General features: G+C 57.9%; 57 protein-coding genes and 1 pseudogene (2 of these 58 only partly in view). 29 read left to right on the top strand and 29 right to left on the bottom strand.

Annotation, left to right across the window (positions count from 1 at the left end; all coding sequences use genetic code 11):
• Positions 1-598, top strand: partial view of an AMP-binding protein gene (locus JJO78_RS12850; protein ID WP_036209447.1) — the 3' portion only. 1085 nt of this gene lie to the left of the window's left edge; 598 of the gene's 1683 nt are visible here — the last part of the coding sequence; the start codon falls outside the window, past its left edge; its stop codon occupies positions 596-598.
• A gap of 93 nt (positions 599-691) precedes the next feature.
• On the opposite strand, the gene JJO78_RS12845 is transcribed toward JJO78_RS12850, so the two are convergent.
• Positions 692-889 carry a hypothetical protein gene (locus tag JJO78_RS12845; protein ID WP_036209452.1) on the bottom strand — a complete coding sequence of 66 codons (198 nt, stop codon included), beginning with the start codon at positions 887-889 and terminating at the stop codon, positions 692-694.
• Positions 890-1015: 126 nt separating this feature from the next.
• Here JJO78_RS12845 and JJO78_RS12840 point away from each other — a divergent pair, with 126 nt between their 5' ends.
• Complete coding sequence (locus tag JJO78_RS12840; RefSeq protein ID WP_036209455.1) at positions 1016-1909, top strand: LysR family transcriptional regulator; 894 nt, start codon at positions 1016-1018, stop codon at positions 1907-1909.
• Between the two features lie 20 nt (positions 1910-1929).
• On the opposite strand, the gene JJO78_RS12835 is transcribed toward JJO78_RS12840, so the two are convergent.
• The gene (locus JJO78_RS12835) at positions 1930-2583 is read right to left on the bottom strand and encodes a transglycosylase SLT domain-containing protein (RefSeq protein WP_193216599.1); all 654 of its coding nucleotides are present in this window, start codon (positions 2581-2583) and stop codon (positions 1930-1932) included.
• A gap of 204 nt (positions 2584-2787) precedes the next feature.
• On the opposite strand from JJO78_RS12835, the gene JJO78_RS12830 reads away from it, so the two are divergent.
• Positions 2788-3606 carry a DUF2059 domain-containing protein gene (locus JJO78_RS12830; RefSeq protein WP_085679651.1) on the top strand — a complete coding sequence of 273 codons (819 nt, stop codon included), beginning with the start codon at positions 2788-2790 and terminating at the stop codon, positions 3604-3606.
• A 74-nt stretch (positions 3607-3680) separates the two neighbouring features.
• On the top strand, positions 3681-4859 hold the full coding sequence (locus tag JJO78_RS12825; RefSeq protein ID WP_151982716.1) for a M24 family metallopeptidase: 1179 nt from the start codon (positions 3681-3683) through the stop codon (positions 4857-4859).
• Between the two features lie 13 nt (positions 4860-4872).
• Here the strand turns inward: JJO78_RS12825 and JJO78_RS12820 are convergent, their stop codons facing one another.
• The 3 genes and pseudogenes from JJO78_RS12820 to JJO78_RS12810 form a co-directional block, all read right to left on the bottom strand.
• Complete coding sequence (locus tag JJO78_RS12820) at positions 4873-5652, bottom strand: substrate-binding periplasmic protein (RefSeq protein WP_151982714.1); 780 nt, start codon at positions 5650-5652, stop codon at positions 4873-4875.
• A 92-nt stretch (positions 5653-5744) separates the two neighbouring features.
• The gene (locus tag JJO78_RS12815; protein ID WP_151982712.1) at positions 5745-6701 is read right to left on the bottom strand and encodes a succinyl-CoA synthetase subunit beta; all 957 of its coding nucleotides are present in this window, start codon (positions 6699-6701) and stop codon (positions 5745-5747) included.
• Positions 6701-6985: pseudogene (locus tag JJO78_RS12810) on the bottom strand (peptidylprolyl isomerase); the annotation flags it as partial. The gene JJO78_RS12815 and the pseudogene JJO78_RS12810, both read right to left, overlap by 1 nt.
• Before the next feature lie 186 nt (positions 6986-7171).
• Between JJO78_RS12810 and JJO78_RS12805 the strand changes: the two are divergent.
• Positions 7172-8758 carry an ABC-F family ATPase gene (locus tag JJO78_RS12805; protein WP_036209478.1) on the top strand — a complete coding sequence of 529 codons (1587 nt, stop codon included), beginning with the start codon at positions 7172-7174 and terminating at the stop codon, positions 8756-8758.
• Here the strand turns inward: JJO78_RS12805 and JJO78_RS12800 are convergent.
• Positions 8749-9654: a haloalkane dehalogenase gene (locus JJO78_RS12800; protein ID WP_075197035.1), complete on the bottom strand. Its 906-nt coding sequence runs from the start codon at positions 9652-9654 to the stop codon at positions 8749-8751. The two genes, JJO78_RS12805 and JJO78_RS12800, sit on opposite strands and share 10 nt — an antisense overlap.
• 165 nt (positions 9655-9819) lie before the next feature.
• On the opposite strand from JJO78_RS12800, the gene JJO78_RS12795 reads away from it, so the two are divergent.
• Entirely contained in the window at positions 9820-10368 is a 549-nt protein-coding gene (locus tag JJO78_RS12795; RefSeq protein ID WP_041336336.1) for a DUF1415 domain-containing protein, read from the top strand.
• A 130-nt stretch (positions 10369-10498) separates the two neighbouring features.
• A complete protein-coding gene (locus JJO78_RS12790) occupies positions 10499-11113 on the top strand; it encodes a LysE family translocator (protein ID WP_041332348.1) in 615 nt (204 codons plus the stop codon).
• A 61-nt stretch (positions 11114-11174) separates the two neighbouring features.
• Here the strand turns inward: JJO78_RS12790 and JJO78_RS12785 are convergent, their stop codons facing one another.
• Complete coding sequence (locus JJO78_RS12785; protein WP_075197036.1) at positions 11175-11603, bottom strand: organic hydroperoxide resistance protein; 429 nt, start codon at positions 11601-11603, stop codon at positions 11175-11177.
• 235 nt (positions 11604-11838) lie between these two features.
• Here JJO78_RS12785 and JJO78_RS12780 point away from each other — a divergent pair, with 235 nt between their 5' ends.
• Genes JJO78_RS12780 through JJO78_RS12770 form a run of 3 tightly spaced genes read left to right on the top strand, consistent with a single transcriptional unit; the run spans position 11839 to position 13810 of the window.
• Positions 11839-12693: an NAD-dependent protein deacetylase gene (locus tag JJO78_RS12780; RefSeq protein WP_193216598.1), complete on the top strand. Its 855-nt coding sequence runs from the start codon at positions 11839-11841 to the stop codon at positions 12691-12693.
• Positions 12694-12746: 53 nt separating this feature from the next.
• Positions 12747-13490 (top strand): AzlC family ABC transporter permease, encoded by a 744-nt coding sequence (locus JJO78_RS12775; protein WP_151982708.1) that lies wholly within the window; start codon positions 12747-12749, stop codon positions 13488-13490.
• Positions 13487-13810, top strand: coding sequence for an AzlD family protein (locus tag JJO78_RS12770; protein WP_036209492.1), 324 nt, complete (start codon positions 13487-13489; stop codon positions 13808-13810). The genes JJO78_RS12775 and JJO78_RS12770 overlap by 4 nt, the downstream gene beginning before the upstream one ends.
• Before the next feature lie 90 nt (positions 13811-13900).
• On the opposite strand, the gene JJO78_RS12765 is transcribed toward JJO78_RS12770, so the two are convergent.
• On the bottom strand, positions 13901-14758 hold the full coding sequence (locus tag JJO78_RS12765; protein ID WP_151982706.1) for a DUF3750 domain-containing protein: 858 nt from the start codon (positions 14756-14758) through the stop codon (positions 13901-13903).
• A 193-nt stretch (positions 14759-14951) separates the two neighbouring features.
• Between JJO78_RS12765 and JJO78_RS12760 the strand changes: the two genes are divergently transcribed.
• The 3 genes from JJO78_RS12760 to JJO78_RS12750 are packed head-to-tail and all read left to right on the top strand — an operon-like array spanning position 14952 to position 17114.
• Positions 14952-15167, top strand: a complete 216-nt coding sequence (locus JJO78_RS12760; protein WP_007154494.1) for a dodecin — start codon at positions 14952-14954, stop codon at positions 15165-15167.
• Between the two features lie 49 nt (positions 15168-15216).
• On the top strand, positions 15217-15765 hold the full coding sequence (locus tag JJO78_RS12755; protein WP_136633209.1) for an isochorismatase family protein: 549 nt from the start codon (positions 15217-15219) through the stop codon (positions 15763-15765).
• Positions 15759-17114, top strand: coding sequence for a nicotinate phosphoribosyltransferase (locus tag JJO78_RS12750; protein ID WP_226909944.1), 1356 nt, complete (start codon positions 15759-15761; stop codon positions 17112-17114). The genes JJO78_RS12755 and JJO78_RS12750 overlap by 7 nt, the downstream gene beginning before the upstream one ends.
• Before the next feature lie 38 nt (positions 17115-17152).
• Here the strand turns inward: JJO78_RS12750 and JJO78_RS12745 are convergent, their stop codons facing one another.
• The 3 genes from JJO78_RS12745 to JJO78_RS12735 are packed head-to-tail and all read right to left on the bottom strand — an operon-like array spanning position 17153 to position 19432.
• Positions 17153-17806, bottom strand: a complete 654-nt coding sequence (locus JJO78_RS12745; protein WP_036209499.1) for a hypothetical protein — start codon at positions 17804-17806, stop codon at positions 17153-17155.
• Positions 17807-17847: 41 nt separating this feature from the next.
• Complete coding sequence (locus JJO78_RS12740; protein ID WP_151982704.1) at positions 17848-19017, bottom strand: GNAT family N-acetyltransferase; 1170 nt, start codon at positions 19015-19017, stop codon at positions 17848-17850.
• Positions 19018-19072: 55 nt separating this feature from the next.
• Positions 19073-19432 (bottom strand): Spy/CpxP family protein refolding chaperone, encoded by a 360-nt coding sequence (locus tag JJO78_RS12735; protein WP_085679673.1) that lies wholly within the window; start codon positions 19430-19432, stop codon positions 19073-19075.
• A gap of 189 nt (positions 19433-19621) precedes the next feature.
• Between JJO78_RS12735 and JJO78_RS12730 the strand changes: the two genes are divergently transcribed.
• The 6 genes from JJO78_RS12730 to JJO78_RS12705 all read left to right on the top strand — a co-directional run bounded on the left by JJO78_RS12730 (position 19622) and on the right by JJO78_RS12705 (position 24599).
• Positions 19622-20308 carry a response regulator transcription factor gene (locus tag JJO78_RS12730; protein ID WP_036209506.1) on the top strand — a complete coding sequence of 229 codons (687 nt, stop codon included), beginning with the start codon at positions 19622-19624 and terminating at the stop codon, positions 20306-20308.
• Entirely contained in the window at positions 20305-21627 is a 1323-nt protein-coding gene (locus tag JJO78_RS12725; protein ID WP_151982702.1) for a sensor histidine kinase, read from the top strand. The genes JJO78_RS12730 and JJO78_RS12725 overlap by 4 nt, the downstream gene beginning before the upstream one ends.
• Positions 21628-21685: 58 nt before the next feature.
• A complete protein-coding gene (locus JJO78_RS12720) occupies positions 21686-22291 on the top strand; it encodes a YigZ family protein (RefSeq protein ID WP_075197046.1) in 606 nt (201 codons plus the stop codon).
• A 78-nt stretch (positions 22292-22369) separates the two neighbouring features.
• Complete coding sequence (locus tag JJO78_RS12715) at positions 22370-22894, top strand: DUF4136 domain-containing protein (RefSeq protein WP_075197047.1); 525 nt, start codon at positions 22370-22372, stop codon at positions 22892-22894.
• Positions 22895-22931: 37 nt separating this feature from the next.
• Positions 22932-23285 carry a translation initiation factor Sui1 gene (locus JJO78_RS12710; protein ID WP_151982700.1) on the top strand — a complete coding sequence of 118 codons (354 nt, stop codon included), beginning with the start codon at positions 22932-22934 and terminating at the stop codon, positions 23283-23285.
• A gap of 60 nt (positions 23286-23345) precedes the next feature.
• Positions 23346-24599, top strand: a complete 1254-nt coding sequence (locus JJO78_RS12705; RefSeq protein WP_151982698.1) for a D-amino acid dehydrogenase — start codon at positions 23346-23348, stop codon at positions 24597-24599.
• On the opposite strand, the gene JJO78_RS12700 is transcribed toward JJO78_RS12705, so the two are convergent.
• From JJO78_RS12700 to JJO78_RS12660, 9 genes are all read right to left on the bottom strand, one after another.
• Complete coding sequence (locus JJO78_RS12700) at positions 24596-26245, bottom strand: fatty acid--CoA ligase (protein ID WP_075197049.1); 1650 nt, start codon at positions 26243-26245, stop codon at positions 24596-24598. The two genes, JJO78_RS12705 and JJO78_RS12700, sit on opposite strands and share 4 nt — an antisense overlap.
• 185 nt (positions 26246-26430) lie before the next feature.
• Positions 26431-26712: a pyrimidine/purine nucleoside phosphorylase gene (gene ppnP / locus JJO78_RS12695; RefSeq protein ID WP_007154483.1), complete on the bottom strand. Its 282-nt coding sequence runs from the start codon at positions 26710-26712 to the stop codon at positions 26431-26433.
• A gap of 72 nt (positions 26713-26784) precedes the next feature.
• The gene (locus JJO78_RS12690; RefSeq protein WP_085679686.1) at positions 26785-27117 is read right to left on the bottom strand and encodes a Na+/H+ antiporter subunit G; all 333 of its coding nucleotides are present in this window, start codon (positions 27115-27117) and stop codon (positions 26785-26787) included.
• A 39-nt stretch (positions 27118-27156) separates the two neighbouring features.
• The gene (locus JJO78_RS12685; RefSeq protein WP_075197051.1) at positions 27157-27426 is read right to left on the bottom strand and encodes a K+/H+ antiporter subunit F; all 270 of its coding nucleotides are present in this window, start codon (positions 27424-27426) and stop codon (positions 27157-27159) included.
• A complete protein-coding gene (locus JJO78_RS12680; RefSeq protein WP_075197052.1) occupies positions 27423-27911 on the bottom strand; it encodes a Na+/H+ antiporter subunit E in 489 nt (162 codons plus the stop codon). Before JJO78_RS12680 ends, JJO78_RS12685 begins: the two co-directional genes overlap by 4 nt.
• Entirely contained in the window at positions 27911-29428 is a 1518-nt protein-coding gene (locus JJO78_RS12675; protein ID WP_075197053.1) for a monovalent cation/H+ antiporter subunit D, read from the bottom strand. The genes JJO78_RS12680 and JJO78_RS12675 overlap by 1 nt, the downstream gene beginning before the upstream one ends.
• Entirely contained in the window at positions 29425-29796 is a 372-nt protein-coding gene (locus tag JJO78_RS12670) for a Na+/H+ antiporter subunit C (protein ID WP_075197054.1), read from the bottom strand. The genes JJO78_RS12675 and JJO78_RS12670 overlap by 4 nt, the downstream gene beginning before the upstream one ends.
• Complete coding sequence (locus tag JJO78_RS12665; protein WP_085679695.1) at positions 29796-32603, bottom strand: monovalent cation/H+ antiporter subunit A; 2808 nt, start codon at positions 32601-32603, stop codon at positions 29796-29798. The genes JJO78_RS12670 and JJO78_RS12665 overlap by 1 nt, the downstream gene beginning before the upstream one ends.
• Before the next feature lie 309 nt (positions 32604-32912).
• Complete coding sequence (locus JJO78_RS12660; protein ID WP_075197056.1) at positions 32913-33725, bottom strand: crotonase/enoyl-CoA hydratase family protein; 813 nt, start codon at positions 33723-33725, stop codon at positions 32913-32915.
• A gap of 114 nt (positions 33726-33839) precedes the next feature.
• Here JJO78_RS12660 and JJO78_RS12655 point away from each other — a divergent pair, with 114 nt between their 5' ends.
• Positions 33840-35894, top strand: coding sequence for an NADPH-dependent 2,4-dienoyl-CoA reductase (locus JJO78_RS12655; RefSeq protein WP_041332370.1), 2055 nt, complete (start codon positions 33840-33842; stop codon positions 35892-35894).
• Positions 35895-35983: 89 nt separating this feature from the next.
• Here the strand turns inward: JJO78_RS12655 and JJO78_RS12650 are convergent, their stop codons facing one another.
• Positions 35984-36148, bottom strand: a complete 165-nt coding sequence (locus JJO78_RS12650) for a hypothetical protein (RefSeq protein ID WP_007154474.1) — start codon at positions 36146-36148, stop codon at positions 35984-35986.
• Between the two features lie 114 nt (positions 36149-36262).
• Positions 36263-37258, bottom strand: coding sequence for a GlxA family transcriptional regulator (locus JJO78_RS12645; protein ID WP_075197057.1), 996 nt, complete (start codon positions 37256-37258; stop codon positions 36263-36265).
• A 270-nt stretch (positions 37259-37528) separates the two neighbouring features.
• Between JJO78_RS12645 and JJO78_RS12640 the strand changes: the two genes are divergently transcribed.
• From JJO78_RS12640 to JJO78_RS12615, 6 genes are all read left to right on the top strand, one after another.
• On the top strand, positions 37529-39331 hold the full coding sequence (locus JJO78_RS12640) for an acyl-CoA dehydrogenase (RefSeq protein WP_036209548.1): 1803 nt from the start codon (positions 37529-37531) through the stop codon (positions 39329-39331).
• A gap of 111 nt (positions 39332-39442) precedes the next feature.
• Positions 39443-39703, top strand: a complete 261-nt coding sequence (locus JJO78_RS12635) for a hypothetical protein (RefSeq protein WP_041332374.1) — start codon at positions 39443-39445, stop codon at positions 39701-39703.
• Between the two features lie 134 nt (positions 39704-39837).
• Positions 39838-40140, top strand: a complete 303-nt coding sequence (locus JJO78_RS12630) for a hypothetical protein (RefSeq protein ID WP_007154470.1) — start codon at positions 39838-39840, stop codon at positions 40138-40140.
• A 152-nt stretch (positions 40141-40292) separates the two neighbouring features.
• A complete protein-coding gene (locus JJO78_RS12625; protein ID WP_075197058.1) occupies positions 40293-42323 on the top strand; it encodes a PhoX family protein in 2031 nt (676 codons plus the stop codon).
• Positions 42324-42557: 234 nt separating this feature from the next.
• Entirely contained in the window at positions 42558-44198 is a 1641-nt protein-coding gene (locus JJO78_RS12620; RefSeq protein ID WP_075197059.1) for a methyl-accepting chemotaxis protein, read from the top strand.
• Positions 44199-44263: 65 nt separating this feature from the next.
• The gene (locus JJO78_RS12615; RefSeq protein WP_075197060.1) at positions 44264-44635 is read left to right on the top strand and encodes a DUF4870 family protein; all 372 of its coding nucleotides are present in this window, start codon (positions 44264-44266) and stop codon (positions 44633-44635) included.
• Here JJO78_RS12615 and JJO78_RS12610 read toward each other — a convergent pair.
• The 5 genes from JJO78_RS12610 to JJO78_RS12590 all read right to left on the bottom strand — a co-directional run bounded on the left by JJO78_RS12610 (position 44629) and on the right by JJO78_RS12590 (position 50989).
• Positions 44629-45945: an MFS transporter gene (locus JJO78_RS12610; RefSeq protein WP_075197061.1), complete on the bottom strand. Its 1317-nt coding sequence runs from the start codon at positions 45943-45945 to the stop codon at positions 44629-44631. The genes JJO78_RS12615 and JJO78_RS12610 overlap by 7 nt on opposite strands.
• Positions 45946-46030: 85 nt before the next feature.
• Entirely contained in the window at positions 46031-47152 is a 1122-nt protein-coding gene (locus JJO78_RS12605; protein WP_075197062.1) for a DUF1513 domain-containing protein, read from the bottom strand.
• The gene (locus JJO78_RS12600) at positions 47152-48195 is read right to left on the bottom strand and encodes an imelysin family protein (RefSeq protein ID WP_075197063.1); all 1044 of its coding nucleotides are present in this window, start codon (positions 48193-48195) and stop codon (positions 47152-47154) included. Before JJO78_RS12600 ends, JJO78_RS12605 begins: the two co-directional genes overlap by 1 nt.
• 9 nt (positions 48196-48204) lie before the next feature.
• Entirely contained in the window at positions 48205-49623 is a 1419-nt protein-coding gene (locus JJO78_RS12595) for a di-heme oxidoreductase family protein (protein ID WP_075197064.1), read from the bottom strand.
• A gap of 55 nt (positions 49624-49678) precedes the next feature.
• Entirely contained in the window at positions 49679-50989 is a 1311-nt protein-coding gene (locus tag JJO78_RS12590; RefSeq protein WP_075197065.1) for an imelysin family protein, read from the bottom strand.
• A 187-nt stretch (positions 50990-51176) separates the two neighbouring features.
• On the opposite strand from JJO78_RS12590, the gene JJO78_RS12585 reads away from it, so the two are divergent.
• Complete coding sequence (locus JJO78_RS12585; RefSeq protein WP_127401737.1) at positions 51177-52019, top strand: 23S rRNA (adenine(2030)-N(6))-methyltransferase RlmJ; 843 nt, start codon at positions 51177-51179, stop codon at positions 52017-52019.
• 2 nt (positions 52020-52021) lie between these two features.
• On the opposite strand, the gene JJO78_RS12580 is transcribed toward JJO78_RS12585, so the two are convergent.
• Together JJO78_RS12580 and JJO78_RS12575 are read right to left on the bottom strand one after the other, a co-directional pair.
• Positions 52022-53113, bottom strand: coding sequence for a TRAP transporter substrate-binding protein (locus JJO78_RS12580; RefSeq protein WP_127401736.1), 1092 nt, complete (start codon positions 53111-53113; stop codon positions 52022-52024).
• A 141-nt stretch (positions 53114-53254) separates the two neighbouring features.
• Positions 53255-53653, bottom strand: a complete 399-nt coding sequence (locus JJO78_RS12575; protein WP_036209594.1) for a DUF4168 domain-containing protein — start codon at positions 53651-53653, stop codon at positions 53255-53257.
• 241 nt (positions 53654-53894) lie between these two features.
• Between JJO78_RS12575 and JJO78_RS12570 the strand changes: the two genes are divergently transcribed.
• Positions 53895-55397, top strand: a complete 1503-nt coding sequence (locus tag JJO78_RS12570; RefSeq protein ID WP_226909943.1) for an ATP-binding protein — start codon at positions 53895-53897, stop codon at positions 55395-55397.
• A protein-coding gene (locus tag JJO78_RS12565) for a sigma-54-dependent transcriptional regulator (RefSeq protein ID WP_075197068.1) crosses the window boundary here: on the top strand, positions 55387-55547 show its 5' end (the start). It continues 1225 nt past the right edge of the window; 161 of the gene's 1386 nt are visible here — the first part of the coding sequence; its start codon is at positions 55387-55389; its stop codon lies beyond the right edge, outside the window. Before JJO78_RS12570 ends, JJO78_RS12565 begins: the two co-directional genes overlap by 11 nt.

Raw genomic sequence — 55547 nt, 5'->3', positions numbered from 1 at the left:
GGGTGTCACCAATCCTGGTGCGGAGCATCGTCTGGCTGAGAATGGCGAAGTGCAGGTCAAGAGCCCCGGCCAGATGCTGGGCTACTATAAGAACGAAGAGAAAACCCGCGAGGACGTTACCGAGGATGGCTTCCTTAAAACCGGGGATATGGGAGAGATCGACAGCGAGGGGTATCTGCGCATCACTGGCCGCGTGAAGGATCTTTTCAAAACCTCCAAGGGCAAGTATGTGGTGCCAGTGCCCATCGAAAGCCGTTTTAATCATCCCAAGGCAGAGGTTGTGTGCGTGGCGGGAGCCAACCAACCTCAGCCCTGCCTGATGGTGCTGTTATCCGAAGAAGCACGGGAAGCGCTGGAAGCAGGAGGCAGTCGTGATGAGCTGGAGAGGGAGCTGGCTGCGGAGCTGGACGCCGTTAACAGTGGGTGCGAGGCTCATGAGAAGCTGGCGTTCGTGGTGGTGGTGAAAGAACCCTGGACCATGGAAAACGGTATGCTCACACCCACCATGAAGATCAAGCGAAATGTGATCGAGGACTTCTACAACCGCAAAATGGACGAGTGGTTTGGCAAGAAGCAAAAGGTGATCTGGGAGTTCTGATCCCCAAAACGAAAACACCGGTGAGCCTGGGTATCCAGGGCCACCGGTGTTTTCGAAATCTGTCTTCCCTTACTTTCCCATACAGGGACGGGCTTAGTGCTCGCCCTGCATCATCTGGGGCATCTCCGGCGACGCGGTTGCTGCCCTCTTTCTCCAGGAATTCATCTTCCGGCTGATAACCTGTACGGCTTGCTTTGCAGCTGCACGGGTATATTGGCGCCTGACCTCAGTACTGTTGTGGAGGATACTGGACGGCAGCGGGTGTACGGTTGCGATATGGTCTTGAGTCATAGCGCCTTCCTCCTTATCTGGTGGATTAAAATATTGGTTAGCTGACTATATAAAGAAGTTTACGGCTTCGTATTTGCAGTTTAAATACGTTAAACTCCGTACTCACGTTGCAAATATGCAGTATCTATGGATTGGGATTATCTTCGATATATACACGCCCTGGCAATAGGGGGAACCCTTGCCAAAGCCGGTGAGATACTGGGCGTTCACCAGACCACGGTGCTTCGTCGCCTGGATCAGATGGAAGAGCAGATGGGCGTTCAGTTCTTTGAGCGCAACCGGGATGGTCTGCAACTCACACCCGTGGGTGAAACCGCATTCCGCGAAGCCGAAAGGCTGGCCGCCGATATGGAAAATCTTGAACGGCAGTTGGTCGGGCAGGATTCAGCGCCCGTCGGTAAGGTCCGGTTGGCGGCCACCGACACCATGGTGAATGCCCTTATCAGTCCGATGATTGCAGAGCTCGTCCGGGAATACCCGGACATCGAACTGGAAGTGCTCACCGACAACGATGTGCTGAACCTGAGCCACCGCGAGGCAGACCTGACACTGCGGCCGGTAAACAAACCCCAGGCCACACTGGAAGGGGAGCGAATAGGCACGATCGAGTCGGCTATCTACGCTGCTACCAGCTACCGTAAGCGTCATACCGACCTGGACCTTGAGCATTCGCCGGAGCAGGCGCTCTGGATTCTGCCGGATGAGAGCTTTAGCCACCTGGCAACGGGGCGGTGGTATCGCAAGCACCTGAAGAATGCGTCGTCCATCATCCGTTGCAACAGTCTCCAGGCAATGCACGCCCTGGCGCGGGCCGGGGCAGGGCTGGCGGCGTTGCCCTGCTACCTGGGCGACAGTACCAAGGAGCTGACGCGCCTGTCGGAGCCACTTGAAGGCGAGGGCGTTGACCTGTGGCTGATGGTGAACCACGACACGCAACAGATGGCACGGGTACGGATTGTAATGGAGTTCCTGACCGCCAGGCTGACCCAACTGACACCCCAGGTGGAAGGCGAGAGCTGACGCCGAATCATTGTCTGGGCTTACCAGTCACCACAGAAGGGCCAGAACTGGTAGAAACGCCAGCACTGGAATTCTTCCTCGCAGGTCTGGAGCTGGCGGTCATAGCGGAAGGCCCGGTTCTGGACCCGAGTGGACAATGACCTTACCTCCGGCTTGGCGAGGTAGCTCTGTCGCTGGTAGCCGGTCCTGCCTTCGTGGTAGGCGAGGTAAAGTTTCTCGGGGCTGGTGAGAGGAATGCCCACTTCTCTGCGGGTCAGGTGGTTATACCAGCCCACGAAATCGAGTGCGTATTTCATGTTGGTTCGTACCACGGACAGACCGTCTCCGTTTGCGGCCAGGTACTCGGCCCACGCCGGGTCGAGCGCCTGGGCGTAGCCGTAGGCGGATGTTGGCCGGCGCCAGGGAATGAACCCCAGCAGGCGGGTCCGTGGTGGACGGGCATGACTGCGAAACGACGATTCGTAGTAAACAAAAGCCATCTGCGTTGCAATCGGGGTGCCCCAGCGCTCCCGTGAACGGCTGGCATAGTCGTACCATACCGGATGCTCACGGAAGATCTCACAGACGTCGTCCGGGTTTGCCGGTGGGTCTGGCTCCAGCAGGCTGAAACGCATGATGGCGACAATGGCGATTGCCAGCCCCAAGCCCAGTGTTGGCAGGCCATACCACCGCATTCGGGACTTCCAGATTTTCACCCGGTTGCTTTTAAGTCGTCCAGGTCGTCTGTTTTTCGGTCGATTACGGCGTTTCTTCATGGGCGGGACCGGGCCCTGTCACTCCACACTACAAAATGGTCATCTGTTACTGGCCGGCTTTGCTTGCAGCTCTCGCCAGCTCCATGGCATAACAGACCCTCGTTATCAGAGGATACTAGGTTCATGCGCACACTATCCCAAGTTAAACCGGCATTACTTTTTCTTTTGCTGGTCTGTGGTTCTGCCACCGCAAGCCCTTTGGCGGACTCGGTGCTCCGGGTGTCGCCCATTGATGAGGTTGTCGCCCAGTACCCGGCGATGATGAGCCAGGGCATCCGCCAGGGCCTGAAACAAAGCGGGCGGGTTGAGCCGTTTGTTGCCAACACCATCAGCAGTGTTGTGAGTAATGCGTTCAGTGTTGCCGAGATTCGCGCGCGGCTGGTCGAGGACCTGGACCAGGGGCTCAGCGAGGGGCAGTTGAACTCGGTACTGGCCTGGTATGAAACGCCGCTGGCGGAGAAAATTTCCAAGGCCGAGGTGGCCGCTTCCAACCCTGACACCTGGAAGCAGGTGGAAGCCAATGCCGCGTCGTTGCAGGAGGAATACAAGGGCAGCGAAAGGGCCAAACTGTTTACCCGCTTTGACCGGGCTGCCCGTGCAACGGAGAGTGCCGTGGATACCACCGTTGCTGTCCAGTTGGGTTTAGCCTCTGCCATGGCAGCGTTCAACGGTAGCAAAGGCCCAACCTTCGAACAGCTTCAGCAACAGATCGAGAACCAGCGTGGCATGCTGCGGGGCATGGTCGCCCAGCAGGTCTACGATGGCTACCTCTACACCTATCAGGATCTCAGCTCTTCCGAGTTGAAGAAGTACATTGAGTTCCTCGAAAGTGATGCCGGCTCGGCATTCACCCGCGTGGTTACCAACAGCGTTCAGCGCTCGATCACGGACCCTGTGGAGTCCATAGGGAACCAGTTGGGGCGCTTTTTTAATCGGCGGTGACACCGCGAAAGATTGAAAAGCCCCTGTTTTGGGTCCAGTCTCCAGTAGTCACTTTCCGTAACGGAGACGGCCCCATGGATTTCAATGCCTACCAGCAAACCCTGGCCACCGAACTCAGGGGCCGGGAATGTCCCTTCCCTGAGGCGGAGTACCAGCAGCGTCTCAAACACCTTCGAGCCAGGATGCTTGCGGACGGTCTCGGAGCTGTTCTGTTAACCGACCCGTCCGATCTGTTTTATCTGACCGGTTACAGTACCTTTGAAGTCTCAGTTCACGTCGCCCTGGTGGTCACCGCCGATACGCTTACCCTTCAAGTACCCTCCATCGAAACCGGTCCCGCCATGGTTACCACACGGGTCGATCACGTTATCGGTTACCGTTGGGAAGGCGTGGGCGATGTGTTGGATCCCCTGGCACACGCGCTGATAGGGCATGGCGGAAAGGTCGGCGTTGACTACTGGCATGGCTCGCTCCGCCAGGGGGTCCTGGAAGGGCTCAAACAGCGACTCCCGGACACACAGTTTGTGGATGCTTCAGGCCTGTTGAAAAGCATCCGAATTGTGAAATCAGCGGCCGAAATTGATTGCCTGCGGCACAGCGCCCGCATAACGGGGCAGGGCATCGAAGCCGCGGCAGCGGCCATCCGCCCCGGGATGACCGACAACGACATAGCGGCCATCGGCGCAGAAAGCCTTCTGGCGGGCGGAAGTGAGTTTATGAGTATGCAGCCTATCGTAACGGTGGGGCTGCGCAGCAGTGTCATCCATACCAATCACAAGCGGTGCAGGATCGAAGACGGTGATACGGTGTTCCTCGAGTTTGGTGCTGCCTGGCAACGTTACACGGCACCGATGATGCGTACGCTGGTGGCGGGTCATCCCTCGGCCAGGATGCGGGCCGTTTTTGACGGCTGCCGTCGCGTGGTGGATGTCCTCAAGGCGTCCATGGTGCCAGGCCGAACCTTCGATTCCGCCGCCAGGGCTGCGGAGCAGGTTATGGCTCCACTGGCCAGTGAGGTGTTTTTCTCCGGGGTGTTTGGCTACACGGTGGGGGCGCAGTTTCCTCCTTCATGGGTGGAGGGCTCCGGTTTTATAGCCCGGGGAGAGTCGACGGTGTTCCAGCCGGGAATGGTGTTCCACCTGCCCATATGCCTCAGGATTCCGGGGCAATGGGGCATGGGTTGCAGCGATACGGTACTGGTGGGCGAGCATGGTGGTGAACCGCTGACGGCCAATCCCTGGCGGCTCGACTGAGTTCAGCCGGCTGTTACCTCACTTTGTTCAGTGATGCCTGGGGCCTGGTTTCAAAGTAGGTGTCATAGCGGCCATTTTCACGGAATATCTGCAGGCGCTTGTTGAATGCCTCTAGCAGGGCTTGTGTCCCCGGTTCGTTGGCTGGAAACAGCAGGAAGCTTTGATTCTCCAGAATGGGCTCCGGGTGGTGGGTAATCCGGCGGGCTTCCTGTGGGTCTGTTTCCCGGCGAAGAATGTAGTAGCCGACGTTGATTTCTTCCGGGAAAGCATCAATCCGGCCAAACAGCAGGCGGCGGAAATTAAGTTCCGTGGAGGCGACCCATTCCACGTTCAGAATACCGTTCTCGATTGCACTATCAAACTCAGGGCCGTAGCTGTACCCGATGCTTCCTCCAAGCTTAAGGTTGGCAAGGTCCTGCATCTGGTTCCATTCAATGGGCGTGTCCTTGCGATAGAACAGCACGAAGCGTTCGTTCATCACCGGTTCACTGTAGATAAAATCTTTCTGTCGGTCGGCGGTGTGCATCCAGATTGCAGTGGCGTCGTGCTGGCCAATTGCGGCTTCCCGATAGGCGCGTTTCCAGGGCCGGAAGTGAAACTCCACTTTGTAACCTTCCGCAGCGAAGATGTCCCTGACCAGTCGTGCAACTGTGCCTTGACCAGGCTCGCTTTCCACGAAAAAAGGAGGCCAGTCGCCAACGCTAATGCTCAATGGTCGCTCACCATCATTCGCTAATGCCAGAGTTGACCACAACGCAACCAGCGCAACGAAATACGCTTTTAAAGCTTTCATGCAATCGCCTACGCAAAGATACTGCACAAATAGGCAAGGGGATACCTTACGGACGCTTCTCCTTTTGATAGTAGACCAGGGATGATGATCCGTCATTCCAGCCGAATGTCACGCAGATAGAGGGTTTTGGGTTCCGGCAACGCAACCGTGAACAGAATTAGCCGTCTGATGGCCTGCATATTCATTGATCGGCTTTCGGGGGCTGCCTTGATCCTGACGAGGTCCAGTTTGAATTGGTTGGGGCCGGGAGTCAGGGGAAGGCGGGTGTTGAAGCGGTCATTGTAGTTGTTGTCGCCCAGGTCATGCTCCATGTCGTTGATTCTCAAAATCATCGGCAATGGGTGGTCCTGAGGGTTGTACAAGTCGATGACGAGGCGGTCATAGTCGCGCCAGTCTTCGGGTAAATTGTGTAGGGAAACTCCGGAATAATGCGCTGTGGACAGGGATATCCTGAGTGCGCGCTTGTGGGCGTCTATGGCATGCTCGGTTACGGGCGCTATGACGCCATCCCAGAATGGTGAGGGATCTGGCTGGCGGAAGTCGTAGAGTGCCGGCAGCAGTTGGCTGACGTGGTACTGCTGAATGGCGACCCTTGCCGTGGCACCGATTTCGGCGGCCAGTAGCGCAGCCACAATGAGCCTCAGTGGCCAGACCACAGGCCGTGACTTCCGGGTGAGTGAGGCCCGTGGCCGCAACGCCAGGATGGTCCATACGCCCACCTGGTTGCGTAGGATATCCTGCCAGTCCATCTGGCGGCTGGTTCCGTGTTGTAGCAGTTCGATACCGGTGCCAAGCAGGAGTACGGCAAGTGTGCCGATGCCCCAGAGAGTCCAGCCCGTCCAGATCCGCCAGGGCTGAATGGCGAGGGTCAGCAGAGCAAAGAACAGAATATGCCCGAGATTCCAGGCTGATTTGAACAACGGCCCGTCGGACCAACCGGGGCCGCCGACAAAAAACAGAGGGGCAATCAGAATCATGCCCGCAAAAGCCAGATACCGGAGTATCTGGGCATTGCGGGCGGGCCGGTACGCTGGCAGGTTTAAAGCCATCAGCTCCGGCTGGTCACTTCCAGCAGGTGGTAGCCGAACTGGGTTTTCACCGGGCCGAGCACCTTGTTCACTTCACCACTGAAAACCACCTTGTCGAATTCCGGAACCATCTGGCCCGGGCCGAAAGCGCCCAAGTCGCCGCCGTTGCGGCCTGAGGGGCAGGATGAATGTTGCTTCGCCACTTCCGCGAAGTCCTGGCCGCCTTCAATGGCTTTCTTCAGTTCTTCACATTTTGCTTCGCTGTCTACAAGGATGTGACGCGCGGTTGCCTGTGTCATGGTGTGTTTCCTTTTTTCGAATGAGGATCATGTTGCGATCACCGAGGGTGAAATGCTGCCCGCACTGGGCCGTTGAGGCAAGCGCTTTTTATCCGTGTTTTTGCTGTCTCACGGTTTTGGCCACAAACCTGTACAATGCCGGCTTTTCCTTCGCCGGCCCGTGCCCGGTCTTCACTCTCAGCAGGTCTATTCTTGATATCCACCGCGAACATTACCATGCAGTTCGGGGCCAAACCCCTTTTCGAAAATGTGTCCGTCAAATTCGGCAATGGCAACCGCTACGGTCTGATCGGCGCCAATGGCTGCGGCAAGTCCACGTTCATGAAAATCCTTGGCGGCGACCTGGAACCGTCGGCCGGCCAGGTCATGGTGGACCAGAATCAGCGGCTGGGTAAGCTGCGCCAGGACCAGTTTGCCTACGAGGACTGCTCGGTGATTGATACGGTCATTATGGGCCACGAAGAGCTCTGGCGTGTAAAAGCCGAGCGTGATCGTATCTACTCGCTCGCTGAAATGAGCGAGGAAGACGGCATGGCCGTGGCGGACCTGGAAGTGCAGTTCGCCGAGATGGACGGCTATACCGCCGATGCCCGCGCTGGCGAACTGCTGCTGGGCCTGGATATTCCCCTGGAACAGCACAACGGCCCCATGAGCGCTGTTGCGCCGGGCTGGAAACTGCGTGTTCTGCTGGCCCAGGCGTTGTTCTCCGATCCTGATATCCTGTTGCTGGACGAGCCAACCAACCATCTGGACATCAATACCATACGTTGGCTGGAAAACATCCTGGTGGCTCGCAACAGCACCATGATCATTATTTCCCACGACCGCCACTTCCTGAACAGCGTATGCACCCACATGGCGGATCTGGATTATGGCGAGCTTCGGCTGTTCCCTGGCAATTACGACGAATACATGACCGCTGCCACCCAGGCCCGCGAGCGCATGCTGTCGGATAACGCCAAGAAGAAAGCACAGATTGCCGAGCTGCAGCAGTTTGTCAGTCGCTTTTCCGCCAACGCTTCCAAAGCCAAGCAGGCAACCTCCCGCGCCCGTCAGATCGACAAGATCCAGTTGGAGGAGGTCAAACCGTCCAGTCGGGTAAGCCCGTTCATCCGGTTTGAGCAAACCAAGAAGCTGCATCGACAGGCGGTAACGCTGAAGGAATTTACCAAGGGCTTCGATGGCAAGCCCCTGTTCGACAAAATGAACCTTCAGATCGAAGCGGGTGAGCGAGTGGCCATCATCGGGCCCAACGGCATTGGCAAAACCACTCTGATGCAGTGTATGGCCGGCGCCATGACGCCTGACAGCGGCGATGTTAAGTGGACCGACAGTGCCCAGGTCGGCTACTACGCCCAGGATCACGGCGCCGACTTTGATGAGGACATGGATCTGACCGAGTGGATGTCGCAATGGACCACCGGCGGAGAACAACTGGTTCGGGGAACCCTCGGCCGCATGTTGTTCTCAGGGGATGATATCGGTAAATCGGTGAAGGTCATTTCGGGCGGAGAGCAGGGCCGTATGCTGTTCGGTAAGCTGATCCTGGAAAAGCCCAACGTCATGCTGATGGACGAGCCCACCAACCACCTGGACATGGAATCCATCGAGGCCCTGAACCTGGCGCTGGAAAATTACCCGGGCACGCTGGTGTTTGTCAGCCATGACCGGGAGTTCGTGTCATCCCTTGCCACCCGAATTATTGAACTGAAGGCCGACGGCATAACCGACTTCAGCGGCAGTTACGATGACTACCTGCGAAGCCAGGGTTATGTCTGATCGCTTTCGTCCAGGCGAGCCAGCAGGGTATTGATCGCCCCCGCAAACTCAACCGGTGAGTCTTCCTGCAGGAAGTGTCCGCCGGTGAGAGTGGTGTGGGGCTGGCCCTTTGCGCCGGGAATTCTCTCCTGCATATAACGGTCGCCGCCCCGGGTGATCGGGTCGCCGTTGCTGAAAGTGGTCAGGAACGGCTTCTTCCACTGCTCCAGAACCTTCCAGGCTTCGCGATTGGCTTCACTGGCAGGGTTGTCTGGTGTCACCGGCACCAGTTTCGGAAAAGCGCGAGCACCGGCCTTGTACTTCTTGTTGGGGAATGGCGCATCGTAGGCACGACGCTCGTCGGGCCCCAGGGTGCGAAAGCTTCCGGTATTGATAATGCGGGCAATGGGAAACCAGGGGCTGTACAGCGCGAAGTTCTTCCACAACTGGAACGCTTTTGGCACGGGCTGGTCGCCGGTAGGCAGCATGCCATTACCCACAACGATGGCTCGGAACCGCTCCGGATTTTCCGCCGCCAGTCTCAGGCCGAGAAGAGATCCCCAGTCCTGGCATACGAGGGTGATGTTCTGCAGGTCAGTCTGTTCCAGAAACGCCTGCATCCAGTCCATATGGCTCTGGTAACTGTACGCGTTGATATCCGTGGGTTTGTCGGATTTGCCAAAACCGATCAGGTCTGGCGCGATCACCCGGTGCCCTGCCGCTGCACAGATGGGAATCATGTGGCGGTAGAGGTACGACCAGGAAGGTTCGCCGTGCATCATCAGCACCGGGCTGGCGTCCGAGGGGCCTTCATCGACGTAATGCATGCGCAGTCCGTCGACCTCCACGTAGTGAGGGGCGAAGGGATAATCCAACAGGCGTTCAAATCGTTTGTCAGGTGTTCGCAGCGCGTTCATCGTGTTCTCCGGCAGCCATCGGTCACGGAATTATTGTAAGCTTGCTTAACGTATCATGACTTGCGCTGGCTGTGTCGGTCCTTTCAGGTCCTTTTCAGTCTTGTTCGGCGCTCGGGCAGCATTTTCGCCATCCTTTCCCCGCTTTTAACGTATGGGAGTTTCAACTTGGAGTGTAATACCGTTCTGGCCGCCACGCGGCGGTGGGTGTCAGAGGTGGTCATTGGTCTCAACTTGTGCCCGTTTGCCCGTCGGGAGTTGGTGAATGAGCGCATTCGATTTGTGGCGACGGATGCCAACTCGGAGGAGGGGCTGTTAACTGCACTGCAGGAAGAAATGATGCATCTGGACCAACATCCGGAGGTTGAGACAACGCTGCTTGTGCATCCCGACGTGCTGACGGACTTTATGGACTACAACGATTTTCTCGACGCAGCCGACGGCCTTCTTGTGCATCTCGAGCTGGACGGGGAGTATCAGATTGCCAGTTTTCATCCCGACTATCAGTTTGGCGGCACCAGTGCGGCTGACGCCGAAAATTACACCAATCGCTCTCCTTACCCGATGCTGCACCTGCTGAGGGAACGCAGCCTTGAGCGCGCCATCGCCGGCTATCCCGGAACAGAATCGATACCGGAGCAGAACGTTGAGCTGATGAATCGATTGGGTGCAGACCACATGCGTAACCTGCTTATCCGGACTTTGTCCCCCGGATAAGAGCTCTGACGGGTAGTGAATCGCTCAACTGTTATGGTCAAAAAACCACACTTCTGAATCTGTTTCACTGGCGGCCCGCTTTGTAGGATTGACGAGTAACGAATCGGTAACAGGGAGCTCGGCAGGGAACATGGAAATCGTATTAAGCGTATTGCTCTTCGCGCTGGTGTCGACGGTAACGCCAGGCCCGAACAACATCATGATCATGACATCGGGCGTCAATTTCGGGGTGTGGCGAACGCTACCTCACTACCTGGGTATCTGCTTTGGTTTTCCCGCCATGGTGGTAGCGATCAGTCTGGGCCTGGGGAAAGTGTTTGAAGCATTTCCGCAGTTACACCTGGTGATCAAGGTTCTTGGCATAACCTATTTGCTGTATCTCGCCTGGAGAATCGCGACCACAGCCACAGAGATCGACGGTGAGAAAACCAGCAAGCCGTTGTCGTTCCTTCAGGCGGCGGCCTTCCAGTGGGTGAATCCCAAAGCCTGGGTCATGGCGGTTGGCGCTTTGGCGACGTTCACCACGGTCAGTAGTGGCGAGGTGCTGCAGCAGTCGTTCTGGATCGGGCTGACCTTTTTGCTGGTCAGCGTGCCCTGTGTCGGTAGCTGGATGCTTGGCGGGGCAGGATTGCGGAAATTGTTGCGCAAGCCGTTATATCGAAGGATGTTCAACTGGAGCATGGGTGCGCTGCTTGCACTGTCGGTAATTCCCATGCTCTCGGTGGAAACCGCAAAGCTGGTCTAGCCGGTTCCTGACAGCGGGCAGGTAGCCCGCTGTCAGATTTCGGTGATCGACCAGGTCGATATCAATCCACCCGGGTCAATGTCACATCGATGTTGCCACGGGTGGCGTTGGAGTAGGGGCACACCTGGTGAGCTGCATCGATCAGCTGCTTGGCCTGTTGATCGTCCATGCCCGGCAGAGAGATTTTCAGTTCCACCTCAATCCCGAAGCCTCCGGGAATCTGGCCAATGCCGACTACACCCTCAATAGACGCATCTTCTGGCATGGGAAGCTTGTCCCGGCCAGCGACGAATTTCATGGCGCCGATGAAGCACGCAGAATAACCGGCCGCGAACAACTGCTCCGGGTTGGAGCCTTTGCCGCCGGCACCACCCATTTCTTTCGGTGTTGTCAGCTCAACATCGAGGACGCCGTCCGAGGAGATGGCACGGCCGTCACGGCCGCCGGTAGCTTCTGCTGACGCGCGATAAACAACCTGTTCAATAGACATGTTTTCGACTCTCCTTCGTGCGCATTACAACGCATCGTGTGTTGATGACTTTATTTCGTTGTTAATGGTTGCACAAAATTAAATTTTGCACAATGCAAATAGAATATTGTGCCATCTTCAGAATCTTTTCCGGTTGTTACCATTGGCAGCGGTGGATTTGCTCCCTAAAGTAGAGGAGTTCCCAACGAGTGTGAGTGTGATGCCTGTCATTCAAAAACCTGTTAAAGGCGTAACAATGCCGGCCGCTGACCAGCCACTGGAGCTGCATTCTCCCCAGCAGGCGGGGGCCATGCTGGCGGAATTCATCCACCGGCATCCTGGCCTGATGATATTGACGGGAGCCGGCGTCAGTACCGATTCCGGCATTCCTGACTATCGGGATGGCGATGGCGCGTGGAAGCGCAAACAACCGGTCCAGCATCAGGACTTTATGACGAGCACGATGGTTCGCCAGCGTTATTGGGGACGAAGCCTCATTGGTTGGCCAATCATTCGCAACGCCAGGCCCAACATCGCGCATCATCGTGTTGCCGAGTTGGAGCTTCGCCGCCACAGCCGCCTGCTTGTCACCCAGAACGTGGATCGCCTGCATCAGCAGGCGGGTAGCCGTTCGGTAACCGATTTGCACGGCAGGGCAGACGAGGTTGTCTGCATGGATTGCGGATATCGCTGCAAGCGGGACGAGGTCCACGAGCGTTGCGCGGACATGAACCCGACTTTTGGGCACTATTCCGCCGGTGCCGCGCCGGATGGTGATGCCGATCTGGAAGTGGACTTCTCTGAGTTTCGCATCGCGGACTGTCCCTGTTGTGACGGCATTCTGAAACCGGATGTGGTGTTTTTCGGCGACTACGTGCCCAAAGACCGGGTGACGTCCACACTGGACACGCTCAAGACGTGTGATGGCCTGTTGGTGATCGGCTCTTCGCTGATGGTCTATTCCGGATTTCGATTTTGTCGCTATGCCAAGGAATGGGGTAAACCCATGGCGACACTGAACCTGGGGCGTACCCGTGCCGATTCACTGGTGGACCTGAAGCTTAACGCGGGCATCAGTGACACCCTGGCCTACACCCTCGGCCAGCTCTGACTCTTCGGCATCTACCTATACGCATCTGAAGCTGGTTTCATTAGCTTGCTTAGATGAACGATCATACATATTCCTACCAGCTTCAACCCGAAAAAGTCCGCGCGGAGTTTTTCCGGCTTCTTCCCATCTCGTTATTTGTGGTGGCCTTTGGTGCTGCCTTCGGATTGGCGGCCATCCAGAAAGGATTGGAACCACTGCAAGCGATACTCATGAGCACCACGGTATTTGCGGGCGCTTCCCAGTTTGCCGCTGTCGATATGTGGGGTAGCGAGGTGTCGCTGATTCCTTTGATGGCCGTCGTGTTCGCCATTAATTCCCGCCATCTGCTGATGGGGGCCTCCCTGTACCCCATGCTCAGGGATGTGTCCCCGGGTCGGCGCTATGGCTTACTGCTGCTCCTGACCGACGCCAACTGGGCCGTGTCCGCGCAGGAATACCAGAGTGGTAAACGGAACCTGGAGGTTATCCTCGGCGGTGGTCTTGTGCTGTGGGTGGCGTGGATTATCGGAACCTGGCTGGGGGTTTACTTCGGTGGCCTGCTGCAGAACCCCAAGTCCCTGGGCCTGGATATGGTGCTGGGTTGCTTCCTGCTGGCCATGGCACTCGGCGGCAACAAATCCCCCCGAACCCTGGTGGCCTGGACCGTCGCGGCAACCTCATCGCTGGCCGCGTGGAAATGGCTACCGCCCAATACCCACGTGGTTGTCGGTGCGTTGGCAGGTGGCGCTATTGGTTTTTTCTGGATGGAAAAGAAGACTGAAGCACCGGAATCTGTTGAAGAGGGACGTTCATCATGACGGTTGAAACCACGGTTGCTGGCACTCTGGCCCTGATCGCCATCATGACGCTTGTCACCCTGGCGACTCGCTTCGGCGGTGTGTTCCTGATGTCGTTCGTAACGATCAACCCGCGCATCGAAAGCTTCATCAACACCATGGCCAGTTCGGTGCTGATCGCGATCATCGTCCCCATGGCGGTAAGCGGCGATGCCGGCTCATTGGCAGCACTGGTTGTCACCGCTGTTATTATGCTGGCAACGAAGAAGCCTCTCCCCGCTATCGCAGCCGGTATCGCTGCAGCAGGGCTAGTCCGCTATGCAGGAATCACCGCGCTCTAGGGTTTTCCTCCGAATCAGGCCGAGGCAGGGCAGGTCTCCCAAAAATGTGCGGAGCCATGGATGGCGGAGCCCAAGCGTACATGGGTGTATTCAAAGCGTTTTTTGGGAGATCTGCCCTGCCTCGGCCGCCTCAGCGGCACCAGTTTGAGGCACAGCGTCGGTCTCAGGCTCAGAGTTCGAGCCAGACGGTTCATGCATCGGATTGGTGCTGCGGAACGCCAATTCGCCGACTCCGGGGAGTTTGATGCCAAGCGCCAACGGGTTGATGCCCATCGAGAGCCCCAGAATGTTCAATTCCAGTCCTTCCCGAACACCGGCCAGAATACCAAAATAACCACCGAGCGATAGTTGATAACCGCTGCCGCCAGGTACCTCGGACACAACGCCATTTCCCAGATAATCCTTGCCAATCGCGTGGTTGGGCAGGGCCACGTCCATTTCCGGAATCTGACGGATCACCCAGGCGACGAAGGTGTTGCTGTTGGGGCCGGGCCAGGCGGTGTATTCCGTTGGGTATGGGTAGCGGTCAATCACCTCATTCAGCTGATCAATAATCCGCTCGGCCTGCTCACCGCGGATATCCGCAATCAACGTCGGCGGCGCGCCATACCAGGCACGATCCGGGTCGTCTGGCCGGGACTGGACCACGTAGTGACGCCAGCCCGTGACTTCATGAACATAATAGCCATCGGCGCCCGCCTCTTTGGTGCTGATCCAGGTATGCAATGAAAAATACCCCCGCCAGTTATAGGCACGGGCCCCGTAGACCTGAACCACAGCCGCCTGCTCCTGCTCCGGGCGTGGGGCAATGCCCGCGCTGGAGCGGTCTGCCGTTCGCCAGCTCCCTGAGTCCTGGAGGCCGGCGCAGGCGGCCAGGAACAGCGGGCCGGCGAGCAGAAGTGACAGTGTCAGGGTGAAACCGATAAAACAGCGTTTGAAGGTTTTCATCTGAATCCGGAAACGTTGAATGACCCATGTTTTGCGATGGTACGACGAAAGAAACTCAGAGTTCATTCATGCCGTAAAGTTCCCGTCGCCCGTGCTCTTGGCCATTTGATGGTCACGGTTTACTGGTATACGCTGAAAATACAGGCATTCGAAGCACTTGCCTGACACTTACAGCCTTGGAACAGGAGGCGTCATGTCCGACCATCATGTTTACAAGAAGGTGGAAGTGGTTGGCTCTTCGAAGAAAAGTATCGAGGATGCCATTGAGAATGCGATTGCCGAATGCAGCAAGAATCTTCGCAACATCGAATGGTTCGAGGTGCAGGAGACGCGCGGCCATGTGGTCGACGGAAAAGTCGGACACTATCAGGTCGTGCTCAAGATAGGCTTCAAGATTGAGGGAAGCTGACATCCGGTGATCTGAGCAAATTTTTGGTAAAACCATGGGAGGTATTCTTATGGGCACTGGACCAAATGCTCTGTTACTGGTTGATGTTCAAAATGATTTCTGCGAAGGCGGCAGCCTGGCGGTGCCTGGCAGTGATGACATTTTTCCGGCGATCAACGGATGGATCGACAAGGCCCAGTCGTCTGGATGGCCGATTCTTGCCAGCCGGGATTGGCATCCGGTGGATCACATAAGTTTCAGTGATCGCGGTGGGCCCTGGCCCGTCCATTGCGTTCAGGACACCCCCGGGGCCGAGTTTCATCGAAACATGGCACTGCCTGACTCGGCCATCCGGGTGAGCAAGGGCACCGCATTCGATACCGATGCCTATTCCGCGTTCGACGCTACCCAGCTGGACAGCTACCTGCGCCGCCACGGCATTCATCGGCTGTTTGTAGCCGGGCTTGCACTGGACGTGTGTGTCCAGGCGACCGTGAGGGATGCGTTGAAGCTCGGCTTCGAGGTTGAGCTCATTACCGATGGAACACGGGCCGTTCAGGCTGATAACGCCCCAGCGGTTTTCAAACAACTGGAAGAGGAGGGCGCGGAACTGTGCTGAAACACCCCCCGGTTGTAAAAGGGACTGACCTGCCTCTGCTGGTGGATCTGTATGAGCTGGCTATGGCCCAGGCGTACTGGTCCGAAGGCATGAACGAGAACGGGGTTTTCAGTCTTTTCTTTCGCACACTTCCTGAGAACCGTAATTTCGTTCTTGCCTGTGGCCAGCAGCACGTGGCCCATATTATTGAATCTCTCGCCTTTACCGACGAACACATAAAGCGCCTGGAATCCCTGGGCAGGTTCCAACCCCGGTTTCTGGACTGGCTGCGGGAATTCCGCTTCAGTGGTTCTGTACATGCGATTGCGGAAGGAACGCCGGTATTCCCTCAGGAACCCTTGCTGGAAGTGGAGGGGCCTGTTGCCGAGGTTCAGTTGCTGGAAAGCCTGGTGATGAACTACGTGCATCTGGAGTCTGTGCTGGCCTCCAAGGCGGTCCGCCTGATATTTGCGGCGCAAGGCCGGCCGGTCGTCGACTTCGGGATGCGCCGCACCCATGGTATGGACGCGGCACACCGAGGTGTGCGCGCGTACCGATTCGCCGGCCTGGCCGGAACCAGCAATGTCCTGGCAGGCCTGGATTTCAACATGCCGGTATACGGCACCATGGCACACAGCTTCGTTCAAGCCTGTACAAGTGAGATGGAGGCGTTCAGAACCTATGCCCGGCTCTACCCGGGCACAACACTGCTGGTTGATACCTATGACACCCGCTCGGCGGTGGCGAGGATCATCGATTGGCTGCAAGAAGAACCGGAGGTGCGCATTGGTGGTATCCGCCTGGATTCCGGCGACCTTGCCTCGGAGGCTGCTGAATGTCGGCGTATGCTGGATGAGGCGGGCCTTGGCGATGTAAAAATCATGGCGAGCGGCGGTCTGGATGAATACAAGATCGCGACACTTGTCTCCGACAACGCCCCCATCGACGGCTTCGGTGTTGGCACTGCCATCGGGGCCTCGAACGACGAGCCGGCATTGGAGCTTGCCTTCAAGCTTACGGAGTACGCGGACCTGCCAAGAATGAAAAACTCCCCTGGCAAGCAGTCGTTCCCAGGCCGCAAGCAGGTCTACCGTCGCCTTGACCCGAACGGCCGCCTCGCGCAGGACGTCGTTGCCGGCCGGGACGAAGTGTTTGATGGCGAGCCGCTGTTGAAGCCGGTCATGAAGCGAGGCCTGATCATCGAAGGCGCCATTCCGACACTGGATAGTCAGGTGGACAATGCGAAGCGGGCGTTGGATGCCCTGCCGAGCCAGTTTCGCTCGCTGAAGCCTGCACATGAAAATCCGGTTGTGATCAGCGACTTTCTCAGGGCATTGCAGCGGGACACGCTGGCAAAGGTTCGGGGCTGACTGAAAGGCAGAGGTGCGAGATTCCGCGTGGCCCGGGATTACCGAAGCATGCGCCGTCTGATGGCGCCAACCAACTGGTTCAGCAGTTCGCGGGATTGGCCCTCGTAAAGCGTGTGAAACTTTTCTTTCTGCACCTCTCGTTCATGGCTGGTGTTCGACGACAGGGAATCCTTGCGCAGATCCATGAAGTGGCAGGCGGCCAGATGGGCTTTTATATGGTTGTCAATCAGTTGCGTAATGAGCCCATCGACGTCGTCATGGCAAAAGGGGCGTACGCGATTGAGGGTACTGCGTGCGTCCAGTGCCGCCTTGCGGGCTTCCAGGCGTAATTCGCCGGCCGGTTCATCAGACTCCACAGAACGCAGGAACATGCCCAGCTTGTCGTGCAATAGCCAGACCAGAGGCCAGATGGCCTCGTAAGCGGCCTTTTCAGCAGAGAACTGCTCACTGGCAATCGGGTTTCTTCCGGCTTCCGTGGAGTCGGGGCCATTGAACTGGGACACGCGTATTTCGTCCATGTCGTGCCACAGGCTTTCGACGCGCTGCTTCACGGTGTCACTCTGTTCAGCCGCCGCCCGCCTGGCGGCGGAGGCCGAAAACAGGGCGACAATTGCCACAACGAGTGCGGCAATTGCGATGAAGAACGTCAGCTGTGTTGTCGCGAGAAAGTCGAAAAGGTAGTCCATGTCCATGGCTGCCCGCTCCGGTAAGTGTCTGCACGACCCCTGGCTTGCTACTGGTTCTGCTCGGTCTGTCTGAATGGCAGCGCCTGCAGGGCATCTTCAGTATAGGCCATGACATGCTCCGCTTCTTCGCTGGTAAACCTTTCGATGGCGTCGCGAAAACCGGGGTGCATAACGCCATGCCAGGAATGGGTGATCACCGGCTCAAACCCCCGAACCAGTTTGTGCTCCCCCTGCGCGCCAGCATCGAAGCGTGCCAACTCCAGCTGTATGGCCAGTTCAATGCCTTGATAGTAGCAGGTTTCAAAATGCAGGTGGTCGAATTCCTCCAGGCAACCCCAGTAGCGCCCGTAGAGCGTATCCTCGCCCGTCAGGAATAGCGCACCGGCGATCATCTCACCCTCTTTTACCGCCATGACAAGGTGAAGATGCTCCGCTTGGCGGTCTTTCAGCAGGCGGAAAAAGGCCTTGTTCAGGTATGGCCGCTGGCCCCGTTTCAGGTAGGTGGCCTGGTAAAATACATGGAAGGCCGCGAGCACGTTATCCGGGATATCGTCTCCCGAAAAATGTCGGAATGAAATGCCCTGATCCGCAACCTGTCTTCTTTCCTTGCGGATTGATTTGCGCTTGCGCGACGTCAGCCGGGCGAGGAAATCCTCAAAGGTGTTGTACTCGTGGTTGTGCCAGTGGAACTGGCAGCCGATCCTGTGCAGTTGATCGTTCCTGTCCAGCAGTGCCTGGTCCTGGCGATCCGGGAATAGCAGGTGCCAGGAGTGGGCCCCCAGGCGTGTGGTGATGGCATCCAGCGCATCGTGGATTCGTGCGGGCGTCATCCACTGGTGAAGGGTTTCCGAAAACAACAGCCGTGGCCCCTGGCAGGGTGTGAACGGTATGGCAATCAGCAGCTTGGGATAGTAATCCATGCCATAGCGCTGATAGGCATCGGCCCAGGCCCAGTCGAAGACGTATTCTCCCATGGAGTGAGCTTTCAGGTAGGCCGGAGCCACTCCGGCAAGCCGATTGTCCAGGTAGAACGCCAGATGGGCCGGTTGCCAGCCTGTCGCGGTGTTTGTGCAGCCAGACTCTTCCAGTGCAAGCAGAAACTCGTGTTGAAGAAAGGGGTTATAACGGCCGACAAACCCGTTCCAGTCTTGCGGATGGATGTCATCAATCGACTGGACGGGGCGGATTGTCAGTTCTGCGGTACCGGGTTCTGGCATGGTAGGGGCTTCTCCGTGGTTTACCCAGTACCATACGTCAGAACCCGGCCTGTGATCACTGCTCGGAAGTGCTGTTTTCCATGTCTTTGCAGCGCTTTTCCATTTTCTTTTGCCGTTTTTCCATCTTGGCGCTGTGTTTCTCTCGCCTTTCCTCGTGGATCTCGTCCCAGATCTCGCGTTGCTCGTCGGTCAGTTTCAGGCGATCCGCCATGTCGTTGCGGTGCTCTGCCCATTTTGCCTGGCGCTTTTCGTCATTGAACCAGCCTTTGCCCTCGCGCATGTTCTCGCACATCTCGGCTTTGTCGTGTTTGCCGCGGTGGTGTTCGCCGTGGTCCGAGGCCATCGCCATTGGGCTGGTCAAAAGAGTTGCTGCGATCAACGCGCTGGCAATGCGTCCGGAAGTGATGTGTTTCATTGGGTGTTCTCCTGTGTTGTAAATAAGCCTGCTCCAGCAGGCCCGGTCTGAACTCACAGGGACTATGCTAGCGGAGGACGGTGTCAGGCGGCGTCAGCGAACTGTAAAGGTTATGCAAAGGAAAATGATGCAAATCAGTGGGCTTGTGGGAGCGTGTTAGACTGCATTCAGTCACAACGGAGGATTGCCATGCAGAACCGGGTGCTGTTGGTTGAAGACGACGAGGAGTTGCGGGAACTGCTGTCCCGCTATCTGACCAATCAGGGCTTCACCGTAAGAGAAGCCGCAAACGGTCAGGATGGATTGTCACTGGCGCTGGGGCAACACTGCGACCTGGTGGTGCTCGATATCATGTTGCCGGATATCAGCGGCCTGGAAGTGCTGCGTCAGTTAAGGGCAAAAACCCATCTTCCCGTTGTACTGCTGACGGCCCGTGGCGATGAGACGGATCGAATCGTGGGTTTTGAGGTTGGCGCGGATGATTACATACCCAAACCCTGCAACCCCCGGGAACTGATCGCTCGGCTACAGGCGCTGCTTCGCCGTGTTGCCTGGGATCAGGAAGTGGGAACGGATGAATCAAGGGCATACGGCGACTTGCGGGTCGAGCCGGTTCATCGTCGAATCTACCACAACAACGTGGCACTGGATCTGACCGCTACGGAATACGAAGTGTTGCAGGTACTGCTGGCCCACGCAGGCAGTGTGGTTCGCAAGACGGATCTTATGCAGTGGGCTCTGGGCCGTCGGCTGGAAGCCTATGATCGTACCCTGGATATGCACATCAGCAACCTCCGGAAAAAATTGGGCAACGACGACCCGCCCCGAATCGAAACTGTACGCGGGCTGGGCTATAGCTATCGGGTGCCGGCATGACCCGGCGGCTCAGGTTTCCTCTGTTCTGGCGGATATTCCTGTCGATCTGGCTGGCTATGGCGGTCACAGTGCTGATGAGTAATGTGGCAACCCGTGCCCTGATGGAACGGGAGCGAATGGCCATCGAACGACAGGTCGGTCTGCGGGAGCTGGCGCTGGAGGCTCTGGTGGTCAGGGAGAACGAGGGCCGCGGAGCGGCCTGGCGCTTCCTTAAGGAGCAGGGGCGGAGCCTGGACCTTCACCTGTCGCTGATAGACGCAGATCGCAACGACGGAGACCTGCCTTCATCCATCCGCGAGCGGATGAAGTCGGGGGGGTGGCACCGGCAGAAACCGGCAGTTATTGAGGTCGGTGCGGACCATCGCCTGGTGGCCTGGCCCCGCCTGGATGGCGAGGGCTGGCTTGATCCCAAGTTGTTCCGTCTCCTGGAACTGGGGCTGGCGTTCGTTATCATCACGCTTGCCTGTTGGTGGATTGCGCGTCTGGTTTCCCGCCCCCTTAAACATATGGAATCCACCGCTCGTGCCATTGCTGGAGGGGACAATGCGCTTCGGGTCAGTGATCGCATCGCGAGTCGACGGGACGAGGTGGGTGCTTTGGCGACAGCCTTCAATGCCATGACCCAGCAACTGTGCAGTTTGCTCGATCGCCAGACACACCTGTTGCGTGATATATCTCACGACCTCCGAACCCCCCTGACGCGGCAACGGATTGCCATTGAGCTGGCCAGTGACGGTAGCGTGGATGCGGATCTGCTGGCCTCGATCCTGCGGCAGAACGAACGTCTGGAAGCGATGACCTCCCAGATCCTGACGCTCTACCGGGTCTCGGAGCAAGGAGGCGATATCGAGCGGGAAGCCGTGCAGCCAGTCGTGGTGATCAATGACGTTCTAAGGGATGCGGCGGACTACGCCGAGCACCGGGGAGTGGATTGCCAGCTTATGGTGGATGAGGGCTGCCGCAACACGTCGTTGTTAGGGGATCGCGGGCTCATCCAGCGTGCGCTGGACAATGTCCTTCAGAATGCCCTGGATCATACGCCGCCGGGAAAGAATGTGCATGTCGCGCTGCGCTGTGATCAACGGCACTTGTTGGTGGAAATACGGGATGAAGGCCCAGGTGTGCCTGAAGACGTTCTGCCCCATCTCTTTGAGCCCTTCTACAGGGCTGACAAGTCCCGCGGGGGCAAGGGGTGGGGGCTTGGTCTGGCTATTGCGAGGGACATTGTTGCCATCCATGACGGCCGGATAGAAGCGCTCAATGGCGAGCCGGGCGGTTTGATGGTGGTGTTGAGATTTCCGCTCTTTACCTCTGGGTGAAGAGGATAGAAAGGCTTGCTGTTGGCCTCATGATGGCTGTGTGTCAGGAACTGGTTTTATGTCCAAGGATTACCCGATACCCGCTGGCTTTCTTGAGCGGGAGACAGAGATCAAAAAGAGTCGGTTTATTGCCCGGGTTGCGCCGGTGTCGTCCCGGGATGAGGTCAAGGCCTGGCTTGAACAGGCCCGGAACGACCACCCTGATGCCCGCCATATCTGCTGGGCTTATCAGATAGGCCGGCCCGGCGCGGCCGCTGAAGCCGCCATGAACGACGATGGCGAACCATCAGGAACGGCCGGTAAGCCCATTCTCAGTGTCATTCAGCACAAGGACCTGGGAGACGTGCTGGTGATGGTGATACGGTATTTTGGAGGTATCAAACTCGGCGCTGGCGGCCTCGTCAGGGCCTACGCAGGAGCAACAGAAGCTGTCCTTTCGGGGGTTGAAAGGGTGATTCAGCAACCCATGTCACAAGTAACGGTGACGATGACCTTCGCAGATGAGCAGCCACTCAGGCATTGGTGTGACCAAAACGGTGCCGAGATTGGCAACGTTGGGTACAGCGCCGGTGTAACGGCTGACGTGAGCCTGGTGGAAGAGCGGAATCAGGAATTTACGGCGTTTTGCGAGAGCCGGGGTATGGGTTACCGTTTTGACAGCTAAGGAACCATTTGCGAAACGCTTCGTGTCGACTGTGCGTATACTTTAATAAATGAAGTATGGAAAGAGGCAACCAAGATTATGAAAGCTATCGTTGTGTCCCTGTTTTTGATGGCCCTGACGGGCTGCGCCAGCAACGTAGTCACCGATTACGATTCCAACGCGGTCTTCGGTAACTACAGTTCCTGGGCATTTGCACCGAAGGGCGAGGACCAGTCTTTCACCTCGCTTGATGGTGGTCGGATAGAGAGTGCGGTTGAGCGAGAGCTGAACCGAAAGGCCATGCGTAAAGTGGGCGAAAGCGAGGCGGATCTGCTTGTCACCTGGCAGGTGGTTGAGGAGGAGCGTCTCGAGCGCAGCGGTGTTGGGCTCGGTTTCGGTTTCGGCAGTGGTAACTTTGGCTGGGGGCTGTCGTCGGCTCCACCAGTGCGTGAAATCCAGGAAGGCAAGCTGGTGGTGGAGCTGGTAGACACGGAGACTGATCGTGTCGTCTGGCGCGCAGCAAGCCGGCGCTATCTGAATGAGAACCAGGCAACCGAGTCGCGGCGGGAGCTGATCGACGAGATTGTCGCGGACATGTTCGAAAAATACCCTCCCGGGGCGTGAGTGTCTCAACAGGGCTCTTAAACAACATGAGGACGTTATGAGGAATCGTTCTGGGGGACTGGTGTTCTCCACGGAACAGGGGCGTATGTGCCCGGACTGTCGCCACCCCGTTGATGAATGTGTTTGCGGGGCACCGGCTCGCCCCTCCGGTGATGGCGTTGTGCGCGTCAGTCGGGAAACCAAGGGGCGCAAAGGAAAGGGCGTTACCTTGATTACCGGTATTCCGATGGACGACAAGGAACTGAAAGCGTTCGCGAAGGTGTTGAAAGCCCGATGCGGAACCGGCGGCACGGTGAAAGAAGGCACCGTGGAGATCCAGGGTGATCAGCGAGACCTGCTGGTGCCCCTTTTGAAGGAAAAAGGTTGGACGGTGAAACGGTCCGGTGGCTGACATTGTATACTCATGTGTATACTATGTAGCGTTCTGAACTTGTTCAACCGGAGAAAATGGATGCACGTACTGGTGCTGGGTGCAGGTGTTGTTGGTGTTACAAGCGCATGGTTCCTGAGGCAGCAGGGATATGACGTGACGGTAGTGGACCGGCAAAATCAGGCAGGCACCGAAACCAGTTATGCCAACGGCGGCCAGATATCGGTATCCCACGCCGAGCCCTGGGCCAATCCTTCTGCCCCCTTGAAGCTACTTAAATGGCTGGTCCGGTCCGATGCACCGCTGCTTTTTCGTCCCCGCCTGGACCCGGTCCAGTGGCGCTGGGCGATGGCTTTCCTGAAGCAGTGCACGGCTTCCCGGGCGGCTTACAACCTTCGGCAGATCGTGAATCTGGGGATCTACAGCCGCGCTCATTTACAAGCGTTGCGCCAGGACATCGGCATTGAATACGACCACCTCGAGAGAGGCATCCTGCATTTCTACACCAATCCTGAAGAATTCGAATCGGCCCTGAGGCCGGCCCGCATGATGCGAGAACTGGGGTGTGATCGTCAGGTGATTGACACCAACAGGGCCGTCGAACTGGAACCTGCCCTGGCTCCAGTTAAAGAACGGATTGCCGGCGCCACGTACACCGCGGAAGATGAATCCGGTGATGCCCGTCGATTCACTCAGTCCCTGGCGAAAAAGGCTGAGGAAGCCGGTGTGGAGTTCCTCTACAACAGCGAGATCCTGGGGTTCGAGAACACCCAGGATCGTGTTCTCGGAGTCAATGTTATACGTGAAGGTCGCCACCAGATCCTTCGTGCCGAGAACTACGTGCTGTGCCTGGGTAGCTTCAGCGCTATTCTTGCTCGAAAACTGGGCCTGACTCTGAACATTTACCCAGCGAAAGGCTACTCCATTACGGTGCCGGTGAAGAGTGAGGCCGCTGCCTTCAACGTCAGCCTTACCGACGATGAATACAAGCTGGTGTACTCAAGACTGGGCGACCGCATACGGGTCGCAGGCACCGCGGAACTGAGCGGCTACAACCGGGCGCTGAACCTGACCCGCTGCCGAACGATCGTCCGGCGCACCGCAGAGTTGATGCCCGATGCGGGGCATTGGGAAAGGGCCGAGTTCTGGGCCGGATTGCGCCCGGCGACCCCCTCCAATGTGCCCTACATCGGAAAGAGCCACTTCGGCAACCTCTACCTGAACACCGGCCACGGCACGTTGGGGTGGACACATTCCTGTGGTTCCGGGGCCGCTTTGGCGGACATTGTGGCTGGTCGCACCCCCGATGTGGATTTTGCGTTTACCGGGCTTTAGTGTTCCTGCAACTGATCCCGAATCAGTTTCTTGTTGATCTTGCCAACGCTGGTTTTCGGTATGTCGTCGACGAAATCAATCTGGTTCGGAATGGCCCACTTATTGATCTCACCGGAATCCACGAACTGCTTCAGGTGGTTTTGGATATCGTCCAATGACGCTTCCTCTCCCGGCTTCAGGGTAACCAGTGCGTGGGGCCGTTCGCCCCATTTCTCGTCGGGCACACCCACCACCGCTGCACCGGCGACGGCTGGATGCTGACTGATCAGGTTTTCCAGATCCAGGGAGGACAGCCATTCACCGCCGGTTTTGATGACATCTTTGATGCGGTCCTTGATCAACAGTGTGTTGTCTGTTTCCAGGCTTGCCACATCCCCCGTGTGCAGCCAGCCACCTTGCCAGAGCTCCTCGCCTTTCTCCGGCTCCTTGAAGTAACTCTGGGTCAGCCACGGTGCCCGGGCAACCACTTCGCCCTTGGCCTCGCCGTCGTGGGGGACCGGTTCGCCCTCCGGATTCACGATTTCCAGTTCCACCATGGGCACGGCAATACCGGTCTTGATGCGCTTGGAGGTCTGCTGCTCCAGGGGCAGTTCCAGATCCTCTGCTGTCAGGTGAGTGGTGCTGAGAAGCGGGCAGGTTTCCGACATGCCGTACCCCGTGTACATGGATACGCCCAGCTTCGCCCCGGCGTCACATAGGCCGCGCGTAAGGGCGCTGCCACCGATCAGTACGTGCCAGTTGCTGAGGTCGGCCGTCTTGATGGATTCGGTTGCCATCATCATCTGCATGACCGTCGGCACACAGTGGGAGAAGGTCACCTTGTGCTCCTTGAGGAGGTCTACCAGCAGTTCCGGTTCATAGCGTCCGGGGTAGACCTGTTTTATGCCCAACATGGTGGCCGCGTAGGGCACGCCCCAGGCGTGTACATGGAACATGGGGGTCACGGGCATGTAAACGGACGAGGACCTCAGTAGCGGCATCTCATCATACGCAGACAAAGAGCCGGTCATGGCCAGCGTATGGAGAACGAGCTGGCGGTGACTGAAGAAAACACCCTTTGGATTCCCGGTGGTGCCGGTGGTGTAGAAGGTGGTGGCAATGCTGTTTTCGTCGAAGTCCGGGAAGTCGAACGTTGTACCGGCCTTGGCAAGCAGTTGTTCGTATTCGCCGAGTGATGGCAGTGATGTGGTTTTCGCTTGTGCCTCGTCACTCAGTTGGATGTAGTGTTTGACTGTTTTAATCTCGTCCTTCACACCTTCCAGGATGGGCAGGAAGTCATCGTGGACCATCACCAGGTCGTCTTCTGCATGGTTCATGGTGTAGACGATCTGCTCGGGCGACAGGCGTACGTTCACCGTATGCAGCACGGCGCCAATCATCGGGATGGCAAAGAAGCATTCCAGGTACCGGGGCGTATCCCAGTCCATCACAGCAACGGTATCGCCCGGTTTGACACCCGCGTCGGTGAGGGCGTTGGCCAGTCGGTTGATACGTTCAACCAGGTCGGTATAGGTGTACTTGCTGCGGTTGGCGTAGACGATTTCCTGGTCGGGAGAGTACCGGGGGCCGGAAAGAAGCAGTTGTTTGATCAGCAGTGGGTATTGGTGAGCGTTGTCTGCCGGCTTCAGGATGCGGGTCTGTGCCATGGTTCGGTGCCTCTCTCAATTGTTTAATTTATAACGAGAAGAGGGGTAAATCTGACACAGTTTCTGGCTTACGGAAACCTTTAGGCGATAAAAAAGCGCAGATCCGGTGCAGCGGGATTTAAATGGCCCGCTGGTCCCGGTCTGCGCTCTCGATGGGGTGTTCGCGAGAGGTTATTCGCGAGAAACTATTCGTAAGTGCAGAGGTAGGCCGTGTCGATGTCAGTCCGGGCCTTGAAGCTGGCCTGTCCCGCCACTTCAAAAAACTCGCCGGAACCGTAGGTCATCCATTCTTCCATGCCAGGCAGGAGAACGGTCAATACGCCACTGATCACCGTCATGGTTTCTTTCTTGCTGGTACCAAACTCATACTCGCCCGGGCTGATCACCCCCACGGTAGCTGGAAGACTGGAGGTCTGGAAGGCGATGGATTTGGCCTTGCCGTCGAAATACTCGTTAACTTTCAGCATGGGATACGCTCCTCAAAATTGTGGGAGCCTACTATACGGGAATTTTGTGCAACTCCAATGACAAATTTGCCGTTACTGGTCCCAGGTATTTCCACGCGTGTTGTCGGTTGTGGATACGCCGATATGCATCGCCGCCTTTGCCAGTATGTTGGCGCTCACTGGAGCGGTCAGGAAAAGAAACACGGTGATGAGCACTTCGGCAATGCCTATACCTTCTCCTTTGCTGCTGAAGTAGATGACTGAGCCCAACACAATGGCGCCTACGCCCACGGTGGTGGCCTTCGTTGGGCCATGCAGGCGTGTGTAGAAGTCAGGTAGTCGAGCCAGGCCAATGGCGCCGACCAGGGTGAAAAAACCACCGACGAGCAGTAACAGTGCAATGGCGTATTCGGCAATGGGACTCATAACGGGGAACCTCTGGTCACAGGATGCTTGCCTTGTAGGTTATTCAATCACGCTGCCGCGCTTCAGGTATTTGGCCATCGCCACGGTACCGACGAAGCCCATCACGGCGATCAGCAATGCGGCTTCAAGATACAGGCGTGTACCCAGCGTTATTCCGAGCAGGACAATCAGCGCGATAGCATTGATGTACAGGGTGTCCAGCGCCAGTACCCGATCCGGTGCATCTGGCCCTTTGATCAGTCGATAGACATTCAGTACCGCCGCCAGGACAACCATGGCAATGGTGACGTACAGCGCGATGGTAATCATTGAAACATCTCCTTCAGGCGTGCCTCGTAGCGGGTGCGGATCGCGTTGATCACCTCGTCGTCGCTCTCGGCGTCAAGAGCATGGATTAGCAGCAACGTTCTGTCGTCACTGACATCGGCGCTGACGGTTCCCGGTGTCAGGGAAATGGTGCTGGCCAGCATGGAAATGGCCAGGGGGTGCGTCAACTCCAGGGGATAGGAGACCAGTATCGGTTTGGGTTCGCGGCCGCTGAGTATCAGGCGGGCGACGGAAACGCTGGACACCAGGATATCGTAGAGGACAAGGACCAGATACGGCGGCAGCTTCCAGGGACGCGCGAAGAAGGGAGGGTCCGGCCAGAAGCCGCGGGTCAATTGTGGAATCATCCAGGCCAGGACCAGCCCCATGACAACACTGGCGCCAGAAACGCCGTCACTCAGGAACTGCCAGACGGTAAACAGGATGAGGCTGAGGTATGGCTGTGGAAAGCTCAGGCGGTCAAGCATTACTTTTCCTCCCCAACCATGGGTTTGCTCAGGATTTCTGTGTAGGCACTGGTGTCATGGAGCTGTGCCGCCGTATCTTCGGCGTAGCGGCTGATTGGCCCTGCCAGGATGACCATCACGATACTCAGAGAAATCAACGCGCTGGCCGATACAGACAGGGATGGTGTCAGCTTTTGAGGTTCTTCAATATGACCTTCCACGTTGCGCCAGAACACGATACTGCCTGCGCGGCTGTAGGCGATCAGCGTGAAAAAGCTGCCAATCAGCAACACGCTCCAAAGCCAGGCAACATCCGACTCGGTCACTGCCGACTTGAGAATCAGCAACTTGGCAAAAAATCCACTGAGGGGCGGCAGGCCCACGGCAGCCACCGCCCCCATCAGGAATAGCACACTCAGGAAGGTGCGGTTGGCGATCCGTGGCGCAGTGACAATTTTGTCCTGGGCGCTGCCACGTTGGCCATCAACGAGATCGGCCACCAGGAACAGGCCACCGGCCACCCAGGTGGTGTTGAGGAGGTAGAACAATGCAGCGGATGTGCCGGCCACCGTGCCAAACGAAATGGCGGCAAGCAGCGTCCCGACAGAGATAATCACCTGCCAGGCAATCAGTTTCCTCAGGCTCGCGGCACCCAGGGCCCCGATGACGCCCATGGTCAGAGTGATCAGCGCCAATGGGAAGAGCCAGTCCATACCCAGGCCCGACAGCTCACCTGCCTGGTTGCCAAAGATCAGGGTGAAGACGCGGATAATGGCGTAGATACCCACCTTGGTCATGACCGCAAACAAGGCTGCGACTGGCGCTGTGGCGTTGGAATAGGCGCCGGGTAACCAGAAGCAGAGCGGCAGGATGGCGGCTTTCAGGCCAAAAACCACCAGCAACATCATGCCGCCGGCTTTCACCAGGGGAAGGTTCTCTTCGGCCACCTGCGGAATCTTGACCGCCAGGTCTGCCATGTTGAGCGTTCCCGTTACGCTGTAAATCATGCCGACGGCGATCAGGAAGACGGCAGAGCCCGCGAGATTCAGAACCACGTAATGCAGGCCAGGAACGGTTCGGCTGGTGCCTTCGCCATGCATCAGTAAGCCATAGGAGGCAATCAGCAGAACCTCGAACGCAACGAAGAGATTGAACAGATCACCCGTGAGGAAGGCGATGTTCAGGCCAAGTAGCTGAAAAAGGAACAGCCCGTGGAACTGACGGCTGCTCTCGTCGGTACCACCGATGGCATAAATGTGACAAAACAGCGCCAGCACCGCGGTCATGACGAGCATCAGAGCCGCGAGCCGGTCCAGCACCAAAACGATACCGAATGGTGGTTGCCAGTTACCAAAGGCATAGAGGCGATAACTACCGTCGTCGGCGAGAACAAGAAGGACGATCGCAGCAACGAGCATCAGCACTGTGGTGGCAATGGCGAGCGTCCGCCTCAAGGCGATGGGCGCGTATCCCATAAAAGCCTGCAATATGCCGCCGATCAGCGGAATCAGTATGGGAGCAGTCAGCCAGTGGTTCATGTGTTGGCGCCCTCCTGCTCCTGCTTTTGCACAGTGCTGTCCTGTTCTGGAACGCGGCCGTTGACATGGTCGTCGTTGTTGTCGGCAAGACTGCGCAACGACAGCACAACGACGAAGGCGGTCATGGCGAAACCGATCACAATGGCGGTCAGCACCAGTGCCTGGGGCAGGGGGTCGGAATAGGTTTCCGCGCTGCCGATGATGGGCTGGCCACCGGTCGCCAGCCGTCCTGACGAGAACAGGAACAGGTTAACGCCATAAGACAACATGGTCAGGCCCACCACAACGGGAAAGGTGCGGGCTCTGAGCATCAGGTAAACCCCGGAGGCAGTCAAAGCCCCGATGACCACCGCGAATGCAAGCTCCATTATGAGCCCTCCTTATAGTTGGTACTCTTGATGGCCGAATGGGGCGACAGGCGACCAACGCTGGTCAGTGCCAGCAGTGTAGCGCCGATGACGGTCAGATAGACGCCGAGATCGAAGATTAGCGCCGAGGCGACCTCGAACTTTCCAACCACAGGCCAGTAAACGTAGTCGAACGTGGATGTGAGGAACGGATAGCCGAATGCGAAACTGCCAGCCCCGGCGATCAGTGCAAACAGCAGCCCCAGGCCGATGACGTTGTGGTAGCGGATTGAAATACGGCCCTGGGTCCAGGACATCCCGCTGGCAATGTATTGCAGGATCAACGCCACCGCAGTGATCAATCCGGCGATGAAGCCGCCACCCGGCATGTTGTGGCCGCGCAGGAATATATAGGCGGAGATCATCAGGGCCAATGGCAGCATCGGCCTGGCAATCTGCTGCAGCATCATCGGGTACGCATCCCGCGTCCAGGGATGGCCCTGGCCGTCACCCGGAGGCGGGGTCAGGTCGACATTGCGCAGCATCGCGTAAATGCCCAGTGCCGCAATGCCCAGAACCGTGATCTCACCGAGCGTATCGAAGCCACGGAAGTCCACAAGAATGACGTTGACCACGTTGGTGCCACCGCCGCCGGGTTTGCTGTTCTCGAGGAAAAACTCCGAAATGGACGTAAACGGCTGTGTCAGCATGGCCAGAGTAATAAGTGTCATACCGATACCAGCCGCGCCAGCGATCAGAATATCCCTGATGCGGCGGCCTTTCGGCGTCTCGATTGGCGTCCAGGACGGCATGTAGTACAGCGCCAGCATCAGCAGGACAATCGTTACCACTTCAACCGACAACTGCGTCATCGCCAGATCCGGAGCTGAGAAGCGGGCAAAGCCGAGGGCAACAAGAAGCCCGACGACGCTGAGCAAAACCAGCGCAAAGAACCGGTCACGATGCACTGCCGCCGTACCCAGGGCCGCAACCACCAGGATGGCAACACCGATAAGCGTGGGCCAGTCCACCGGGCTGAGCCCATTGCTGCCAATGGCAATCCCCAGGTCCCAGAGCGGGAGCACGGCAACAGCAATCACACTGACGATCAGCAACATGGCGTAGCGCTGCAGTGAGCCGTTCTCGATGTAGGCGGTAACGGTATGGGCAGTGTCCGAAATTCGGCTAACGATGGCCTCGAAGACCGCTTTTTCATCAATTTCCTTGAAACGGGCGTGGAAATCGAAAAACCGCTGGCGCTGGGTATACATCAACAGGCCCCCGAAGAAGGCCACAAAACTCATCAGCAACGGCAGGTTAAAGCCGTGAACAACCGTCAGGTGATACTCGGGAACGTCGCCACCCAGAGTGGCAGACGCTGCAGCATAGAGCAGTGGGCCGACGGAGAACGCCGGGAACATGCCAACCATCAGGCAGGCGAAGACCAGGATCTCGACCGGTATCTTCATGTACCTTGGCGGCTCATGGGGCGGAAAGATAGGCAGGTTGACGGGCCGACCGTTGAAAAACACGTCGTGGATGAACCGCGCCGAGTAGGCAACGGCAAATATGCCGGCCAGCGTTGCAATAAGCGGAGGCAGATAGGCCCACAGGCCGGGAAGATTCAGTTCCAGGGCTTCGGCGAAGAACATCTCCTTGCTCAGGAAACCATTGAGCAGCGGCACACCCGCCATCGACGCTGCTGCCACCATGGCCAGCGTGGCGGTATGAGGCATGTAGCGCCAGAGGCCATTGATCCTGCGCATGTCCCGGGTGCCGGTCTCATGGTCAATAATGCCGGCGGCCATAAACAGGGACGCCTTGAATATTGCGTGGTTGATCACGTGAAAGACCGCGGCGACGGCAGCCAGCTGGGTCCCCATACCGAACAGCAGGGTGATCAGGCCAAGATGACTGACCGTTGAATGAGCCAGGAGGCCTTTCAGATCATGCTTGAACATGGCGACATAGGCGCCAATCAGCAGCGTGGCCATGCCGGTAAAGCTCACCATGTAGAACCACTGTTCGGTGCCGGCGAGGGCCGGGTAAAGCCGGGCCATCAGGAAAATGCCGGCTTTCACCATGGTGGCTGAATGCAGATAGGCCGAAACAGGTGTCGGCGCCTGCATGGCGTGGGGTAGCCAGAAGTGGAACGGGAACTGTGCGGACTTGGTGAACGCGCCCAGCAGTACCAGCGTCAGTGCCACCGGGTACATGCTGTGGTTCTTGATCAGATCCCCGGCGGCGAGAACGTCCTCCAGCTCATAGCTGCCCACGATGTTGCCAATCAGCAGAATGCCTGCCAGCAGTGCCAGGCCGCCACCGCCAGTGACGGCCAGCGCCATCCTTGCCCCGCGGCGGGCGTCCTTCTTGTGAGTCCAGAAGCTGATCAACAGGAACGATGTCAGGCTGGTCAACTCCCAGAAAACCATCATCAGCAACAGGTTGCTCGACAACACGATGCCAAGCATGGAGCCTTTGAAGCACAGCAGAAGCGCGTAGAACTTACCGACGTTCTCGTGGGGCTTCAGGTAGTAGCGGGCGTACAGGATGATCAATAGCCCGATAATCAGGATCAGCAGGGTAAAAAGCAGCGATAGGCCGTCCAGGCGAAAGCTGAAAGACAGCCCGATGGCTGGCAGCCACTCGGTGGTGTGCTGCACGATGCCGCCGTCGGCCAGGATTGCCCAATGGGGGTATAGTGCCGCCAATCCAATGATGGCAGGGACACAGGAAATGACAGCAATTGCCGTGCGTCCGCCCTGGGCGAACAGCGGAGCCGCCAGGGCTCCCAGAAACGGCAGTAAAACGACCAGCGGTAGCGACATCGCAACCTCTTGTTGGCTTTCTTCTTTATGGATGGAGAAGCAAATGTTGCCTGAGTTTAGCCCCCGGTGTCCGTGCTTGCACGGGCAACCATATGAATGGTGGCCAGGATATCAGCAGTGATGGGGTGGATCCGGGAAGTAGGGCAAGCTGCCGCGATGCTTCTTTGCATCAGCAGCGACCGGTGAAAAGCCGGGATGTGTATTAGCCAGGGACCTTGCGGTCGTCATGGTTGCTCCGATAATCAGTTACCCTGGCTGATGATACGTGGCCGTCTACGCAGGTCAAGTACGCTGACCATTTATCCGCGTTCAGAAATCACGGCGGTCCTGGTAGGGTTTGTCGGGAGAGCCGGAATTCCGGGCAACGGCAATGCGCTGGTTAGCCCGCCCGAGTACCTTCTTCTGCAGCTTTGTTTCCCAGTCCAGTGCGGTTCTGTCGGTGGCGTTCCAGCTGCGGTTGAACAACAGCTTGCTGGCGGCGACGGCGTCTGGCGAGCGCTCGGCCAGCTCGCGGGCGAAGTTCATTGCTTCTGCCATGGGATCGTCGCTAACGCGGCTGACCAGGCCCATGGCTTTTGCTTCCGTGCCGTCGAATCGTCGCGCGGTCATGGTCAGTTCCTTGGCCAGATCAATGGGCACCAGTTCCCGCAGGGTCACCGTCAGGCTCATGTCTGGGATCAGCCCCCACTTGCTCTCCATGATGGAGAATTCGCAGTCGCTGGTGGAAAACCGAAAGTCGGCACCCAGCGCAATCTGGAAACCACCACCGAAACAGTAGCCATGGGTAACCGCAATTACCGGTGCCGGCACATCCCGCCATAAATAACCGACATTCTGGGCAAGGTTGCTGATCCTGCGGCCAGGTTTGACCAGCAGCTTGAGGAAATTCACCGGATTCTTCGACACGGTCTTCACATCCAGCCCGGAGCAGAAAGCGTCTCCGGCACCGTTCAGTATGATGGCGCGCACACTGCGGTCTTTCTTCAGGGTTTTGGCCGCCCTGGTGATCGCCTCGAACATGGGCATGTCCAGACCGTTGTATTTATCCGGCCGGTTCAGGGTCACGATGGCGATACCGTCCTCAATCGTGATCAGTACCCGTTCAGAATCGCGTGTGCTCATAGTGTGGGTTCCATGTCATACGTTAGTCGTAGGCCGCTATGCTACCATGTTGCCTCCTGATGAAAACGTCCGCATGAGACGAGACGACCAGACGACCAATCAAAGAGAAACAACATGACCGCAGCCTACCCGAACCTGCTGAAACCCCTCGACCTGGGTTTCACCGAGTTGAAAAACCGCGTGCTTATGGGCTCCATGCATACTGGCCTGGAAGACCGGTTCTGGAACATCCACAAGCTTGCCCGTTATTTTGCCGAGCGTGCGGAAGGCGGAGTGGGGTTGATGGTTACCGGGGGCTTTTCACCCAACTTTGTCGGCCAGCTTTCGCCCCTGGCGTCCACCATGAACCATCGTGGCACCGCCATGCTTCACCGTCATGTCACCAGTGAAGTTCATGACGCTGGCGGCAAGATCTGCCTGCAACTGCTTCATGCCGGTCGCTATGGCTACCAGCCGTTCAGCGTATCCGCCTCGGCCACCAAGGCGCCGATTACGCCGTTCAAAGCTCGCGCGCTCTCCACCAAGGGGGTCGATAAGCAGATTGATGACTTCGTCAGCGCCGCGAAACTGGCGAAACTGGCCCGTTATGACGGCGTTGAGGTTATGGGGTCGGAAGGGTATTTCATTAACCAGTTCCTGTGTGAGAGAACCAATAAGCGTACTGACAAATGGGGCGGACCGTTCGAGAACCGCATGCAGTTGCCGGTGGAGATCGTTCGCCGCATGCGGGAAGCGGTCGGCCCCGAGTTCATTATCATTTACCGCCTGTCGATGCTGGACCTTGTAGAAGGCGGGCAGACCTGGGACCAGGTGGTGCAATTGGGCAAGGCCATCGAAAAAGCCGGTGCCACCATTATCAATACCGGTATCGGCTGGCACGAAGCCCGAGTGCCAACGATCGTGACGTCGGTGCCACGGGGCGGTTTTGCGGATGTGACCGCCAAGTTTTACGGCGAAGTGGACATTCCCGTGTGCACCACCAACCGCATCAACACCCCGGAGAAAGGCGAGGAAATCCTCGCGGCGGGCAAGGCCGATATGGTGTCCATGGCGCGACCGTTGCTGGCGGATTCGGAATTTGTGCGCAAGGCCGAGCAGAACCGTAGCGACGAAATTAACACCTGTATTGCCTGCAACCAGGCCTGTCTGGATCACGTGTTCCAGCTCAAACGGGCGTCCTGCCTGGTGAACCCGCGCGCCTGTCACGAAACCGAACTGGTCCTGACGGTGGCTCCGGTCAGCCGCCGCGTGGCGGTGGTCGGAGCCGGTCCTGCCGGTTTGGCCGCCGCGACCACTGCCGCCAAGCGGGGTCACAAAGTGACGCTGTTTGAAGCGGATGACAAAGTTGGAGGCCAGTTCAACTACGCCAAGCGCATCCCCGGGAAGGAAGAGTTCTATGAAACGCTGCGTTACTACCAGCGCCAGATCGAAATCCTGGGTATTGAACTGAAGCTCAATACCCGCGTGGATGCCGATGTATTGGGAGAGCAGGGCTTTGACGACGTGATCATCGCCACGGGTGTGAAACCGCGTACGCCAAGAATTGATGGCATCGACCACCCGAAGGTGCTCGGTTACCTCGATGTTCTGCGCCACAACAAGCCCGTAGGCCAGTCAGTAGCGGTGATAGGTGCCGGTGGTATCGGCTTCGATGTCAGCGAGTTCCTCACTCACGAATTCGGTCATCACCCCGAGGGAGAGCAGGTCAGCATGGCAGACTGGCAGGCTGAGTGGGGCGTTGATCCGCAATTCGACGGGCCGGGCGGCCTGGCTGAGCGCAAGCCGACATCGTCACCCCGCAAGATCTACCTGATGCAGCGGAAAACCAGCAAAGTCGGCGGTGGTCTGGGCAAGACCTCTGGCTGGGTACATCGCAACAGCCTCAAGCACCGTGACGTTGAGATGCTGAGAGGGTGTAGTTACGAGAAAATTGATGATGACGGTCTGCATATCACGCTGTCCGACAAGGACGGTAAGGTCACCGAGAGCAAGGTTCTGGCGGTAGACAACGTCATCATATGCGCAGGTCAGGAGCCTTTCCGGGCGTTGTTTGATGATTTGGTCAATCGGGGTATTCAGACCCACCTGATAGGTGGTGCGGACGTGGCCGAAGAGCTGGACGCCAAGCGTGCTATTCGGCAGGGGACGGAAGTGGCTGCCCGGATCTGACCGGGTGGACAATTTTGGTCATAAAGTGATCATCTTGATCATTTGTGACCCGTTTGGGCGTCAGTCATCGTTACGGTGACTGACCCGGGTTACCGAATGGCTTTCAGAGCCTCGCTGATGGCGTCTGCCTCGGCGGACAAAACCCGATAGCGAAGGCTATCGGCCTGCTGGCTGGCCTGAAGTAGCTGTTTCTGCTTCATGTCGTAAAGGCGACTGAGCAGTGCGCATTGCTGGTTTTTTTGCGGTGCGTTCATGGTATTACCCTCCACAGGGAGTAGCCTGTGTCAGTTATTTTTACGTTTTGCCTCGGCTTTTGGCCTTGTATTGAAAACTAAGCATAACCCGGGCCAAAAGCGCTCAGGCTCGGGTTACCTTCCGAATCTCGCCCGATAAATGCCGGGCGCCAGGCCGGTATGCTTCCTGAACAGACGGCTGAACGAACTGACATCTTCATAACCGACCAGCCGCGTGACTTCTTCAACCGCCACCCGCGAATTCTCCAGATGCTGCCGGGCCGCCTCTATTCTCAGAATCTGCAGGTAACTGGTGGGGGTGTCCCCGGTTGCCGCTTTGAACCGACGAATCAGCGAACGCTCCGTTAGATCGGCGAATGCGGCAAGGGCTTGCAGCGTCACCGGCCGGGTGTAGTTCACATCCAGCCAGTCCTGCAGTTTCAGAATCGCGGCATCGGAATGATAGCGCCGGGCCTGTAGCGCTCCATAAGGCGCCTGGCTGGTCCGCCCCGCATCAATAACAAACGCCTTCGCCAGTTCACGCGCCACCTTCGCCCCGGCGTAGCGTTCCACCAGATACACCCCCAGATCCCACCACGCCATACCACCGCCGGCACAGGCAATGTGCCCATCCACTGTAATCAGCTTTTCCGGCTTTAGGTCTACCCCGGGAAAGCGTTTTCTGAACTGGTTGCTGAACCCCCAGTGCGTCGTTGCCTGCCGCCCGTCCAGCAACCCGGCCTCCGCCAGCAGAAACGCCCCCGTGCAGTTACTGGCCAAGCGGACCTGTCCGGTTGGCGCCTCCCGAAAGCCGCCGAGCCAGTCAACCAACCCGGGATTGGCCTTCAGAACCTGCGCAATCGGCGCGCCAATCGTGGGAACAATGACCAGGTCTGCCTGCGAATTACCGGTGGGAATGTCCCGCCAGTCCCCATCGGCCATCAACGTTATCCCATTGATACACCGACAGGGCCGACCACCCTCGGTCAGCAATTGAGTGGTGAACTGCTGCTCCGGAGGCGTATCGTTGATGCGTGCCCAGGTTACCCCCGCCAGTCGAAACAGGTCGATAACCCCCGTAATCGCACTGGCAAGCGCCCCATCAAACCCAATAACAGAAACCGTTCGCATGCCACCTCCAAATCAGGGCGCCAGCCGGGAAGACCCTCCCGGGACTGTCGGCAGCAAGGATGCTGCCGTCAAGCGTACACGGACGTATTCACAGCGTGTCCCGGGAGGGTCTTCCCGGTTGGTGCCCGTCTGCCGAGCACCACAAGCCGCGCATTCACAAAAGGAGACCTAGAATAAAAATGGCAATTTTAACCATGATTATGTCATTAACGCCGGTTTCAACAAAAACAACCGTATGAGAGGCTATACGCCATAAACAGGAGACCCGAAATGACCGACACCCTGATTGACCGCCGCGACCTGGCGTTCCAACTCTACGAAGTACTCGACACCGAAAGCCTCAGCGAACGCGAGCGCTTTAGCGAACACAGCCGCGACACCTTCGACGCCGTCATCGAAACCGCCGACAAAATCGCCCGTGACAAATTCGCTACCCACAACAGCGCCGCCGACAAAGACGAGCCAAAATTCGTCGACGGCCAGGTGGAAATGCTGCCTCAGGTCAAAGAAGCCTTTGACGCCTACGCCGATGCCGGCTTCATTGCCGGGCGCTACGACTACGAACTGGGTGGCATGCAGCTCCCCGAATCCGTCATGGCAGCGTGTAACGGCTTCTTTACCGCCGCTAACCCGGGCACTGCGGGTTACCCGTTCCTCACCACCGCTGCCGCCAACCTGATCCGCGTGTTCGGCAACGACCAGCAGAAAAGCACCTTCCTGCCACACATGCTCAGCGGCCGCTTCACCGGCACAATGGCTCTGACCGAGCCCCACGCCGGCTCGTCACTGGCTGATATCCGCACCTCGGCCACGCCGACTGACGACGGTCATTACCTGATCAAAGGCGCCAAGATCTACATCTCCGGCGGCGAACAGTCCCTCACCGAAAACATCGTTCACATGGTGCTGGCGAAGGTCAAAGGCGCCCCGGCAGGCGTAAAAGGCATCTCCCTGTTTATCGTGCCGAAATTCATCGTGGATGAAGAAGGCAACGCGACTGAACGTAACGGCGTGAACCTGGCCGGCCTGATTCACAAGCTGGGCTACCGCGGGACCACGTCAACGGCGCTCAGTTTTGGTGACGACGCACCCTGCCATGGCTATCTGGTGGGCGAGCCCCACCAGGGCCTGAAGTACATGTTCCAGATGATGAACGAAGCCCGTGTGGGCGTCGGCTTCGGCGCCGCCGTGATTGGTTATCGTGGCTACATGCACAGTCTGGAATACGCCAAGGACCGCCTGCAGGGCCGCAAGCCGTCAGAAAAGAACCCGGAGGCACCCCAGGTTCCCATCATTGAGCATGCCGATGTGCGACGCATGCTGCTGGCCCAGAAAGCCTACAGTGAAGGTGGCCTGGCGCTGTGCCTATACGGCGCACGCCTGATGGACGACCAGCACACCCATCCGGACGAGCAGAAGCGGATGGAAGCCGGCAAGTTGCTGGATCTGCTAACGCCAGTCATCAAGGCCTGGCCATCCGAGTTCGGCCCGAAGGCCAACGACCTGGCTATCCAGGTCTATGGCGGTGCCGGTTACACCCGGGAATACCCGGTGGAGCAGTGCTGGCGGGATAATCGCCTGAACCCGATTCACGAAGGCACCAACGGCATCCAGGCACTGGACCTGCTGGGGCGCAAGATCTGGCAGGATCAGAGCCACGGCCTGCAGTTGCTGATGCAGGAAATGCAGGTGGACCTGGAAGCCGCCACCACCGATCGGTGCCAGCAATGGGCGCTGTCCCTCAGTGAAACCCTGCAGCAAGCAGTGAAAGTGACCCAGAGTCTGGGTAAATCCCTGATGTCGGAGGATCCCGACCGGGTGTTGGCCAACGCGTCCTGCTACCTGCACCTGTTCGGACATATCATCGTATCCTGGATGTGGCTGCGTCAGGCCAACGCCGCCGCCAAGGCCCTCGGTTCTGCCAACAGCGACGAAGAAAGGAACTTCTACCAGGGCAAGCTTCAGGCCGCCCAGTACTTCTTCCATTGGGAGTTGCCCACTGTGGCACAGGATCTGGTGCTGCTCCGCAACCAGGACGACACCTGCATGAACATGAAGTCGGAGTGGTTCTGAAACTGGCGGACTGACACAATCTAAACCAGACTGTAGGCTGGCCCCGGAACGCAGGTTTCAGCGTACCGGGGCGCTTTCCTATCCTGCTGCATCCACAGGGAAGAAGCTGCCATGACGTCGGGACACGCCTCCAATGCCTATCGCCCGGTACGCTGTGAAATTCACAGTTTGCTCCGGGAGTATCTGACCTCTTCAAAACTGGCCGAGATTGTCTATCGCGACGATGCCGGTCAGATCTGTACGACCCACGATGTCATCCGCGATCTCTTCAGTCGCGCTGGCCAGGAGTTTGTTTTTCTTGGGCGGGGGCACATGGTTCGCCTTGATCACGTGCTGACACTGGACGGTAAGGTCGTAGCCGGAGCCAATTAATGGCTACAGGTTATTGCTTTCGCTAACTTATTGTCGCTGCTAACAAAAACGTAATTCCCAAGTAATTGTGCCCGCTCCGTCACGGCCGTAGACTTGTCGCTGTTGTTTTCACACGCCAAAGAAAGGACACAGTTATGAACAAGCTGACACTGAGCGCACTGGCACTGCTGATGACGCTGGGCCTTGCGGCCTGCAGCCAGGATGACAACGAAGGCGTCGATCTCGAGGAAGCCGGCGACAACGTTGAGGAAATGGCGGATGACGCTGGCGATGCGGTCGAAGAGACCTACGAAGATGCCACCGGCCAGAATGACAGCGCCTGGGACGAAACCAAGGACGCTGCTGGAGATGCCGCCGAAGAAACTGGCGAAGCAATGGAAGAGACCGGTGAGGAAATGGGCGAAGCCGCTGAGGAAGCCGGCGACTCCATGCAATAAGATTGCGTCTGTGGCCTGCCCTTTATGGGCAGGCTTTTTTGGTTGTAAGAAATTGTTAAAGAAACTGTCTTTTTACTGTCTGAAATCTGTCACCTAACCCACCGACACTGTTCTCTCGAAAACCAATAACCCACCCGAGAGAGAGCAGGACCATGGCAAAGCATGACCTGGATCCCAACTACCTGGATCCCAATTACGAGCCCGTCGTCAACCATTCAAGCAACACGCCCTTTCATCAGGTCCTCGCGGCCCGTATGCAGCGCCGTACCGTTATGAAAGGTTCCGTTGGCGCCGCGTTGGCCAGCGTTATGGGGTTGGGCCTGGCTGGCTGTGGCAGTGATGACGACGATGACAACGGTTCCTCCACAGGGGGAAGTTCCGCCAATACGGATCTTGGTTTCAAGGCGGTTGCCGTATCCAGCGACAATGAAGTCGTTGTTCCCGAGGGATACTCATCCGTGGCTTTTCTTCCCTGGGGCACCCCGATCACCGGATCCTATCCCGAGTATAAAGCCGATGGCACCAATACCGGTGCCGATCAGGAACAGCAGGTTGGAATGCACCACGATGGTCTCCATTTCTTCCCGATTGACCAGAAGGCCGGTGGCAACAGCTCAACGGAAGGCCTGTTGGTGATGAACCATGAGTACATCGAGCAGGACTTCATTCATGCCAATGGCCCGACCAATGCTGCTGATAACGGTGGCGTGCGACCCGCCGATGAGGTTCGCAAGGAAATTGCCGCTCACGGTGTGTCTGTCGTTCACATCAAGCGTGACACCAACGGTACCTGGGACGTCGTCTTCGGCAGCCCATTCAATCGTCGCATTACCGGCAACACCGAGATGGACATTCGTGGCCCGGTACGTGGTTACAGCAAGCTGGTCACAACCTACAGTCCCGACGCGACCGAAACTCGCGGTACCCTGAACAACTGTGCGATGGGCCCAACGCCCTGGGGCACCTACCTGGCCGCGGAAGAGAATTGGCACGGTTACTTTGCCAATAGCGATGCGACCCAGCCTCGCGAGCAGACCAGACATGGTGTTGGCAGCTCCAGCCGATACGACTGGGAGTTGGCAGACAGTGCGGCCGACCAATATGTGCGATTCAATGTGAGCACGACCGGAGCGGCGGCTACAGATGATTATCGCAACGAAGCCAACACCTACGGCTTCATGGTTGAAATTGATCCGTTTACGCCGGAAAGCAAACCCCAGAAACGCACTGCGTTGGGACGCTTTGGTCACGAGGGCGTCATCTTTGCGCCGGCGAAGGAAGGTGAGCCGGTGGTGTGTTACTCCGGTGACGATTCCCGTTTCGAGTACATCTACAAGTTTGTGTCGTCTCAGCCCTACTACGCCGCGACGGCCGGTGGCTACCTGTTGGATGAGGGTACCCTGTACGTTGCCCGCTTCAACGAGGATGGCTCTGGTGACTGGCTGGCGCTGGATCTGGACGACGCGGATTTCGCCAGCAAGGTTGCTGCGGCTGAAGGCGGCATGGTCGGCGATATCCAGTTCGACGGTTTTGAGAACCAGGCTGATGTTCTGCTGAATACCCGCCTCGCAGCCGATATTGCCGGCGCTACGACGATGGACCGCCCGGAGTGGGGTGCCGTTGATCCCAACTCTGGCGAGGTCTATTTCACCCTGACAAACAACTCGAACCGGGGCCAGCCAGGGTTCGACGACGTCAACGCCGCCAACCCGAACTCTCCCAATGCCACCGGCCACATCATTCGCTGGACTGAAGAAGGTAGCGATCACACGGCTACCAGCTTTGACTGGGACATCTTTGTCTTCGCCGGCGAGCAGGGTACGGAAACTGTTGTCGATGGTGAGGCCGTCGTCTCCCTGAACGATGATAATATTTTCAACAGCCCGGATGGCCTCTGGTTTGACTACAATGGCCGGCTGTGGATCCAGACCGATGGTTCTGATGCTGACCCGTACTTCAACAACATGATGCTGGCCGCCAATCCGGAGACACGCGAAATCAAGCGCTTCTTCGTCGGGCCCCAAGGTTGTGAAGTAACTGGCGTTGTCAGCACACCGGACGTTAAGACCATGTTCGTGAACATCCAGCACCCGGATGGTAACTGGCCGAACGCGGCCGAGTCCCGTCCCCGCGACGCCACTGTTATCGTAACCAAGGACGATGGCGGTGTGATCGGCGCCTGATCGCCTGATAGAGGCGCCACGGGCGCACACCGACAAGAGCCAGCCGTAACGCCGGATTCTTCCAACAGGACGTCTCCGGCGTTACGGCTTTTTTGTTTCAGTTTTTCATCGATCTGCCGTAAAACCAGTATTGGTCAACTAAAGTAGCAGTTATAAGTAAAGGTCAATTCTTTACTCTCAAGAGTAATCGTCAAAAAAGATGCATTCACTAATAATGAAAATAAAGAGGTGGATATGGGTTTGCTCAGTCGGCCTGTTCTGGTTGTGGGGGTGTCAGTCGCCGTTGTCGTCGCCTTTGGGGCTTTCCTGGTGGCGCCGTTGATAGGGTTGGATAGCGCGTCGCTGGTGGCGGGCGTGGTTATTGGCCTGGTCGTCGCCACCGCGTATCTGGTGTTACGCGTTCTGGAACCGGTTGAACGTTCCATCAAGCAGCTCAACGCCGGTAAGCTGCCAGCGGATAGTCCGCTGGGCAAACAGTGTGCAAGCCTCCTTGCGGACGCCAAAGCAGGGCGGGCACTGGTGGAAACCCTGTCCGGCAGTGCCGATAAAAGTGCCATTTCTGCGGCCCAGGTGTCCCACGCGGCCGACCAACTAAAAAACCGCCTGGATCGACAGGTCAGTGAAACTGCACAGATGGCGGAGTACGCGGGTCAGATTACCGAGAGTGTGCGTGAATCCGCCCAGCAGGCCACCGATGCTGCGACCATGGCTCTGCAGAACCGTCAGGTGAGCGTTGAGGGCCGTGATGCGCTGACCACTGCCATCAATAGCGTGCGAGCCGTGCACGAGCAGTCCAGCGAGAACCTCAGATTAATTCAGGAACTGAACGAGAAATCCAACAAGATCCAGGGTGTCACCACCACCATTCAGGGCATCGCGGAACAAACCAACCTGCTGGCCTTGAACGCGGCAATTGAAGCCGCTCGTGCCGGCGACCAGGGGCGGGGCTTTGCGGTGGTTGCCGACGAGGTCAGGCAATTGGCCGGGCGAACCGCGCAGGCAACCGGTGAGGTGGCCGAAACGCTGCAGGAAATACGTTCCGATACCTCCCTGATTGTTTCGCGGATCGAGGACCTGGCCAAGAGCGTTGAATCCGGCTTGGAGTCAGTTGAAAGCGTTGGCGAGCGCCTTGATCAGATTCGTGATCAGTCTGACCGTGTGCAGCAGCAGGTGGCGCGCATTGCCGAGATTGACCAGAACAACGAGCAGAGCCTGCAGCAGGTATCGTCGGCCATTGAAACGGTTCGGGATCAGATTACCGAGAGCGATACCAGCGTTGCGTCGCTTGCCCAGCAGGCAGCGACACTGATGGAACTGGCGGAAGAGGCCAACGCGGCATTTGCGTTGAACAGCGATGAAAGCTATCACCGCTTCTTCTACGACCAGGCCCGGCAGGGTGCGGACCGGATTGGAAAGCTCTTTGAAAAAGCGGTTCGCGATGGGCAACTGGCAGAAAGCGCCCTGTTTGATAAGCAAAGAACCCCCATTCCCAAGACCGATCCACAGAAGTATTCCAGCAGCTTTGATCGGTTCACCGATCAGCAACTGCCCACCGTTCAGGAAGCGGTGAAAGGGGCCCACCCGTCGATGGTCTTCGCGATTGCCGCCGCGCCGGATGGCTATGTGCCGACCCACAACCGTGATTTCGCCCATGCGCCAACGGGCGACCCGAAAGTGGATCTGGTAAAGAGTCGCAGCAAACGGCTGTTTAACGACCGCACCGGTGCTCGGTGTGGCAGCCATACCCAGAATATGCTGCTACAGACCTACCGCCGGGATACTGGCGAGGTTATGCATGACCTGTCAGTGCCGATCTACGTGAATGGCAAGCACTGGGGTGGCTTCCGCCTGGGTTACAAACCGGACAACCGCTAAGTTCCAGCGGTTTCCGGCTCCTGTTGCTGTGATACACTGCGGGTGTGGAGCCAGAGGAGAGTGACTTGTCCGAGCACGAATACATCCCCGCCAATGCAGACCCCATAGCACGACGTGAAGAGCCAGGCCGCAACCTGGCGGTGCTGGTTTATATCCTGCAGGCGCTGTCGTTCTTTGTCGGTGGCATTACCGGCCTGGTGGGTGTGATCATCAATTACGTCAAGCTCGATGACGTAAAGAGCACCTGGATAGAGCCTCATTTCCGTTGGCAGATACGAACCTTCTGGATCGGGCTGTTATGGACGGTGATTGGCATCGTGACGACGCCACTGATCATTGGCTGGTTTGTGTTACTGGGCATCTCCATCTGGATCATCTACCGCATTGTGAAAGGCGCCCTGGCGTTGAACGACGGGAAGCCACCGGAACCTCACTGATCCTCGGTCACTTCCCTTAACCGGGTGGCGCTGATGGCGCCGGCCAGCCCCATGGCGCCCAGCGTCAGTATCACCGCCACGTCGGATATCATCGATACCAGCGCTGTCAGCCCGCCCGTTGCCAGTAACAGCACCCCAATAACGGTATTGCTCACGGAGGTATAGTCGGTGCGTTTGTTGCCGCCTGCCATATCGACCAGATACGTTTTACGTCCCAGTCGAACCCCCGCATGCGCAATGCTCAGCACGAAGAACCCGGCGGGATAGAACCAGATGCTGGAGGTTGCTTCGCCGGCAAACAAAGCGGTCAGGCCCACCGTCAGGCAAGCGCCACTGGCGACAATGGCACCGCGAATCATTACCCGCCGGCTGGACTCGTCCGCCATCCAACCCCACACGCTGGCGCTGATGGAACTGGCGAGGCTGCTCGCCAGCAGAAAGACGCCCAGAAGCCACCCGGTATCAGAGTTTTTCTGGGCGAGCACGACAAAGTAAGGCGACGCCAGCGCTGAGCACAACAGCAGGGCGCGGGTAATCACGAAGTGCCGGAAGGGCACGTCATCCCTGAGAAGGGACAGGCTTTTGAACGCGTCCCCAAGCGCATTGCCGCCACCGCCGGTTTCGCCCTCGTATTCATCAACAGAGGCGAATAGAAAGCCGGCAATAACCCAGAGGCAGGCAGCCAACAGGAGCAGGAGGGTGTAGAAAAGTACGCCAGGGTCACCCCGGTTCCAGAACAGCAAGGCGGTGAGGATGACTGTTGCGGTCCCACCGATGGTGGAGGCCAGGCCAGACAGCCGCCCTCGGCGTTTCTTCGGGATGCATTTCCCCTGCACGTCCTTCATGGACACCGAGCAGAACCCCCGGGCCAGGGAAAACAGCACCAATGCGCCCACCACGCCGGCGCCCGCGGCGTAGCCCTCCAGGAACCAGACGCTCGCCGCCATGCCCAGAACACTGGCCGCCTGGCCAAAGCTTCCCAGGGTCCAGAACCATTTGCGTACAGGCTTGCGCCGGACCCAGGCACCGATCACCATTTGCGGAATCATTGAGCCGGACTCCCGGATCGGAACCAGCCAGGCCACCAGGGCAGGCGCTCCGATAGCGCTCAAAAGCCAGGCCAGCACGGTCTTGGGGCTGATCAGCAAGTCACCAAGTTTGGTCAGCACATTGCTGCCGAGGATCAGGAAGAAGTTGCGTGGCACCTCCCGGCAGGCTTCATCGGGGATGTCCGTGCAGACCCGGGCGTCTTCTTCGTTGGCAATCAGGCTGTAAACCTGGTCGAGGGTGTCCTTGTTTCTGGCGGGCAAGTTGCCGTCCTCCTGAACAAATGGCTCATAAGGATACCAGCTAAGGCGAGTTGCCTTAAGGCAGGAGGGCCGCGTTGCGGGTGATTCAGACCAGGTGGTGGTCCCACTGGACCGGCAGATCGGCGATTTGCCGTGACTGATTGTCCTGCCCCAGGCGCACCAGTTTTCCGCGTCCGGAGGAGATCAGGAAATCGCCTCCTGCCAAAGCCTGGACGCCAGCGCAGTCGGGTATGGACGCCCTGGCCAGCAGTTCGCCAGTGATGCCATTGAACACCACGGCGGTGCCGCCCACTGGCGACGCGGCAGCGACAAGGTCGTTCTCGGGATGGGCAACAACGCTGGCGATGTAGTTGGCCAGTGCTGCCTGGGTATCCTCTTCGAATCGGATTTCCTGAAGCTCACCGCCTTCCAGCCGCGCGATGAGGGCGGGGGACTCGTGAAGGGGCCCCTGGTACTGGTAGGCAACGTACACCCGGCCGTTCGAACCGGTACTGACATGACGGGCGCTTTGCTGGTGATGGGCAGGGTTGAACCGCCCAATAATCCGACCGCTGCGGCGGTTCATCAGGATCAGCGCGGGTTCCATGGTGTCGAGGTTCAGCTTGAGGCGATCGTAGTCCGGGTGGGTCAGTATGCCGCCCAGGCCAATCACCAGGGTTTCCCCATCTGGATGCAGTGTCAGCTCATGGGGGCCAATGCCCTGAAGCTCAAAGGTATCGACCCGCTGATAATTCTGCTCCGCGTCATAGACGGCAATAATGCCTTGCCCCGGCTCGTAGCGGCTGGCGGTGACATAGAGCCAGCGGCCGTCGGGGGAGAACACTCCGTGACCGACAAAGTGTTCCCCGGAAGCGGCTTTGACGCGATGTGTCCTGTTGCCGCTGTGGGCGTCGAACCCGTAAAACGCCCAGCCGGGCCGGCGTTCGAAGAAGATGACCTGAGAGCCATCCGGGCGTGCACATCCGCTGTGGCAACGGGTGTCGACCGGTGACTCCCATATGAGGTGACCTTTGCGGTTGATGGCACTAATGCCGAACTTACCCCCGGGCAGTCCCACGGCGCCGACGTACTGATCTGGCGCGTAATCCGCTTTTCGAGGCAGCAGACTGCAGCCGGACAGGGTGGCTGCCAGTCCTCCGGCCATCCCCGCTTTCAGTAGTTGTCTGCGGTTGATAAGTGCACCTCCGGGTTGCCTGTTGCTGCTCATCAGTCGCCGTCGCTGGAATTGAAGCCGCGAATGACGCCGAGTTCAACCGCTGCCTGGTCATTGATCAGAGTGGTTAACTGGGAAACGTCAACGTAGAAGCCCTGGAGCAGGGAAAAGGCATCGTCATTGGAAAGCAGCTCAGTCATGGGGCGATGGAGTTCCGGGAAGTGCTCCAGAACGTCCTTGAACTGGTTTTCAATTCGTGGACCCAGTTGCGGTTGTTCGCTTTCCTTTAGCAGCTGTGTCAGGCCCGGCAGGAAAGACTGCTCCAGGCCATGGATGGTTGCTTCCATGGTCTTCAGGCTACGGCCGCTACGCCAGGCATCGGCGGCGTAGACAGAACGTTTGCCATTCCCACGGAGCCCCATTGGCTGGGCAAGCCGGCGATCCTCCAGAATCTCCAGGGCCGCCATGCCGGCCCGGATGGTGGTGTCGCGGTATTGTTCCGTGGCCAGGTAATCCTTGCGGAACGTCTGCCATTGATCACGGAGTTGCTGGCTATTGGTTTCGATGTGGCCGGCAACCGCTCTCAGCAGGCCGCAGGTCTTTTCCGCGGGTAGGGCATTGTCGCTGGCGTTCAATGGTTCGTCGTACAACAGGTACTCCAGCATGGGAAAACCCTGTACGGCCACGCCGGACTCGGCGATGACCTCACCCGATATCGGGTCTTCCGAGTTCAGCAGGTAGCTGGCTTTGCGGGCAATGAGGTTTTTCGGGTCGGGCCAGAACTGGAACTGCCAGGCAAGGTTGTCGTTCTCCACCGGGCCAAAATCCACAAAACGGACAAGCTGCCACGCCAGGAAGGTGTCCAGCCAGGCTTGCTCAAGGGTATCGCGTGCCGCCTGTTCCGGCGCGCTGCAGTAGTCGACAGCCGCAACGGACAAGTCGCCCGCTTCGGCCGCCAGAGACTGGTAACCTGCGAGAATTCCCTGGTGCCATTGTTGTGTCGCGTTGCTGTTCGTTTCAGTCTGGCTGGCAGCCATCCCAGCAATTGGAACCAGTATCAGCGCGGCAATACCCACGGCTTTCGTTAATGGTCGCATGGCGTGTCCTCAGAGAGAGTTCAGGAAATCCAGGAGTGCCTCCCGGTCTTCGACGGGCATCTGACGGTAACGTTCAGCTGCCGGCCCGGCCTCGCCCCCGTGCCAGAGCACGGCTTCTTCGAGTGTTCGCGCCCGCCCGTCGTGGAGGAACCCGGACTGCGGATTGACCCGTTGAGCCAGGCCGATTCCCCAGAGCGGGGGTGTCCGCCATTCGTTGCCGTTGGCCAGGAATTCATCCCGACCATCGGCAAGCGCCGGACCCATGTCATGCAGGAGCAGATCGGTATAGGGCCATATGGTCTGGTTGCTGAGGTCCGGGCGGTCCGGGGCGATGCCGGTAGTGTGCCTTGGTGTATGACAGCCGGCGCAGCCGGTTTCATTGAACAGTTCCGCACCTTGTTGAACGGACACATTGTCCAGGTCACGGCGTGCCGGTACTGCCAGGCTTTTGGCATAGAAGGTCACGAAGTTGCTCACCTTGTCGCTCACTTCGGGGCTGCCGCCGTTGGCGAAGCGCCCACAGTTCTGCTCGGGCGTACAATCGGTTGCCGGTTTGAGGGTGGACGTCAGCCCCATGTCTCCAGCAAACGCCCCCATGCTTTGCTGATGAACGTTTGGTTCGGCAGCTTTCCAGCCGAATCGACCCGGCACGGTTTGCTGGCTGTCCAGGTCCCAGACTTGATTGAGTTTGCCGGAGAGGCCGTCGTTGTCCGTATCCTCCGGATCCGCCAGTGCTTGCAGGTCTTCAAGCGGTATGGCTTCCAGCAGACCCATGCCGATCATCTGCGGAGCCACCCGCGGAGACACCAACAGGTCTTCCGGGAGTGGGCCATAGTTAGGGTTCTCGATCCGGTAGACCGGTTTTCGTAGTTCTATTTCGGTGCCGTCCGACAGCGTCTCTGTCACCGATTCCCAGTCGATCACCAGATCGGCTTCAGGTTTGGCGGCCGGCAGGGCGGCGGTTTGCAACTGGCTGCCGTACACGGGGGCCGGTTTGAATCCGTGGGTCTTCAGGATATCCGCATCCTGCTCGGGATCGGCTGGCACGGCGAGGCGGAGGAACAGCGATATAGGTTTGTCGTCAGCGCCGGGAGGATGTCCACGGCCATCCTTTATGTGACAGCCCTGGCAGGAGTTGGTGTTGAACAGTGGCCCCAGTCCGTCGCGGGCATCCGTGCTGGCAGGGGCTTCGACCCAGGGGTTGCGGAAGAAACTGTTGCCGACACTGAAATCCAGGCGCCTGGTCATGGACAGGTTAGCCTGGGGCAGGGAATAGGCATTGTGATCGAACTGATCCACTGTGCCTTCGCCCCCCGTCTTGACCGTCGCCTGGATCGGATAAGGTTCCTGGGCGGCAGCCATGGCGAAGGCCGCTGCTACGGCCACTCCCGAAAACAAGGTCAGCAGTAGCAGGGGGCGTTGGCGCATGGTTTCTCTACAACATGTCGTTACTTTTTAGTGGGTCAGCCAGTTAGTGGGTAAGCTAGAAGGTATGGCCGGCGTCATCAGGCTTGAGCGAGTCGATGCCCAGTTCGCGGGCGGCCTGTTCAATGGAACCGGTTTGTGCCACCAGCGCCATAATCGCGCCGTTTACGATCTCCGCGCCTTTCTCATTGCCTGGCGCGATCATCATATCGAATTTCATCGGCTCTGACTCGGCTTCGGCACTGGATTTCATGGTTTGCAGCGCCCTCATCGACTCTTCGAACTGCTGGCTCAGTGTCTCGTTCAGTTCCGGGTTGAGCTCGGCAACCAGATCGGACAGGGAAGGACCGGTCAGTTCAGAACCGTCAATCCGGGTGTAGCTGCCGGAGTAGATGTTGGCCACGCCCTGGCCGTTGTAGTAATGGGAGTTGTGGGTGTTGTCGCTGAAGCAGTCGTGCTCATCCTCGTAGGAATTGGCTTCCAGGGCGACTTTCATGCGCTCACCGGCAAGCTCACCCAGAGACAGGGAGCCCATGCCGAAGAACATTTTCTGGATGGCGGCGTCCGGTGCTTCGGCGAGCAGCTGGGAGCGGTAGTTGTCTTCCTGGCCGGGTGCCCATTGTGCAACCATCCATTCGAGATCGGTGATCAACAGATCGGTCGCGGCATCCAGGTAGGCGGCGCGGCGGTCGCAATTGCCATGGGTGCACTCCTCGCCCTGGGCGTAGTCCGTCGCAGGACGCTGTCCGGCGCCGCGATCGAAGCCGTGCAGGTCCTGGCCCCACAGCAGGAATTCAATGGCATGGTATCCGGTGGCCACGTTGGCCTCCGAGCCTCCGATTTCGTTCAGCTCCGCCAGCAGGTCTGGTGTCAGGCTGGAAGCGTCGACCGTCGTGCCACCAATATTGATTTCCGTGCTGGCAACAATGTTTGCAGTAGCGCCCTCGTTGCCCAATTCGTACTGGTAGCCGTCTTCCTTTACGTAATCGATCAGGCCTTCGTCCAGCGGCCAGGCATTCAGTTGCCCTTCCCAGTCATCAACCACGGCGTTACCAAAGCGGAACACCTCAGTCTGCTGATAGGGCGCCCGGGAAGCCAGCCAGGCCTGTTTTGCCTTTTGCAGATTTTCTTCGGTCGGGCTTTCCAGGAAGGTGTCTATTGTGCTGTCGAGGGACTGTGCGGCGGTCAGTGCGTCTTCAAAGTTTGCATGGGCCAGGTCGGCGTAGTGTTCCACGACATCGGATTTGCTGATGGCTTCTGCTGCCGAGGATGTGGATGCGGTTTCGTCGCCGCTACTGCAGGCCGTCAGTAGCGTCGCGGAGATAGCGAACGCCAGGGGAATGCTTGATGCGTTTGAGAGCAGGGCCATTTCGATGTCCTTTCGCTGTTAATTAAATAAAACGTATTGTTATTCGCATTATAGAGAGCGGGTGGGCGGTTGCAACGAATGTGAGAATGATTTTCAATTTTGTTGACTTGGCTGGAGATAGTTAGAAATGTTTGCCAACTCTGCTCCTGCTGTAGCCTAATGGTGCCCCTTTCGTCAGGAGTCTGTAATGCTGAGTTACCTCCACGCGTTTCATGCCGGTAATTTTGCCGATGTTCACAAGCACGCTGCCTTAACGCTCGCGGTCAGGATGATGCAGGCCAAATCGTCTGCTATCGCCTGCTTCGATACTCATGCCGGCAGTGCCAGCTACGATCTTGCGGGAGAAAGGGCGCTTAAAACCGGTGAAGCCGCTGCAGGGATCCAGAAGGTCTGGCCACTTCGAGCCGAGCTGCATTCCGACGACTGGCAGGCCGTCCTGGCCGGGTTGGCCGCGGGGGAGGGGAAGGACGGGCAATTGGCGAGCTATCCGGGGTCGCCGCGCTGGTTCCTCCGTTACCTGCGGGAGCAGGACACTCTGACCGCCTTCGAGTTGCACCCCGCCGAAGGCGAAACCCTGGGGCAGTGGGCTGCCGGGCATTCCCGGGTCAAGGTCTTTCAGGAGGATGGATTAAAGGGGTTGCTTCGCCATCTGCCGCCCAGGCAACCAAGGTTGCTGGTGCTGACGGACCCTTCATACGAGATCAAAAGCGACTATGAAGAAGTGGCGAACACCTTGGCGCGAGCGTGGCAGAAATGCCGTCATGGCGTGTATCTGATCTGGTATCCGATTCTGGCGGGTTTCCCCCACAAGCGATTAAAGGATGCGGTGTCTGATGGGCCCGTGCGCAAGGTGTTGTGCAGCGAAGTTGCACTCAACCGGGCCCCGCAACGTGGAATGTCCGGGTCCGGAGTGCTGGTGGTGAACCCGCCCTGGGGATTCGACACCCGGCTTGCGGAGATGATGGATACGGTTTCCGGTGATCGCTGTCTGGGCCTGTCATCGAACAGCAGCTGGCTGGTGCCTGAATAGCGCTATTGGGCGGTCGTATCCGTTGCTGGTATTGCGGACTCTGTTGTGCTGACCATTGTCAGGAGTTGGTCCAGGATGGCTGCTCCACGCTCACCAGCCATACGTATATAGGCCTTGCGGGCCGGCCGGCTGGCCTCACGGAAGCGGTCCCGCTCCTCCTCGGTCAATTCAACCACACGGATGTTGCTGTTTTTCTTGATGGTATCGAGACGGCTTGCATTGAGTTCAGTCTGTACCTCGTAAGCCAGCGGTGCGATCTCATCCATAGCATCTTCCAGCCAGAGTTTCTGGTCTTCGGGGAGGGCGTCAAACCACGACGTATTGGAAACCACGGAGGTGACAAATTGGGCAGGTCTGGCAAACGTCATCACACCCTGGACTTCATAGAATCCCATCTCTTCAATGGCGAAAACAGGGTTGGCCTGCCCGTCAATGCGGCGTAACTGAAGGTCGCTGTAGACCTGCGAAAAAGGAACCTGGCTGGTTGTCGCGCCATAGGTTTTATAGGTCTCTTCAGCGATGTCCGACGTCATGGTGCGGATAGTGAGTCCGTCGAAGTCCGCGGGGCTCCGCAAGGGCTTGTTGGCGGTCCAGACCATCCAACCCTCAGGTACGAAACCATGAAGCTTGAGGCCCTGCTCCTCGTAAGGCTCGTGGAACAGTTGCTTCAAATCATCGCTGGCAAGGACGCCACGATTCACCTCTTCGTCATCAGACAACAGATAATGGAGGGTGAACACGCCCACCTCGGGAATAACGTTGGCCAGGTGGCCGGGGGAGGCGAAAGCGAGATGGACGGAGCCTTCCCGGGCGAGATCCGTCAGTTGGAGTGACGTGCCAATAGAGCCATAGGGAAAAACATCAACGAGGATGTTGCCATCAGAGATACGCTCGATACGGTCCTTGAATTCAAGGGCATAACGGTGTTGGACGCTGCCTTCAATTTCCTCAAGGGCAAAGCGCCAGGTAACGGGATAGGATGGCTTCTCATCATTGTCACCGCTGGACACCGGTGCGGGGCTGTCTGAACATCCTGCCAGGACAAGCATAACCGTCAAGAGCAATGGGGTTAGCCCGCGGCAGAATCTTCGCATGGTTTGTCTCCATTGGTCTCTACAAAATCATGCCGACAAGATACCACAATCAACGTTGATTATGGCCATCGCGACCTCGTTTGCAGAATCAAAAAGGCCCTGCAATAGCAGGGCCTGAAGCAACCAATGTGGGGAAGCCGCTTACATCAGTGCATCAACGCGATTCCGAACCTGAGGTTCACTGTTGTAAGCGGTGGCGATGGAATTGTAGGTGGGGATATCCATGCCGGAATCCTCAATCACTGTGACCATTTCATCGTTGGCTTCCATCTGCAGTTCCTGGGCCTTTTTCTGGGAATCAGCCGCTTCGATTTTTTCCATGTATTCATCACGGATATTGTTGATACCTTCCTGGGCCTCAACGAACTGCTTCAGTTCCGCGTCGGTAAAGTTGGTTTTCTGGGTGCCGGCGGAGGCGGGATCACTGTATCCGCCGTTGGGATTGGTGGCTTCTGGACTTTGCTGGTTTTCTTGTGCCAGTACGGGGCCTGCTGCCAGCAGTGCCAGGGATGCGGTCAGTGAAATGAGAAGTTTATTCATGGCGTTCTCCTTTTGCGTTGAAGGGACTGCACGGTGTCATCGAATGCAGTCTGACGTTGAAAGGAATGCGATTCCTCGAACGTTGGTGTTGCTTAATCAAGCTCTGTGCCAGCTTTTTATTTTTATGAAAAGCTAGAAAAAACAGTGATTTGGATATGTATGAGCGTTACCTTTGCGTAATGTGCGTTGTGGCTAAATGTCACATGTGGCATACCTGTGTGACACTTTGTCGGAGCACGTTATGAAAACGCCTGTATCAAGAGCGCGGGACATGTTTCGCTCGCTGCGCCTGACCTTGGTGCTGAGCATGGTTGTACCGTTGATGGTATTCAGCGGCGTCGCCATTTATGTGGGGCTCGGTGCGGTCGAGCGTAATCTGAATGACCGTTTGCGGGAAGATCTGGAGCTTGTGGCCCGGGCGGTCAGTGGTCCATTGTCCCAGGCCATGTCCGATGGCGATGAAATTGTTCTGGGGGAGTCGCTGAAATCCATCTTCCGCATCGGCCGGGTGTTTGGTGCCTCAGTGTTTGATGAAGACGGGCAGCAGATCGCCAGCCTCGGTGTGGCGGACAGTGATGTTACGCGGAGCGACAGTGCCGAACGCGCGATAGCCAGTGGCAAGCTGGACGGAGCGTTTCGTAGGGTCGACGGGGTGTCAGTCTTCTCACAATTCACGCCGCTGGTTGCCCCGGACGGTCGAATTCAGGGGTTGCTTCAGGTAACCCGAAAGCGTAGCGATTTCCATGAGTTGGTGGCATCAAGCCGAATCTGGGCCGTCAGTATCTGGTCGGTGGTGTCGTTGATGGTCATTCTGGTGGTTGTTCTGGGGCACTATGGTGCCGTCGGTCGCCATGTCAGCCGGCTGTTGGAATTGATGGAGCGGATGGCCCCCGGCCGCTGGCAGATTGATGGACCTCCCGCGGGGCCGAGGGAGCTGAGACAGATCCACGAGGGGTTGCAAGACATGGGCGCCCGTATGGCGGTTGCGGAAAATGAAATCCGGGAGAGCGTTGAACGCGAGCGGGAACTGTCAGAGAAGCTGAAGTATCAGGAAAAGGTCGCCATGATCGGGCGGGTTGCCGGTGGCGTTGCCCATGAGCTGGGTGCGCCGCTGAATGTCATCCAGGGTCGCGCCAATATCCTTGGGCGGGGCGACCTGGCAGATAGCGACCGACGACACCTGAAGGATATCGAACATCAGGTCGAGCGGATGACATTGATTATCCAGCAGTTGCTCGATTGTTTTCGCCATGTGCCGGACTCCCGCCGGGAAACCGACCTGGCGGCGACGGCTCGCGATCTGACCGCGCGGGTATGCGACGAGCCCAAGTGCCATGGCGTTGAGATCTGTACCGATATTCCGGAGGCCAGCGCCGGCGTTCTGGCCGAGCCAACCCGTCTCGAAATGGCCTGCCTGAACCTGGTCCGCAACGCGTGCCAAGCGGCTCGCTCGCGGGTGATCGTGTCTGTTATTCCCCTCGACGGATACTGGGAGTTGCGGGTGGATGATGATGGCCCGGGTATCGATGATTCGCTGCGGGAGCGGATTTTCGAGCCTTTTTTCAGTACTCGTGCGGCGGGTGAGGGAACCGGTCTGGGGCTTGCGGTGGTCGGCAGTGTAATCAAGGAACATGGTGGTCGGATTGAGGTTGGCACGAACGCGAACGGCGGGTGCCGGATGTCAACGTTCTGGCCAGTGTATGAGAAACGAGTGGACTCGACGGAGGCCCATCATGAAAGCTAGGCCCGCTTTGATCATGCTGGTGGAAGACGACGCCAGTTTGCGGACGCTTCTGTCAGAGGAGCTTGAGGTGGATGGTTATGCGGTACGCAGTGCTGCAACCGTTGAGGAAGGCTGCAATGGGTTGCGGGAATGGCGCCCGGACCTGATTGT

This window comes from Marinobacter sp. DS40M6 (assembly GCF_028581595.1).
Classification (GTDB): domain Bacteria; phylum Pseudomonadota; class Gammaproteobacteria; order Pseudomonadales; family Oleiphilaceae; genus Marinobacter; species Marinobacter salarius.
The sequence above is the reverse complement of the archived record's forward strand: the minus strand, read 5'-3'. Positions and strand labels throughout refer to the sequence as shown.

Excerpts from the sequence above, each read along its gene's own strand:
- JJO78_RS12845 (WP_036209452.1), bottom strand. The coding sequence starts at position 889 with ATGACTCAAGACCATATCGCAACCGTACACCCGCTGCCGTCCAGTATC.
- JJO78_RS12840 (WP_036209455.1), top strand. The coding sequence starts at position 1,016 with ATGGATTGGGATTATCTTCGATATATACACGCCCTGGCAATAGGGGGA.
- JJO78_RS12835 (WP_193216599.1), bottom strand. The coding sequence starts at position 2,583 with ATGCGGTGGTATGGCCTGCCAACACTGGGCTTGGGGCTGGCAATCGCC.
- JJO78_RS12830 (WP_085679651.1), top strand. The coding sequence starts at position 2,788 with ATGCGCACACTATCCCAAGTTAAACCGGCATTACTTTTTCTTTTGCTG.
- JJO78_RS12825 (WP_151982716.1), top strand. The coding sequence starts at position 3,681 with ATGGATTTCAATGCCTACCAGCAAACCCTGGCCACCGAACTCAGGGGC.
- JJO78_RS12820 (WP_151982714.1), bottom strand. The coding sequence starts at position 5,652 with ATGAAAGCTTTAAAAGCGTATTTCGTTGCGCTGGTTGCGTTGTGGTCA.
- JJO78_RS12815 (WP_151982712.1), bottom strand. The coding sequence starts at position 6,701 with ATGGCTTTAAACCTGCCAGCGTACCGGCCCGCCCGCAATGCCCAGATA.
- JJO78_RS12800 (WP_075197035.1), bottom strand. The coding sequence starts at position 9,654 with ATGAACGCGCTGCGAACACCTGACAAACGATTTGAACGCCTGTTGGAT.
- JJO78_RS12790 (WP_041332348.1), top strand. The coding sequence starts at position 10,499 with ATGGAAATCGTATTAAGCGTATTGCTCTTCGCGCTGGTGTCGACGGTA.
- JJO78_RS12785 (WP_075197036.1), bottom strand. The coding sequence starts at position 11,603 with ATGTCTATTGAACAGGTTGTTTATCGCGCGTCAGCAGAAGCTACCGGC.
- JJO78_RS12780 (WP_193216598.1), top strand. The coding sequence starts at position 11,839 with ATGCCGGCCGCTGACCAGCCACTGGAGCTGCATTCTCCCCAGCAGGCG.
- JJO78_RS12775 (WP_151982708.1), top strand. The coding sequence starts at position 12,747 with ATGAACGATCATACATATTCCTACCAGCTTCAACCCGAAAAAGTCCGC.
- JJO78_RS12770 (WP_036209492.1), top strand. The coding sequence starts at position 13,487 with ATGACGGTTGAAACCACGGTTGCTGGCACTCTGGCCCTGATCGCCATC.
- JJO78_RS12765 (WP_151982706.1), bottom strand. The coding sequence starts at position 14,758 with ATGAAAACCTTCAAACGCTGTTTTATCGGTTTCACCCTGACACTGTCA.
- JJO78_RS12760 (WP_007154494.1), top strand. The coding sequence starts at position 14,952 with ATGTCCGACCATCATGTTTACAAGAAGGTGGAAGTGGTTGGCTCTTCG.
- JJO78_RS12755 (WP_136633209.1), top strand. The coding sequence starts at position 15,217 with ATGGGCACTGGACCAAATGCTCTGTTACTGGTTGATGTTCAAAATGAT.
- JJO78_RS12745 (WP_036209499.1), bottom strand. The coding sequence starts at position 17,806 with ATGGACATGGACTACCTTTTCGACTTTCTCGCGACAACACAGCTGACG.
- JJO78_RS12740 (WP_151982704.1), bottom strand. The coding sequence starts at position 19,017 with ATGCCAGAACCCGGTACCGCAGAACTGACAATCCGCCCCGTCCAGTCG.
- JJO78_RS12735 (WP_085679673.1), bottom strand. The coding sequence starts at position 19,432 with ATGAAACACATCACTTCCGGACGCATTGCCAGCGCGTTGATCGCAGCA.
- JJO78_RS12730 (WP_036209506.1), top strand. The coding sequence starts at position 19,622 with ATGCAGAACCGGGTGCTGTTGGTTGAAGACGACGAGGAGTTGCGGGAA.
- JJO78_RS12725 (WP_151982702.1), top strand. The coding sequence starts at position 20,305 with ATGACCCGGCGGCTCAGGTTTCCTCTGTTCTGGCGGATATTCCTGTCG.
- JJO78_RS12720 (WP_075197046.1), top strand. The coding sequence starts at position 21,686 with ATGTCCAAGGATTACCCGATACCCGCTGGCTTTCTTGAGCGGGAGACA.
- JJO78_RS12715 (WP_075197047.1), top strand. The coding sequence starts at position 22,370 with ATGAAAGCTATCGTTGTGTCCCTGTTTTTGATGGCCCTGACGGGCTGC.
- JJO78_RS12710 (WP_151982700.1), top strand. The coding sequence starts at position 22,932 with ATGAGGAATCGTTCTGGGGGACTGGTGTTCTCCACGGAACAGGGGCGT.
- JJO78_RS12705 (WP_151982698.1), top strand. The coding sequence starts at position 23,346 with ATGCACGTACTGGTGCTGGGTGCAGGTGTTGTTGGTGTTACAAGCGCA.
- JJO78_RS12700 (WP_075197049.1), bottom strand. The coding sequence starts at position 26,245 with ATGGCACAGACCCGCATCCTGAAGCCGGCAGACAACGCTCACCAATAC.
- ppnP (WP_007154483.1), bottom strand. The coding sequence starts at position 26,712 with ATGCTGAAAGTTAACGAGTATTTCGACGGCAAGGCCAAATCCATCGCC.
- JJO78_RS12690 (WP_085679686.1), bottom strand. The coding sequence starts at position 27,117 with ATGAGTCCCATTGCCGAATACGCCATTGCACTGTTACTGCTCGTCGGT.
- JJO78_RS12685 (WP_075197051.1), bottom strand. The coding sequence starts at position 27,426 with ATGATTACCATCGCGCTGTACGTCACCATTGCCATGGTTGTCCTGGCG.
- JJO78_RS12680 (WP_075197052.1), bottom strand. The coding sequence starts at position 27,911 with ATGCTTGACCGCCTGAGCTTTCCACAGCCATACCTCAGCCTCATCCTG.
- JJO78_RS12675 (WP_075197053.1), bottom strand. The coding sequence starts at position 29,428 with ATGAACCACTGGCTGACTGCTCCCATACTGATTCCGCTGATCGGCGGC.
- JJO78_RS12670 (WP_075197054.1), bottom strand. The coding sequence starts at position 29,796 with ATGGAGCTTGCATTCGCGGTGGTCATCGGGGCTTTGACTGCCTCCGGG.
- JJO78_RS12665 (WP_085679695.1), bottom strand. The coding sequence starts at position 32,603 with ATGTCGCTACCGCTGGTCGTTTTACTGCCGTTTCTGGGAGCCCTGGCG.
- JJO78_RS12660 (WP_075197056.1), bottom strand. The coding sequence starts at position 33,725 with ATGAGCACACGCGATTCTGAACGGGTACTGATCACGATTGAGGACGGT.
- JJO78_RS12655 (WP_041332370.1), top strand. The coding sequence starts at position 33,840 with ATGACCGCAGCCTACCCGAACCTGCTGAAACCCCTCGACCTGGGTTTC.
- JJO78_RS12650 (WP_007154474.1), bottom strand. The coding sequence starts at position 36,148 with ATGAACGCACCGCAAAAAAACCAGCAATGCGCACTGCTCAGTCGCCTT.
- JJO78_RS12645 (WP_075197057.1), bottom strand. The coding sequence starts at position 37,258 with ATGCGAACGGTTTCTGTTATTGGGTTTGATGGGGCGCTTGCCAGTGCG.
- JJO78_RS12640 (WP_036209548.1), top strand. The coding sequence starts at position 37,529 with ATGACCGACACCCTGATTGACCGCCGCGACCTGGCGTTCCAACTCTAC.
- JJO78_RS12635 (WP_041332374.1), top strand. The coding sequence starts at position 39,443 with ATGACGTCGGGACACGCCTCCAATGCCTATCGCCCGGTACGCTGTGAA.
- JJO78_RS12630 (WP_007154470.1), top strand. The coding sequence starts at position 39,838 with ATGAACAAGCTGACACTGAGCGCACTGGCACTGCTGATGACGCTGGGC.
- JJO78_RS12625 (WP_075197058.1), top strand. The coding sequence starts at position 40,293 with ATGGCAAAGCATGACCTGGATCCCAACTACCTGGATCCCAATTACGAG.
- JJO78_RS12620 (WP_075197059.1), top strand. The coding sequence starts at position 42,558 with ATGGGTTTGCTCAGTCGGCCTGTTCTGGTTGTGGGGGTGTCAGTCGCC.
- JJO78_RS12605 (WP_075197062.1), bottom strand. The coding sequence starts at position 47,152 with ATGAGCAGCAACAGGCAACCCGGAGGTGCACTTATCAACCGCAGACAA.
- JJO78_RS12600 (WP_075197063.1), bottom strand. The coding sequence starts at position 48,195 with ATGCGACCATTAACGAAAGCCGTGGGTATTGCCGCGCTGATACTGGTT.
- JJO78_RS12595 (WP_075197064.1), bottom strand. The coding sequence starts at position 49,623 with ATGCGCCAACGCCCCCTGCTACTGCTGACCTTGTTTTCGGGAGTGGCC.
- JJO78_RS12590 (WP_075197065.1), bottom strand. The coding sequence starts at position 50,989 with ATGGCCCTGCTCTCAAACGCATCAAGCATTCCCCTGGCGTTCGCTATC.
- JJO78_RS12585 (WP_127401737.1), top strand. The coding sequence starts at position 51,177 with ATGCTGAGTTACCTCCACGCGTTTCATGCCGGTAATTTTGCCGATGTT.
- JJO78_RS12580 (WP_127401736.1), bottom strand. The coding sequence starts at position 53,113 with ATGCGAAGATTCTGCCGCGGGCTAACCCCATTGCTCTTGACGGTTATG.
- JJO78_RS12575 (WP_036209594.1), bottom strand. The coding sequence starts at position 53,653 with ATGAATAAACTTCTCATTTCACTGACCGCATCCCTGGCACTGCTGGCA.
- JJO78_RS12570 (WP_226909943.1), top strand. The coding sequence starts at position 53,895 with ATGAAAACGCCTGTATCAAGAGCGCGGGACATGTTTCGCTCGCTGCGC.